Here is a 57,100-nt window from a genome sequence, read left to right on the forward strand (position 1 = left end):
AGCCGAAGGAAGAGAAGAAGGCTGCTCCGAAGAAGTCCTCTGGTGAGGGCACCAAGGTTGAGATGCCGGAGCTCGGTGAGTCTGTCACTGAGGGCACCATCACCACTTGGCTGAAGGAAGTCGGCGACGAGGTTGAGGTCGACGAGCCGCTGCTCGAGGTCTCCACCGACAAGGTCGACACTGAGATCCCGTCCCCGGTTGCTGGCACGATCATCGAGATCCTCGCTGAAGAGGACGACACCGTTGAGGTGGGCGACGTCATCGTGGTCATCGGCGACGCTGACGCCGCTGCTGCTTCCGACGACTCCGCCGACGAGGCCGAGGACGAGGTCGAAGAGGCTGAGGAAAAGGCCGAGGAGAAGGCTGAAGAGAAGAAGCCGGAGCCGAAGGAAGCACCGAAGAAGGAAGAGCCGAAGGCTGCATCCACCGACTCCAAGAACGCTTCGGCGAAGGTCAACAACGGCGACAACGTCCCGTACGTCACCCCGCTGGTGCGCAAGCTGGCTGAGAAGCACGGCGTTGATCTGAACACGGTTGAGGGCACTGGTGTTGGTGGCCGCATCCGTAAGCAGGATGTCCTGGCTGCCGCTGAGGGCGGTAAGGCTGAGGGCACCACCGCTGCGTCTTCGACGAAGGAGCAGACACAGCAGCCGAAGGGCGAGCGTGCGAACTGGTCCACCAAGTCTGTGGATCCGGCGAAGGCGGAGCTCATCGGCACCACCCAGCGTGTGAACCGCATCCGCGAGATCACCGCTGCGAAGATGGTCGAGTCGCTGCAGACCACTGCTCAGCTCACCCACGTGCAGGAAGTCGACGTCACCCGTGTGGCGGAGCTGCGCAAGAAGGTGAAGCCGGCGTTCGTCGAGAAGCATGGCGCAAACATCACGTACCTGGCCTTCTTCATCAAGGCCACGGCAGAGGCGCTTGTGTCCCACCCGAACGTGAACGCTTCCTACGACGCGGATGCGAAGGAGATCACCTACCACGAGGACGTCAACATCGGTATCGCTGTTGATACCCCGATGGGTCTGTTGCTGCCGGTGATCAAGCAGGCGCAGAAGAAGAACCTTGCGGAGATTGCGAAGGCGATCACCGACCTGGCCGAGCGCGCACGCAACAAGAAGCTGCGTCCGGACGACCTGTCTGGCGCAACCTTCACGGTGACCAACATTGGTTCCGAGGGTGCGCTGCTGGATACTCCGGTGCTGACCCCGCCGCAGGCTGGCATTCTGGGTACGGCTGCGATTGAGAAGCGCCCGGTCATCGTGACCGAGGATGGCATTGACTCCATCGCGATCCGTCAGATGTGCTACCTGCCGTTCACCTACGATCACCAGCTGATCGACGGTGCGGACGCTGGTCGTTTCGTCACGACCATCAAGGACCGCATCGAGGAGGGTGACTTCGAGGCTGACCTCGATATCTAACCTCTAGCAGGCGAAAGCCCGGCACTGATTTATGTCAGTGCCGGGCCTTCTTTTTATGTTTACACTGGCGCGCATGACAGGCACATTCAAATCTTTCCGCAACAACACTGAACATTTCATGCGCGAGGCACTCGGCGGCCTTGTGGCCGCGCATCCTTTTGCGGAGTGGCACAACGAGGGGTTCGTGGGGCTTTTGCGTGACGACGACTCCCCCGCCCGCGTCGCCGTCATCTCCGGCGGCGGGTCGGGCCACGAGCCGATGCACGCCGGGTTCGTCGGCGAGGGGATGCTGGACGCGGCTTGCCCGGGGCTGCTGTTTACGTCCCCGAACGCGGTGCAGATTGGCGCGGCAACAGAGTGGGCAGATCGTGGCCGTGGTGTTGTGCATGTGGTGAAGAACTACACGGGCGACGTCATGAACTTCACCGTGGCGGGCAACCACGCCGATGCGGAGGTGAAGCAGGTGTTGGTGGCTGACGATGTGGCCACTGAGATCGATAACGATGACTCGCCGGGGAGGCGGGGTACGGGGGCGACGGTGATCGTCGAGAAGATTGCGGGCGCTGCAGCGGCTCGTGGCGACGACCTCGACGCAGTTGCGAAGGTTGCGCAGCGGGCGGCGGATCAGTCGCGAAGCATGGCGGTGGCGCTGCAGCCTGGCCACTCCCCGACCAGCGACCGTGCAACGTTTGATCTGGAGGAGGGCCAGATTGAGGTCGGTGTTGGTATTCACGGTGAGCCGGGTGTGGAGCGTCGTGATCAGGCAGATTCGAAGCCGTCGGCGCAGGCGCTGGTTGAGGAGTTACTCGATGCGGTGCTGGCTTCGCTCAAGGACAGTGGTGTTGCGGTGGGTGATGCCATGCTCTTTGTCAACGGCCTGGGTGGCACAAGCGAGCTGGAGCTCGATCTGGTCTTCGGCGAGGCGCTCAAACAGCTGTCGGATCGTGGCGTGACGGTGCGTCGCGGAATGCGTGGCTCGCTAGTGACGTCGTTGAACATGGCTGGTATTTCGCTTACAGTCACGGCGCTTGACGACGAGCTCATCAGCCTGCTCGACGCGGAAACCCAGGCACCAGCCTGGCCTGATTTGGTCCGTGACCCGCAGTATTCCGACGCCACGATGACGGACGACGAACAGCAGCCAGACAGCGGCGAGGCAAACGTGTGGCTTTCGGCCTTTGTGGATCGCCTCGCAGCTGCCTACGACGACCTGACGGCGCTAGACCGCGAGGCCGGCGATGGCGACTTTGGCCAGAACATGGAGGCGGCCTTCGGTGATATGACTACCCCGATTCGGGGCAATGATTCCGAGGTGCTGAACTTCTTCGCCCATCGGATGTTGGTTCGCGCGGGTGGTACGTCGGGGGCGGTGCTGGGCACGTTCTTCCGCGAGATGGCTGACGTGTTTGAGCGCGCCAATGTGGATTCGCGGGAAGCGGACGGCGCTGCGTTTGGCAAGGCGCTGGCTGAGGGCCTGCAAAACGGCGTGACTGCCATTACTGAGCTCGGTGGCGCGAAGGAGGGCGACAACACACTTATCGACGCCCTCGCGCCCGCGGCAAGAGCCGCCGAAGCACTCGGCGGTGCCGCGACTGTGGACGACGTCCTGGAGCAAGTGTTCACCGCCGCAGTTGAGGGCGCAAAGTCCACCCGCGGTATGCAGGCGAAGAAGGGCCGGGCCTCCTACCTGGGAGAAAGCGCAAAGGACGTGCCGGATCCCGGCGCGATTGCGGTGACGTGGTTGTTTGGTGCAGCGGACGTGAGGGAGTTCTAAAACCCTGGTAGACCGCTTTGTCTTATTGGTGGGTGTCACGGACGTGTTTGCCCGCTATGCTTGGGCGTGCTCGTACGCCCCGAGATAAGGAGCCTTCAGTTGGATTACATTTCCCGTCATATTGGCCCAAACCAGGATGAACAGCAGCAATTGCTGGACGCGCTGGGTTACGAAAGTATCGATGCGCTGATTGCTGCAGCGGTGCCAGGCGGGATCCTGGCTGAGCAGCCGCTTGATCTGCCGGATGCGCTTACGGAGTACGAGGCTCAGGCTCGTCTGCGTGAGTTGGCTGGCAAGAACAAGGTCTTGCGCGCGTTCTATGGCCAGGGCTTTAACTCGACTCTCACGCCACCGGTGATTCGTCGTGGTGTGGTGGAGGATGCTGGCTGGTACACCGCGTATACCCCGTATCAGCCGGAGATTTCTCAGGGGCGCCTGGAGGCGCTGCTGAATTTCCAGACCATGGTGCAGGATCTGACTGGTTTGGATATTGCGAACGCTTCGCTTCTCGACGAAGCCTCAGCCGCCGCGGAAGCAGTTGGCCTGATGGCTCGTGTGGTGAAGAAGGGTCGCCGTGTGCTGTTGGATGCTCGTTTGCATCCGCAGGTGATCAACGTGGCTGCAGAGCGCGCCCGTGCGATTGATCTTGAGGTTGAGGTTGTTGACCTCACCGAGGGTGTTGTCGGCGAGGACCTGGTGGGCGCGGTGTTTGCCTACCCGGGTACCGAGGGCGACGTTGCGGATCCGCGTCCGGTGATCGAGGCGATCCACGAGCGTGGTGGCCTGGTTGCGGTTGACGCGGACATTCTTGCGCTGACGCTGTTGGAGTCCCCTGGTGAGTTCGGTGCGGATATCGCAATCGGCACCACCCAGCGCTTGGGTGTTCCACTGTTCTACGGCGGCCCGCACGCTGCCTACATGGCGGTGCGCCAGAAGCTGCAGCGTCAGATGCCGGGCCGCCTCGTTGGCGTGTCCAAGGATGCGGAGGGCTACCCCGCATACCGCCTGGCGTTGCAGACGCGTGAGCAGCACATTCGTCGTGAGCGTGCGACGTCCAACATCTGTACTGCTCAGGCACTGCTTGCGGTCACCGCGTCGATGTACGCGGTCTACCACGGTCCGGACGGGCTGACGCAGATCGCTCGCACGATTCACCAGCGCGCGACGGATTTTGCTGCCGCTCTTGAGAAGGCTGGCGTGAAGGTCAAGCATGCTGAGTTCTTCGACACTGTTGCGGTGGAGGTTGACGGGGCGCGTGGTGTCGTCGATAAGTTTGCGCAGGCGGGCTACCTCGTTCGCGCGATTGACGACAACACGGTCGGCGTGTCTTTTGGCGAGGACACCACGGATGCGGATGTTTCGGCGCTGCTGGCCGGCTTCGGCGCGGAGGCTGCGACCGGCGAGTCTCGTATCCCTGCGGCACTTGTGCGCAAGACCGAGTTCCTCACCCACGAGACGTTTAACCGCATCCACTCTGAGACCCAGATGATGCGCTACATCCGCGAACTCGGCGACAAGGACCTGGCGCTGGACCGCACGATGATCCCGCTGGGTTCCTGCACGATGAAGCTCAACCCGACCGCGGGCCTTGAGGCGATTACCTGGCCTGATTTTGCCAACGTGCACCCCTTCACCCCGGACGAGTACACCGAGGGATGGCGCGAACTTATCGACGAAATCCGCTCCTGGCTGGTCGAAATCACCGGCTACGCCGAGGTGTCCGTCCAGCCGAACTCCGGTGCGAACGGCGAGTTGGCGGGCTTGTTGGCAATCCGTCGCTACCACGTGGCCAACGGCGATACCGAGCGCAATATCTGCCTGATTCCGGCGTCGGCGCACGGTACGAACGCGGCGTCTGCGACGCTGGCGAACCTGCGGGTGGTCGTCGTCAAGACTGCTGCCGATGGCTCCATCGACATCAACGACTTGGACGAGAAGCTGGCCAAGCACGAAGGCCACGTCGCAGCCATCATGCTCACCTACCCCTCCACGCACGGCGTGTACGAGGAAGACGTGCGCGTGGTCTGTGACAAGGTGCATGCGGCTGGCGGCCAGGTCTACATCGACGGCGCGAACATGAACGCCCTGACCGGCATCGCCCGCCCGGGTGACTTCGGCGGCGACGTGTCTCACCTGAACCTGCACAAGACGTTCACCATCCCGCACGGTGGCGGTGGCCCGGGTGTTGGCCCGATCGGTGTGGCCGAGCACCTCATCCCGTTCTTGCCGTCCAACCCGAACGTGCCGCTGGAGCAGGCCGCTGCGGAGATCGACGGCTCGGCTGGCGTGCCGGTGGCCTCCACCCTGTTTGGCTCGGCTGGTGTGCTGCCGATTTCCTGGTCGTACATCGCCATGTCCGGTGCGGAAGGACTGCGCAGTGCCACGGCGCACGCGGTGCTGAACGCGAACTACATTGCGAACGAACTCAACGACTCCTTCCCGGTCCTCTACACCGGCAACAACGGGCTTGTCGGCCACGAGTGCATCCTGGATCTGCGCGAACTCACCGATCAGTCCGGTGTGACCGCCGCCGATGTGGCCAAGCGTCTGGTGGACTACGGCTTCCACGCCCCTACCCTGGCATTCCCGGTTGCGGGCACGCTCATGGTGGAGCCGACCGAGTCCGAGGACCTGGCTGAGATCGACCGCTTCATCGAGGCAATGCGCTCCATCCGTGCGGAGATCCAGGAGATCATTGACGGCAAGATTGAGTACGAAAACTCCGTGGTCCACAACGCGCCGTACACCGCGCACAGCGTGGCCCGTGACGAGTGGCCGTACGAGTTCACCCGTGAGCAGGCCGCCTACCCGGTGGATCGTCTCGTCCACCAGAAGTACTTCCCGCCAGTGCGTCGTGTTGACGAAGCATTTGGCGACCGCAACCTCCAGTGCGCATGCCCGCCGCCGGAGGCCTTCGACATCACTGACGACACTAACGGCACCGACAACTAGGAGTAAGGAGAACACCCATGCCACAGACTCCCCTGTTTGCTAAGCACGAGGCGCTCAACGCCTCCTTCACCGACTTCGGTGGCTGGACCATGCCGCTGAAGTACGCCTCCGAGTTGGAAGAGCACCGCGCGGTGCGCAACGACGTTGGCATTTTCGACCTGTCCCACATGGGCGAAATTGACGTCAAGGGCCCCGACGCTGCAGCGTTTTTGGACTACGCGTTGATCTCCAACATGTCCATCCTGAAGGTGGGCAAGGCGAAGTATTCGATGATTGTCGATGAAAACGGCGGCATCCTCGACGACTTGATCACCTACCGCTTCGACGACGACCACTTCATGGTTGTGCCCAATGCTGGCAACACCGCAGCCGTATGGGCGGCGTTCGAGGCACGCAAGGGGGACTTCGACGTCGAGCTGCGCAACGACTCCGAAGCCACCGGCCTGGTTGCCGTCCAGGGTCCGCGCTCCCTCGAGGTGCTCAACCCGCTGCTGGACGGCGATGCTGGCGCCCTTGAGTACTACTCCGGCGCTTGGTTCTCGCTTCGCTCGAACCAAGCGACAATCGACGTGTTTGTCGCTCGCACCGGTTACACCGGTGAAGACGGCTTCGAACTGTTCTGCGCGGCCGAAGACACCGTTGCCGTGTGGGACGCCGTCATCGGCTCCGGTACCCCGTGTGGTTTGGCTGCACGTGACTCGCTGCGTCTCGAGGCATCCATGCCGCTGTACGGCAACGAATTGACCACCGACATCACCCCGGTGGAGGCCGGGATGGGCCGTGCGTTTGCAAAGAAGGAGGCGGACTTCGTCGGTAAGCAGGCGCTCACCGGTCGTGAACCAAGCGTCGTTATCGCTGGTCTGACGTCTGAGCAGCGCCGTGCCGCACGTCAGGGCGCCGAGGTGTACCTGGCGGGTACTGAGGACAAGATCGGCGTGGTCACCTCTGGCCAGCCGTCGCCGACGCTGGGCTACCCGGTCGCACTCGCACATGTGGATCCGGCACACACGGAAGTGGGCACCGAAGTGGAAATTGATATCCGCGGACGCCGCTACCCGTTTACTATTGCAGCAACCCCGTTTTACACCCGAGAGGACGCATAATCATGGCTCTGAAGCAGGATTTCTACTACTCCGAGGACCACGAGTGGATCAACGCCACCCCGGACACCGCCGTTGGCCAGACCGTACGCGTGGGCATCACCCACGTCGCTGCTGACCGCCTCGGTGAGGTTGTGTTCGCGGAACTGCCGCAGGTCGGCGACACCGTCACCGCAGGCGAAACCTGCGGTGAGATCGAGTCCACCAAGTCGGTCTCTGATCTGTACTCCCCGGTCACCGGCACGGTCACCGCTGTCAACGAGGACATCGACGGCGCGTATGAGGCCATCAACAACGACCCGTACGGCGAAGGCTGGCTCTACGAGGTTGAGGTCGAAGAGGTCGGCCCGCTCATGACCGCCGACGAGTACGGCGCCGCTAACGGCGTGTAGTACACATCTCTGCCGGGGACTAGGGTTGGGCGCATGACTGCGCCACGTGACCCGTTTTTCCCCGCAGAGAAGTCCATCCGAGCCTCAGACTCGCCCATTGACGTACGCGAGCTGGGGCTCGTGGACTATCAGCAGGCCTGGGATCTTCAGGCCGAGATTGCCGCGCAGCGCGCCAAGGATGAGGTGGGCGACACCATCCTGGTGTTGGAGCACCCCTCCACATTCACTGCCGGCAAGCGCACCCAGCCGGAGGATATGCCGGATGCTTCCTACCCCGTCCCGGTTGTGACGGTGGACCGTGGCGGTCGCATCACCTGGCACGGCGAAGGCCAACTCGTGGTGTACCCGATTATTAAGTTGGCCGAGCCGGTAGACGTCGTCGATTATGTGCGCCGCCTCGAAGAAGCCCTCATTCAAACCGTGCGGGCAGCCGGGGTGACCACCGCAGGGCGTATCGACGGCCGCTCGGGCGTCTGGGTACCCGCTGAAACCAAGGCGGCCTCCCCTGAGGCCTCGACACGTGAGCGCAAGATCGCAGCACTTGGCATCCGTATCACCCGCGGGGTGACCATGCACGGGCTGAGCCTGAACTGCGACAACACCCTCGAACACTACGAACACATCGTCGCCTGCGGTATCGACGACGCCGACGTGACCACCATGTCGCTCGAACTCGGACGCGACATCACGCCTGCCGATATGGCTGGCCCTGTCGTGCACGAACTCAAGCGAGCTTTGGCTGGTGAACTGGTGGTAGCGGACCATACGTTTGCCACTCGGCCGGACCCGTCGAAGGGTTTGACAAAACATGTACGGTAGGGGGCGTGACTGTAGCACCAGAAGGACGCAAGCTGCTGCGCGTTGAGGCGCGCAACTCGCAGACACCAATTGAGAAGAAACCACGCTGGATCCGCAACTCTGTAAAGACCGGTCCCGAATACGAGGACATGAAGCAAAAGGTCAAGGGAGCGGGGCTGCACACCGTGTGCCAGGAAGCCGGCTGCCCCAATATTCACGAGTGCTGGGAATCGCGTGAGGCAACGTTCCTCATCGGCGGATCGCGTTGCTCGCGCCGTTGCGATTTCTGTGACATCGCCTCCGGCAAACCGGATCCGTTGGACCGCGACGAACCGCGTCGCGTGGCAGAAGAGGTCAAGAGCCTCAACCTGAACTACTCCACCATCACCGGTGTGACCCGCGACGACCTCGAAGACGAGGGTGCTTGGCTATACGCAGAGGTCGTCCGCAAGATCCACGAGCTCAACCCGCACACCGGCGTAGAGAACCTCACTCCGGACTTCTCCGGCAAGCCGGATCTGCTCCAGGAAGTGTTCGAAGCACGCCCTGAGGTCTTCGCCCACAACCTGGAGACTGTCCCGCGCATCTTCAAGCGCATCCGTCCGGCATTCCGTTACGAGCGATCTCTGGACGTTATCCGCCAGGCACGTGACTTCGGTTTGATCACCAAGTCCAACCTCATCCTCGGCATGGGTGAGACCCGTGAAGAGGTCCTGGAGGCACTCAACGACCTCGTTGATGCCGGCTGCGACATCATCACCATTACGCAGTACTTGCGCCCAGGCCCGACCTACCACCCGATCGACCGTTGGGTGAAGCCGGAAGAGTTCATCGAGTACCGCGACGCTGCTTACGAGATGGGCTTCGGCGCTGTCATGTCCGGCCCGCTGGTCCGCTCCTCCTACCGTGCAGGCAAGCTCTACGTGGAAGCAATGAAGCACCGTGGGCTCGAACTGCCGGAGAACCTGAAGCACCTCGCGGAAACGTCTCAGGGTGAGACCGCGCAGGAAGCCTCGTCGCTGCTGAAGAAGTACGGCGCGTCTGAGGACCACCCTGTAGAGACCCGTTAGGGGTCTTTGGCCCGCGTCTTAGCTGTGGCATACAGTATTGGCCATGGCTAAGACGCAGGACAAGGCAGCCGCAAAGGCTGCGAAACAGGAACAGCGCGCGGCGAAGCGCGCGAAGAGCAAGGCAACGCGCGGGCAAATCGTCCAGGCGTTTAATATTCAGCGTAAGCGCGACAAGGCGCTTATCCCGATCATGCTGGCCTGTGTGCTCGGCGTCGGGTTGCTATTCTTCCTCCTCGGCCTGTGGTGGGGCATGAAGTGGCTCTGGCTCGTCTTCGGCCTCGTTCTGGGTGCCGTGCTGGCAATGTTTGTCTTCTCCCGCCGCCTGGAGCGCTCCATGTACGAAGAGGTCGGCGACACCCCAGGCGCTGCCGGCTGGACGCTGGAGAACATGCGCCACACGATGGGCATCGTGTGGCTGACTAAGACCGGCGTGCAGGCGAATGCTTCCATGGACACCGTCCACCGCGTGGTGGGCAACCCGGGTGTGGTCCTGGTCGGCGAGGGTAACCCGAACCGTTTGAAGGCCCTGATGTCCAAGGAGCACAAGCGCGTCGACCGTCTGCTGGCTGGTGTACCGATCTACGAGGTGTATGTCGGTGAAGGCGAAGACCAGGTGCGCACTCGCGATCTGCAGAAGCACCTGCTGAAGCTGCCGAAGAACTACCAGAAGAACGAGGTATACAACCTCGCAGCGAAGTTGGACGCAATGGATTCACGCGCACGCAACGGCCAGATGCCGGGCCTGCCGGGTGGTCCACTGCCAAAGCAGGCACAGAACATGGCGGGTATGAACCGCAAGATGCGCCGTATGCAAGAGCGCAAGGGCGGTAAGTAACCCCCGAATCCCCCCTATGATCCGCTCGCTACCTGGAGCGGATCACTGTTGTGGTGGTGGCGCGGTCATGCATGCCGCGCCCGTCGGCGTCGACAAGCGCTGCGGGCAACACGAAGCCGGTGAGGATGGTGCGCAACGCTGCGCGCCACAGTCCCACCGGCGCTTCTTCGTCTACACGCGCCACCCCCATGCCGAGTGCAGCCATACCTGGGGTGCGGGCGAACAACCAGCCTCCCAGGATTCCCAGCACGATCCACAGCAGGTAGGTCAGCGTGTACTTGTCCCCCAACGCTGAGGTGTTCTGGGTGATCAGGGATGCGGCGATCGCGCAGATTGTCCAGTCGATGAGCACCCCGCCCATGCGTCGCGCCACCGATGCTTGCGAGCCGGCACCTTTCTCCGGCATGCCGAGGAACTCCCCCGGATAGGACGGCAGATGGTCCTCGCCGTTGAATTGATTAGGGATTTCTGGGCCGTTGCGCCAGTCAGGTCGTCGATTAGCAGCCATACTCTATGAGCCTAGCGGTGTACAGGTCTACACTTGTAACCGCTTATGACAGCCGACCGACGAGGAGTACCGCCCGTGTCCTTCGACAACATCGAAGACGTTAAAAAGTTCATTGTCGACGAGGGGGTGGAATTCGTTGACGTGCGCTTCACCGACGTGCCCGGCATCGAACACCACTTCTCCATCCCGGCCTCCATGTTCGACGAAGACGTGATGGAAGAGGGCCTCGCTTTCGACGGCTCCTCCATCCGCGGCTTCACCACGATCGAAGAGTCCGACATGACGCTCATGCCGGACCTGGCCACCGCGAAGCTCGACCAGTTCCGTGGCTCGAAGACGCTAAACGTGAAGTTTTTTGTCAACGACCCGTTCACCCACGAACCGTTCTCGCGCGACCCGCGCAACGTAGCCAAGAAGGCCGAGGAGTACCTGCGCTCCACCGGCATCGCAGACACCTGCTCGATCGGCGCCGAGGCCGAGTTCTACCTGTTTGACTCCATCCGCTACGAGGTGGACGCCCATACTGCGTTCTACGAGATCGACGCGGAAGAAGGCTGGTGGAACCGTGGTGCCGAGGCTGATGTCGATGGCGGCCCAAACCTGGGCTACAAGAACCGTGTGAAGGGTGGCTACTTCCCCGTCCCGCCGCACGACAAGACCGTCGAGGTGCGCGACGCGATGGTGCGCAACCTGGCTGAATCCGGTTTTGAGATCGAGCGTTTCCACCGCGAGGTGGGCAACGGCGGCCAGCAGGAGATCAACTACCGCTTCAACACCCTGCTGCATGCGGCGGATGATCTGCAGGACTTCAAGTACATCGTGAAGAACACTGCCACCCAGTTCGGTAAGACCGTCACGTTCATGCCGAAGCCGCTCGCTGGTGACAACGGCTCGGGCATGCACGCCCACCAGTCGCTGTGGAAGGACGGCGAGCCGCTGTTTTACGACGAGTCCGGCTACGGCGGCCTGTCCGACATCGCCCGCTGGTACATCGGCGGCCTGCTCGAGCACGCAGGTGCCGTACTCGCCTTCACCAACCCGACGCTGAACTCCTACCACCGCCTAGTGCCGGGCTTCGAGGCCCCGATCAACCTGGTGTACTCCCAGCGCAACCGTTCCGCTGCCATCCGCATCCCGATCACGGGTGCGAACCCGAAGGCGAAGCGCATCGAATTCCGCGCACCGGACCCGTCGGGCAACCCCTACCTCGGCTTCGCAGCCATGCTCATGGCAGGTATCGACGGCATCAAGAACCGCATCGAGCCGCACGCCCCGGTGGACAAGGACCTCTACGAACTGCCACCAGAAGAGGCCAAGGACATCCCGCAGGCACCGACCTCGCTTGAGGCTGCCCTGCAGGCGCTTGAGGCTGACCATGACTTCCTCACCGAGGGCGACGTGTTCACCGAAGACTTGATCGAGACCTACATCAAGCTGAAGTACGACAACGAGATCACCCCGGTGCGCCTCCGCCCAACGCCGCAGGAATTCGAGATGTACTTCGACTGCTAAATCAGAGGCAAAACAGCGGCTCGATGGTGGCTGAAATAGCCTCGTTCTCCGCTAAGCCTTAGATAACTTTGTATAGCCTGACCTGCGGAAGGTCAGGCTATACATGCTTGCGCAGGCAAAACAATGGGTTCATAGTGGGCGCTATGACTGATCTGATGGCACGCCCCAATGACTGCTCCGCCGACTGCCCGGTGGTGTACGACCTGCACCCGATGCAGCACGTTGAGCCTGGCACCAGCGAGCGGCTCAACCGCCTCCGCGCGGCCGTCCTTGGCGCGAACGACGGCATTGTCTCCACGGCGGCTGTCGTCGTGGGTGTAGCGGGCGCGACCGCGAACCAGACGACGATTGCCATGTCCGGTTTGGCCGCCGTCGTTGGTGGTGCTGTGTCGATGGCGCTTGGCGAATACGTCTCGGTGTCGTCGCAACGCGACTCGGAGCGCTCCATGGGCTTTGCGGAGCACCAGCAGGTCAATCCATGGTCAGCCGGTATCGCGTCGTTCCTGTCGTTCATCTTGGGTGCGGTGCTGCCATTTGTGACCGCGATACTGGCGCCGGAGTCCGTCCGCATTGTGTCGATCTTCGCTGTGACGCTCGTTGCGCTTGCACTCACCGGCGCACTGTCGGCAAAGCTTGGCGATTCCCCGGTGCTCCGCCCGGTTCTGCGCATCGTCGTCGGTGGAACACTCGGCCTAGCGATGACTTTTGCGGTGGGTTCGCTCTTCGGCGCCGCTGCACTTTAGTGTCCAGAGTGGCGGTAGCGATTTGGATCGTATCCGTTTGACGTGGGAAAACACCCAAACCACACAACTCCACACAAAGTACACAACTCCACACAAACCACATAACTTCACATAACATCGGTAGTGTCGCCGACATCCTGCGCGTGCCAGAGGATGAGTATCCCGAACTGCCGAATGGCCAGGTACAACAAAAGGGATTACCATACATGGGGTGATGAACAAGCTCCGCCAACTTCCTCCGGCCGGCCCCGCATGGGGCGGCAGCCTCATGGGTACGTCGATCGTGTCGCGACTGCTCGTCGAAAAGAACATGATGCTTGGCGCGAGCATCTTCGCAGCGATCGCCTCCGCAATCCTCGTTGTATTAGTGGTTGGCTTTGTCACATACCGCCAGCCGAGCTTCAAACGCACCTCAATGGCGGAATGGTCGATGTTCTTCATCGGAATCCTCGCGCTCGGCGCCGCACTGTCTGGGTTGACGGATGTGCCGGTGTACCGCCTGGTCGGCTTTTGGATCGGCGCGCCCGTCACCACCTTGACCTGGGCGATCCAACTCACGCGATTCGAAGGAAAACCACGGTTTACGTGGGGGCTGCCGCTTGTCGGCCCGATGATCTCCGCGTCTGTGGCCGGCTGGCTGGCCCGCGACTACGGGCAGATCTACCACGTCATGGGCACAGTGTTTTTCTTCATGTCGCTGCTGACCGCAGTGCCGGTGTTCATGCGCGTCTACTGGGCTGCCTGGCACGGTGAGGTTGATCTGTCGGGCCCGAACTCTGCGACCGCATGGGTGCCGCTCGGCGTGATCGGCCAATCCACTACCGCGTTACAGATCCTCTACCCCGGCTACTTCTCGGTCCACTACGGCTACGTGGCGCTTATGCTGTCCATCCCGCTGGCCATCTACGCCATGGTCACCTTCTACCCCAACGTCGCACGCTGGGCGCAGTACTCCCCCGCCTGGTGGTCGTGCACCTTCCCGCCGGGCACGGTGAGCATGGGCGGCCACCAAGTTGCCTTGGTCAACGGATCGCAGTGGCTGGACGCCGTTGCCTTGGCAATTCCGTTCCTGCTGCTCGCTCACTGGACGGTGTGCTCGAGCAGGTTTATCAGTTGGGTTATCGAAGGTCGCCGGGACAACAACTCGCAGTCGACGCAGACGCCCCAGACCTCGAAGGCTGCGCCCCAGATGGCGGCCTAGCGCGCCACGTTGAGGTCGACCTCGATCCCGTCAACGCGCCCGCGGGAGGTGAACTGCCACACCGCGGGCTCCGGGAACCCGAGCGGGCGCGGCCACTTCCCCAACTGCGCCGGGTCCGTCACGGTGTTGTCGCCCCAGTGCGCGAGCCACAGTTCCCCAAACTGTGCAGGGCTGGCCAGCCCCATGTGCCGGCGCCAGTACCAGGCGTTGGTGTAAACCCCGGCCACTTCCACGCTAGCTTGGGTGAAGCACTCTACAGCGGTGTGGACGTCGTCAAGCGTAAGCCCCGCGGGTGACTCCACGTCGAGCCACATGGGCAATTGCGTATCGACGAGCACCTCACACGCCACCTCCACCTGCTGCTGCACCGTCGTGCCCTCTGAGGGGGCGCGGAGAAAGTGGTAGGTGGAGGTGTCGCAGCCGGCGGTGGTGGCGTCGAGAAGCAATTGCTCAAAACACGGGTCGCGGTAGGTGCCGTCCGTGGTGCGGATGATGGCGAAGTCGAAGTCGGTGAAGTCGAAGCCTCGTTGGTATTCGGAGACGTCGACGCCGAATCTCACCGCTTCTTCAGCCCCATGCGCGGGGTAAAGCTGCCTGGGTGGCGGCGCTGCGCTGCGGCATCGGCGATGGTCAGGCGCCACTTCGGGTCGGTCACCGGCATGTTGGAAATCGGGAACCAGCCGACCTCGACCGACTCGTCGTCACCGACGATGGGCACGGCGGTGGGGTCTGTAGCCTCGCAACGAATCTGCACCGACATGTACGTCGCCTTATCCCCGTTGTCGTGCGTGACCGGGCCAACCACGCCAACGCCGAGGATTGCCGCCGGCTCGACTTCCACACCGGTCTCCTCGAGCACTTCGCGCACCGCGGCCATGTGAGGCTCTTCGCTCGGGTCCGCGATGCCGGTCACCGGGGTCCAGTTCCCATTGTCGGCGCGGCGCACGAGCAGCACGTCTGGCACCGCCCAGTCGGAGGTGTCGGCCGAGTCGCGCAACACCACCGCGCACACGCTTGGCACCCACATCAGGTCGGTGCCGATCTTTTTACGGGTCTCCACAATGAACTCCGGGATAGGCATGGGTGCGAGTGTACAATCCCTTCCGATATGAGCACTTCCGTGACCGAACCCGAACAGCCCACGCGCACCTTCCTGCAGCGCGTGCCCACGCCGGTGTTTGTCACGGTCTACGGCGCACTCGTCGTCGCCGCGGTGGTGGGGGCCGTGTTCGGGCTGCGATACACCGCAGACGCGGAAAGCACCGAGGCGTCCCTGCCACAACCGGTGCGCCCGTTTAACCCGGCCCCGGCCGATCCTTCCAATGTGGCGGCGAGTGTGCGCCCCCACCTGATCCAGAACCTGCAGGTAGGCAAAACCAACACTGGTGTGATGGCGCGTGGCGATCTCGCCGAGTACGTCATGAGCGATTCCACCGAGTTCGCCGGCCACGTCTCACGCCTGCTCGAGCAAAACTGCCTGGACACGCTCGAGCTGACCACCCCAGACGGCATGCGGGTGAACTTCTGGGGCTTTTGCTTTGCGACGATACCCGCTACCACCATCCAAAACACCTTCGATTTCGCGGTGGCCCAAGGCGCTGACTCCGCGTCCTTCGCCGTCTACCCCGCCCAGAACAACTTCCACGAAATCAGGTTGATCTGGACCGACGCGGAAGCAACCGGCTACGACGCGAAGCAACTCGAGCGGCAGTGGACGCAACTCAACCGCCCCGACGAGATCGACCGCATCGCGTTCTTCGGCTACTACGACGACGAGGTCATCGTGGTGGACAACGACAAGAAGGACGGCAGGTCCACCAAGACGTTCCCCGCCGGTGAGGCGTTCAACGAGAAGTGGGGCCTCGAGCGCTAACTACCAGCGCTCATTACCAGCGCTGAGGCACGAGATCCGCGTCAGGCACGACGTGGTTGATCACGGCCATCACCTGGTTGATGTTGGAGTAGCTCATCAGCAGCGGATCCTCCATGCCTTCGAAACACTCCTCCCCCGCACGGCCAGCCTCGGTGCCTGAGACCACTCCGATGACCGTGGCCCGGCCGTTGATCTCGGTGAACACCGGCCCGCCCGAGTCGCCCGAAGCGGCGCAGACGGAGGCGATGTCGCCGTGGGTTTGGGCCTCGGCGTCGTCGTCAAGGTTCACGATCTGCACACGCTGGGTCGCCTCAAACTTGCCGCAGGTATAGCCGGTGGTCGCGCCGGTTTTGCACACGCGGTCGAGATCGTGCAGGTCCTTGGCAATACCGGTTGCGATCGGAGCACCGACGACATCCATGAACCGCTCGGCATCGGTGATCTCGATGATGCCGACATCGATACCTCTCGTTTCCTCATTCGCGTCGCCGTACATGCCGGAATAGATGAACTTGCCTACCTCGTGCGCGTAGTCGAAGGCGGTCTCCGCATTCGTCGGCCACACAAGGTCACCCGCACGCCCGCAGTGGCCCGCAGTCACCGCATAGGCTCGGCCGTCAGCTCCAGTAAACGAGAACGCCGCAGTGCACGACTGCGCGGTGAAGTGCTCACCCGGCTCCGGGTAATGGTCCGTGGACTGAATGCGCGTACCCGGCGCCCACGGCGCGAACGCAGGCACGAGCACATTGCTCTCCTCCACCGGTGCAGGCGGGGCCTCATCCGGCGTTTGCACACGCTCAAGCGCGTGGCGCTCCTCCACCGTGGGAGTTGGGAATTGGCTCGTGGTCAGCCCGAGCCACACCACCATCGCAACAGCAGCAAGCGTTGCGACGATCACCGTAATCCACCCGCCGGTCCGCAAACCCGTACGCCGCTGAGTGGGCGGCGCAGACAGAGCAGGCTGCGCGGGCGTGCCGGGCACGCCGGGCATGTCCGGGAACTGCCACTGCTGGCCATCCTCCGGCTGGTAGCGCCGCGCCAGGTTGTCGCCGCCTGCCTGATGTTCAGGGAAGGTCAAGCGCGAGCCTTACTTGTCGGCGTCGGAGTTTTCGGCGTCGGTGTCGTCGTCAAGAAAAAACTTGTCACCCTTGGCGGCTTCCTCGGCCTGAATCTTGATGTCGCGCAGGAACTTCTCCGGATCGAACTCCGTGTACTGCTCAGGACCTGCGAACTGCTCTTGTGCCATCGGTGGGGATCCTTTCCTAGACGTCCGTGCGCTCGATTGCGTCGGCGATGAATGCCTTGACCTGCTCGGCGTCATTCGGCAGATCCACAACGTGGCGCTCGGCGTCCATAATCGCGGCGAAGCGCTCCGGCACCTCCGGAAGCTCGCCAATTGCCTCCACAATGGTATCCGCGAATTTCACCGGCAGCGCAGTCTCCAGCACAACAATGGGAGTTTCTACGCTGTCTGCCAGCTGCTGCGCCACGAACACGCCGTCGGCGGTGTGCGGGTCAATAACCACGCCGTACTCGTCCTTGATGCGCTTGATCGTGGCAATGCGGTCCGCATGCGTCGAGGTGCCCGAGCCGAAACCGTACTTGTCGGTGATGCGCTCAAGCGTATCGGTGTCCAGCGCGAAGCCGCCCTCTTTGACCTTGGTGCCGAAGAGCTCGCGGGTGGTGTCCGCGTCGCGGTCCAGCGCGTCGAAGATCATGCGCTCAAAGTTCGACGCCTTGGAAATATCCATCGACGGCGACGAGGTGGCGTACGTGTCGGCTGCGGAACGCGGGCGGTAATCACCGGTGGTGAAGAACTCGTGCAGGACGTTGTTCTCGTTCGTCGCCACGATCAGGCGATCAAGCGGCAGCCCCATCTGCTTGGCAATGTGGCCTGCGCACACGTTGCCAAAGTTACCGGTAGGCACGCAGATCGAAACCTGCTCCTCGTTCGTCTTCGTCGTCTTGAGGTATGTGGCGATGTAGTACACCACCTGCGCAAGCAAACGCGCGAAGTTAATGGAGTTGACCGCACCGATCGAGTACTTCGACTTAAACTCCGCGTCCGCGCTGACTTCCTTGACCACGTCCTGGCAATCATCGAAAACGCCGTCGAGCGCGATGTTGAAAATGTTCGGGTCATCCAGGCCGAACATCTGGGCCTGCTGGAACGGGGTCATACGCCCGGCCGGGGTGAGCATGAACACGCGGATGTTGTCGCGGCCACGCATGGCGTACTCGGCCGACGAGCCGGTATCGCCAGAGGTCGCGCCCAGAATATTGATCTCTTCGCCGCGGCGCCCGAGTTCGTACTCGAAGAGCTCGCCGAGCAGCTGCATCGCCATGTCCTTAAACGCAGCGGTCGGACCTTCGGAGAGGTGCGCGATGTGCAGGCCGTCGTTCAGACGCGTAACCGGCACGATCTCCTCGTCCGCGAACACCGGGGTGCGGTACGCACGCTTGGCAATCGCCTCGAGGTCCTCCGCCGGGATGTCATCGACGAACAGCTTCAACACCTCTGCGGCAAGTGCGGCGTAGCCGTCGTTGGCCAAAAGGGTGCGCCACTCGTCGAGAAGCGCCGGCGAAAGTGTCGGGTACACCGCCGGCATAAACAGCCCGCCGTCCGGGCTTAAGCCGGTGAGCAGGATGTCAGTGAAGGAACGGGCCTGGGCAGTTGCGTCGCGCGTCGAAATGAAGTCCACGCCGGGCAGTCTACGTGATCGGTGTATGCCCTTGGTCGGAATGGGCATTTACGTTCAGCGTCGGCAGGCCCGGAAAGCCGCCCTTTGGTGCGGTCGTGGGGCCTCGATTCGTTCATATGCAGGGCTCGATATGCGTAACTGCAGGTCAGCGCAAAATTGGGAAAACGGCCCGAAAGGTATCTCCAAAGCCGTGACCAGGACTTACGCATATCGAGCCCTGCATATGAACGTTGGAGGGGCGGTGGCGCGTTAGCGGTGCCGGGGCGCCGGGGGCGGTGGCGCGTGAGCGCGCACCGGCGGGGTGCTGCGGCGGTGCCGGGGTGCTAGTGGCGCGGGGGCTCCTGGCGGCCGGTGAGGATGTCCACGACGGAGCGGATTGCGGCGTCGCCAAGCGGTGCCACCGAGCGCTCCTTCGGCTGCTCCGGTGTGGATGCCCGGCGCGGGCTCGGCTCGACGGTGACGTTAAGCGTCGTGTCGTCGAGTTCGAGCTTTGCGGATGGGTCGATGCCGGCGACGCGGGCGGCGTCGACGAGTGCGACGAGGTCGGCGAAGGTTGCGTTGTCAAGGTCGATAGTCATGTTCACTGCCATGCCCACAGAGCTTATTGATTCCGCAACCGCCGCGCCTAGTCGAATTCCAAGGACTGCTTTTCGCCCCAGAACACTTCCTCAACCACGCGGTGGGCGCGCCGGGTGATGCGCAGGTAGTCCTCGAGAAACTCTTGCTGGTCGTCGGGGTCGTATCCGGCAGAGCCAGCGACCTGGGCCAGTTGCGGGCCCGGTGCGGGGAGCTGGTCCTCACGCTTGCCGGAGACGAGCACAATAGCGTTGCGGGCGCGGGTCGCGGTGAGCCACGCGGTGCGCAGGGTTCGCGCCTTGTCGGCGGAAAGCACCTCGGGGTCGTCGAGCTCCACGAGGAAGTCCAGTGCGTCAAGTGTGGACGGGGTGCGCAGTTCGTGATGACGATGCGCGTGCGCCATGGTGATCAGTTGGACGGTCCACTCCACATCGGCAAGTGCGCCGCGGCCAAGTTTGGTGTGGGTGGCCCGGTCGGCGCCACGGGGCAGGCGCTCGTTATCCACGCGGGCTTTGATGCGGCGGATCTCGCGAATATCGGCGGGCGTTGCGCCGGCCTCGGGGTAGCGGAACTCGGCGATGGCCGAAAGGAAGCGCTCCCCTACCTCGCGGTCGCCGGCGACGACGTTGGCGCGAAGGAGTGCTTGGCGCTCCCAGACTTCGCCCCACTCGCGGTAGTAACGCACGTAGGAGGCAATGGTGCGCGTCACCGGTCCGGAGCGACCCTCGGGGCGCAGACCCAGGTCCACCTCCAGCGGCGGGTCGCCGGATGGTTTGGACAGGCGGGTACGGATCTGGTCGAGCACCTTCGTGGCCCAAGCGATGGCTTCTGTTTCGTCGACGCCGTCTGCTGGTTCGGTGACCACCATGACGTCGGCGTCAGAGCCGTAGCCCAACTCGGCGCCGCCAAGCCGGCCCATCCCGATCACTGCGATTCGTGCGGGGGCCTCGTCGAGACCAGCGGCGGCAGTGGTCGAATACACCTCTGCCTGCAGCGCGGCCTCAAGGACCGCGTCCCACACATACGTCAGTTCCAGACAGACCTGGCGCACCTCCATCAGACCGAGCAGATCAGCCGCAGCGATACGGGCCAACTCGGCCCGGCGCAGGGAACGCGCCACCGACACCGCTTTCTCCGGGTCGGCTTGGTGGCGCTTCGCGGAGGCAATGATCGCCTTATGCACCTGATCGGGAGCCACCTCGAGCAGGCGCGGGCCGGCGGAGCCATCCCCGAGCAGTTTCACCACGTCAGGTGCGGAAATGATCAGGTCGGAGGTGTACGGGGAGGTGCCGAGGATGTGCATGAGGCGTTGGGAGGCCACGCCTTCGTCGCGAAGCATGCGCAAAAACCAACTGCGATCGACAGCGGCCTCGGACAGCTTGCGGTAGTTGAGTAGGCCCTGGTCGGGGTCGGCGGTATCAGCCAGCCAATGCATAAGCGATGGCAAGAGGATGGCCTGCAGTTTCGCCTTGCGGGAGGTGCCCTTGATCAGCGCGGTCAGGTGGTCAAACGCGCGCGCCGGGTGGCGGTAGCCCAGGGCTGCCAACTGGTCCTTCACACCGGCGGCGGAAAGTGTTGCTTCACCGACGGTGAGGTCCACCACGGCGTCCAGCAGCGGGCGGTAGAAGAGACGCTCGTGCAGCGTGGCCACCTCGTGGCGGATGGCCTTGAGATGCCGGTTCATCGCCTCAGGGGCGGTACCGCGTGGCCCGGCTGAGAAGCCTGCGGCGCGGGCGAGCCACCGGTTGCGCTTCTCATCATCGGCATCTGGCAGTTGGTGGGTGCGCTTGAACCGCTGCAGTTGGAGACGGTGCTCAAGCAGGCGCAAAAACTCATACGCGTCGGTGAGCACCTTCGCGTCCTCGCGGCCCACGTACCCGCCCTTGGCCAGGTCGGCGAGGGCTTCGAGGGTGTTGCGGGCGCGCAGGGTGTCGTCGATACGCCCGTGCACGAGTTGGAGCAGTTGCACGGCGAACTCGACGTCGCGAAGCCCACCGGGGCCGAGCTTGAGTTCACGGTCGCGCACGTCTGCGGGCACGTTTTCCAGCACGCGGCGGCGCATGGCTTGGACGTCTTCGACGAAGGAGTCGCGCTGGGACGCCTCCCACACCAGCGGCGACAACGCGTCCGAATACGCCTGGCCCAGATCCATCGATCCGGTCATCGGACGGGCCTTGAGCAGTGCCTGGAACTCCCAGGTCTGCGCCCACTTTTTGTAGTACGCCACGTGCGAATCAAGCGTGCGCACCAGGGCTCCGGCTGCCCCTTCGGGCCGCAGGTTCGCGTCCACTTCGAAGAAGCAGGCGGAGCCGATGCGCATCATCTCGCTGGCCACGCGCGTGATCTTGGTGGTCACAGGCTCGGCGACGAACACGACGTCCACATCCGAGATGTAGTTCAGCTCCCACGCGCCGCACTTGCCCATGGCGATCACGGCCAGGTCAGCGTCGATGTCCTCGTCGCCGTAGACTTCCCGCACCGCGACCGCAAGTGCCGCCGTGAGCGCCGCGTCCGCCAGGTCCGTCAACCGGTCGGTGGTGTAGGCGTACGTCATCGGCTCACCTTCGCCGAAGCCCTTCACCGCGGCGAAGGTGCCGGCCAGGTCTGCGGCTGCAACGCGCATCACAAGGTTGCGATGAGCTGTGCGAAGCTTTTGCTTTGCGACGCCAACCTCACCCACCTCAGCCCGATACAGACCCGGCCCGTCCGCATCCACGCCAACCGCGCCGAGCATGGTGCGGAACATGTCGGGGCGGGACGGGAGGTCGTCGCAAAGCAATCGCCACTGCTCAGGGTTGGCAATGAGGTGATCTGACAGCGCGGTCGAGCCGCCGAGCAGGGCGAAGAAGCGCGTGCGGAAAATCGAGTTCGCGCGCAGTTCGGCAAGCAGCTCGTCCCACGAATCCAGTGCCTCGTGCAGGCGGTAAGCGTTGTTGAGCGCCAGATCCGGATCCGCGGAACCCGCCAACGTGTAGCCAAGCTCCTCGGCATCAAAACCGAGCTCGGCTAAGTCCTCGGCGGCGCGCGGTCTGGTCAGGCCAAGTTTCGCGGGCTTCACTACAAATCAATCCCGGTTTCGATCTCCCACGGGGTGATCTTCGAGGTGTACTCGTGCCACTCCTGCCATTTTGCACGCAGGAAGAATTCGAAGACCTGCTCGCCAAGCACTTCCGCCATGAACTCGGAGCGCTCCAGGTGGCGCAACGCCTGATCGAGCGAGGTCGGCAGGTCCCGGTAGCCCATCGCGCGGCGCTCCCGGCGGGTCAGGGCGAACACGTCGTCGCGTGCTGGCTCGTCGAGCTCGTAGCCCTCCTCGATCCCCTTCAGGCCAGCGGCGAGGATGGCCGCGTATGCCAGGTATGGGTTGCAGGCCGAATCCAGCGAGCGCACCTCCGCCCGGCGCGACTCCGCCTTGTGCAGGCGGTAGGTGGGCACGCGCACCATCGCGGAACGGTTCGAAATGCCCCAGGTCGCCGCGGTCGGCGCTTCGGAGCCGAACTGGAGGCGCTTGTACGAATTCACCCACTGGTTGGTCACCGCGGAGATTTCGCTGGCGTGCTCGATGATGCCGGCGATGAACTGGCGGCCGGTGGCAGACAGGCTGATTTCGTCATCAGGATCGTGGAACGCGTTAGTGTCGCCTTCGAACAGGGAGAAGTGCGTGTGCATCGCCGAGCCTTCAAGGTCCGCGAACGGCTTGGGCATGAACGTGGCATGCACCCCGTTAATCTCCGCGACGGTCTTGACCAGGTAGCGGAAGGTCAGGATGTTGTCCGCCATGGTCAGCGCGTCGGTGTGGCGCAGGTCGATCTCCTGCTGGCCTGGGGATCCCTCGTGGTGGGAGAACTCGGTGACAATGCCCATGTACTCCAGCGCGGATACCGCCATGCGTCGCAGGCGCGGGGCCTCGTTGCGTTTGGCTTGGTCGAAGTAGCCGCCCTTGTCCGCAGGGGTTGGTGGCTGGTCGCCCTCGCCGGGTTTGACCACGTAGAACTCAATCTCGGGGCTGGCCAAAAACTCGAATCCCATGTCGCGGGCGTTATTCATCTGGCGGCGTAGTACCTGGCGCGGATCCGCGAACAGCGGGCCGCCGTCGGGCATGGTGATGTCGCAAAACATGCGCGCGGTCTGCAGACCAGAGTCCTCATCGAACGGCAACGGCTGGTACGTCGACGGGTCCGGGCGCAGCAGTGTGTCCGATTCGGAAACGCGGGAGAAGCCCTCGATGGAGGACCCGTCAAACCCCACGCCCTCCTCGAATGCGCTCTCGAGTTCCGCAGGCGACATCATCACCGTTTTCAGCGAGCCGAAAATGTCGGTGAACCACAGGCGGATAAAAGCGATGTCTTGCTGCTCGACGAGTCGCAGCACATTGTCGGTTTGGGCGCTCATGGCACATAACTGTAGCGGGCGCCGCGATTCGAAAACGGGCCAAGCGCAAATCGGCGTGCGCGCTAGACTCGGAGGCATTACATGCGCTGAAACTGCGTCGATCACATGTCGAACCCGCGTCGGTGAGGAGAACACACGCACCATGTCCGAACAGGCTGAACAGACACCCCAAAACTTCCTCGAGGTGGAGATCAAGTTGGCGGTGGATGAGGACACCGGCATTCCTGATCTCATTCAACTGCCGGGGGTGACGTCGATTGAGTCCACGCAGGAGCACAACCTGTCTGCGGTCTACTACGACACGGCCGATCTGCGCCTGACGCGTTCCAAGATCACGCTGCGTCGTCGCACCGGCGGTTCGGATGATGGCTGGCACATCAAGTTGCCGCAGGAAGATGGCCGCAAGGAGGTGCGCATGCCTCTCGACGACCCCACGACCGTGCCCGACGCCCTCCTGTCCCAGGTTCGCGCCATTGTGCGCACGGAAGCGCTCGAGCCGATCGCACAGGTGGATAACCGCCGCGTGGAGATCACGCTTGCAGGCCAAGATGGCCCGGTTGCGGAGTTTTGCGACGACCACGTCACCGCCTGGTCCCTTCTTCCCGGTGGTGAGCGCACCACCTGGCGCGAATGGGAGCTCGAGCTCGCCGACGCCCTTGCGGGCACCGAGGCGGGCGATGACCTGATTACCCAGGCAGGTTCCTTCCTGATCTCCGCGGGTGCACGGAAGTCCTCCTCGCCGTCGAAGTTGGCCACGGCGCTTGGGGATTCGATCAAGTCCGCTCCCCTGCCCCCACACGTCCAAGGCGAAGTTGAGGAGGGGACGCCGGCGGCGGCGGTGGTGTCGTCGCTACGCAAACAGCGCGATGCGATCGTGGGTTGGGAACCGCGCGTGCGCGACGACGAGTTTGATTCCGTCCACCAGCTGCGCGTGGCCACCCGTGAGATGCGCTCCCTGCTGGAAACGTTCGAGGGCATCCTCGAAGGCGAAGCGCTTGCGACGCTGGAGGACGAACTGAAGTATTCCGCCGGCGTGCTCGGTGTCGCGCGCGATGCGGAGGTTGTGGAGGAGCGTTTCCTCGCGCTGCTGGATTCGGACGAGTCTGGTCTTATCGACGACACCGCGCGCACCCACATCGAACACGACATGCGCCGCGACTACGAGGCCGCCCACGCCGACATTGTGGAGATGCTGGACTCCGAGCGGTTCATGTCGTTGCTGGATGCCGTTGACGCCCTGCTCGCGGAGCCGCCCGTGGCGGTTGCTGACGGCGCTGGGGATGCTGACAGCGAGGACGGCGCCAAGACGGAGAAGAAACAATCCAAGGAGGTCCTCTACGACCACCTCAAGCGCGGCTACAAGAAGTTGAAGAAGCGCCACAAGAAGGTCGCCGAATACTACGACGACACCACCCTGCCGCTGCACGAGCGCGAGGACTACGTCCACGACGTGCGCAAGGCTGCCAAGAAGTTGCGCTACTCCGCTGTCGCAGCCCAGGAAGCAGGCCTGAAGGCAGGGCGTTTGGCTAAGGCATGCAAGGCGCTGCAAAGCCAGTTGGGTGACTTCCAGGACGCGGTGACCTCACGCGAGCGCATCGAGCGGCTCGCTAACGAGGCCCGCGAGCGCGGCGAGGACACCTTCTCCTACGGCATGCTCTACCAGCGCGAACTCGACCGCGGCGACGAGTCGCTTCGCGATTACGACGACACCGTGCGCGAAGTGCGCAAGGCGTTTAAGAAGATCAAGCCGTAAGACACGGCCCGGCGGGGCTTACTTCTCCCAAGAAGGGGTCTCGCCCCAGTCATCGTCGGCTTCGTCGGCGGCATCCGCTGCCTTGTTGCGCTGCGCCGCGATCGCCAGCGCGTTCTCGGCCTCCTCGCGCGAGGCGTACGGGCCCATGCGGTTATCCCAGGATGCTTCCTTGCCCTGGGTGACCTCGCCGGTGGACGGGTTGTAGTAGTACTGCTCGTCGGCCATGATCTGCTCCTTTATGTTCGTTGCTTTTACCGCCCCTACCCTACCGAGACGGTTGGTAGTGTGGTGGCCGTTAAGGAGCGTGTAATGGCAGCATTTCAAACCCCCAAAACTTCCCCCGCCCAGCGCGTCCGCGCAGCTCACTCTGGCGACGGACATGTGGCGTCCGCACCGGCGACGTGGGTGCTCATCGGCGAGAACGTTGACCACTTTGGTGGTGTGACGTTGGCTGGGACGTCGTCGCTACGTGCAGCTGCTGCGGCGAGCCCGCGTGACGACGACACCATCGCCCTGACCGCCCACGGCCCCTTCGGCGAGTTCACCGCCGAGACAACCCTGGCCGCGCTGCACGACGACAAGATTCAGGACCCGCTCGCGCGCCGCTGGACCGGGCTGGTGCAGTCGCTGATCCAGCGCCAGGTGCTTTCCCGCGACACTGCAGGCCTGGACATCACCGTCGAGTCCGACGTGCCGCTCGGTGCCGGTCTTGGCTCGCTGTACGCCGCCGATGCCGCGATCGCGCTGGCGTTGGCGGGCGGTCACGGCGACATCGATACCGCACCCTTCCGCACCCGGCTCGCGGAGATCTGCTCGCACGCCGTAGCCACCTACTCATCGCTGGCGGTGCTGCGCGCTCGCCACTCCGTGGCCCTGCGTGGCGGTGGCACAGGCGTAAGTGTTCTCGACTACGCCGACGGGTCACTGACCGAAGCGCCTCACCCCGCCCGCCACGGCGTGCGCGTGTTCTCCCTGGCCAAGGAATTGGGCAAGCCGTACGACGTGCAGACTAAGGCGATTGCGAACCGCCGCGAGTTTATCGACGCCGCCTGCTCCAACTTCGGCGTCGAATCCCTTCGCCAACTGCCCGACGCCACCAACCGCGTCGTCCAGTGGGTCGAGGCACGCCGCTCCGTTGGCGACGAGACCGCACCCGATCCCGACGTCGCCCGCCAGTGGGTGCAGTTCTGCGAAACCGAAACGCTTCGCTCCCTCGCCGCCGCCAAGGCGCTGCGCTCCCGGCGCGCCAACGAGCTGTTCACGCTGCTGAACTCCCCGTCCGAGGCCCACGACCTGACCACCCCGGATGCGCTGGTCGCCCTGGCGCGCGAGCGCGGTGCCATCGCCGCCCGCCCAGCCGCCACGGGCACCTCCGACGCGGTGATCGCGTTCGTGCCGGTGCAAGACGCCGACACGTTCGCCGCCACCATGGCGAAGGACCTTGAGGTCGTGGAGATCACCCCGGGTGAGGTCGCCCGCCTCGAGGACTAAGCACTCGCCTGGACCGCAGCGCTAGTCCGCGGGCCAGGCGAAGCCGACCTCGCGGGCGTCGATGTCGGCGTGCACGAGTGAAAACTTCGTGGATACGCCTTCCTCAGGCGCGCCGGCAGAGGGTGCGAGCACCGGCGGGTCGACGATGAACACGCGGGACTGTTCCTCGCCGGATTTCAGCGTGACGCCGTCGAAGTTGTGGCCCACCCACGGCTCGAGCACCGTCGCCTCCGTGAGGTGCAGGCAGGCCTTTTCCACGGTGTTGGCCAACTGGGAGGAGCGGCCCATGGTCTTCAGCATGCGTGCGGCGTCGCGCGTGACCCACTCCGGCACAGGTGTCCCGGCGCAGATGGCAAGGCAGACTTCGGTGGCGAAGCGGTCGATAAGCCTGCGCAGCGGTGCGGTGACGTGGGCGTAGTAGCCGCCGATACCGGCGTGGACCTCGGGAGCGTCCTCGGACAGGTCGACGTAGCCGGAGCCGCGCAGGAGTTTCTGGGCTTCGCGCATGACGGCCATGCCGTGCGGGGTGTCCGCGTCCACGCCGGCCAAGAACTCGCCAATGTCGCCGGTGACGTCGAAGCCCAGGTTGCGGGCCTCGCGGCGGAACTCGGCCTCGCTTTCCGCTGACGCCGGCTGGAGGGTACGCAGGAACCCCACGCCGGCGTCCACCATCATCTGGCCTGCAACCATGCCGGTGAGCAGGGAGATCTCCGAGTTGTAGTCCATGATCGGGTGGCGCGGCTCAATGGCGAGTTCGTAGGCGTCTCCGTCGCGGGCCACGCGCACGGACGGCACACGCAGGTTGATCGCGTGCCTGCGTAGCGACGACTGCTGACGCAACCGGCCAACCTCCGGCAACAGCGCAATCGAGGGGTGTATTGAGCCATCCTCCAGGGAGGCGTGCACGCCCTCGTAGTCCAAACGCGCCACCGAGTGGACGAGTGCGCGCTCGACGTGGGCCGAGTCGACCTCCCCTTCCCCGTCCAGGTCGAAGGTCCACAGCACGGCGGGCCTATCCGCGTCCGGCAGCAGCGACGCCGACCCTTCGGAGACTTCCTCCGGGTGCAGGCGTGCCGGCTCGTCGGGCAGGTAGATCGTCTGGCCGCGCTGCAGCGACTCCTCGTGCACAGCGGAGTCACTGTCCACGAACGCCGCCACGTCCGCAATCGCATACCGCACCCGGTACCCGCCACCGGCACGCTGCTCCACGAACACGGCCTGGTCCAAATCTTTAGAGCCGGCCGGGTCGATGGTGACAACGGGGATGTCGCGGGCGTCGATACGCACATCTGCGAAACGGTCCACCAACTCCGAGGCCTCTGCGTGCAACGATGGCGCAAAGTCGGTGGGCACGTCGAATTCGCGCGCAATGGCGCGGAAGTTCAGGGGTGCGGCGTAGAGCTTCATAAAACGCCATCGTGCCACGAAGTGGGCGAATGAGTCGGCCTATGAGCCGGATTCTGTCCCCCGCAAGCGGAGTGGCGACCATCCATCTGGGTCACCCATCGCTGGGCGCCTCAAGCAGCTACCTTCGGACTGGGCGGGCAGCCTCATCACATCCGACGACCTCTGCGCACGCGCAGGGGTTCTTGCCTTGCTCCCGGTGGGGTTTACCTGGCCACACGTGTTGCCACGCATGCCGGTGCGCTCTTACCGCACCCTTTCACCCTTACCCCGCACAAGGCGGGGCGGTTTACTCTCTGTTGCACTTTCCCGCGGATCACTCCGGGTTGCTGTTAGCAACCACCGTGCCCTGTGGAGTCCGGACTTTCCTCGACGTGCGCCTGCCCCAATGCTGAGGTGGTTCGCGCCGCCGCGGCCGCCCGGCCGACTCATTCGCGGTCTAAAGCATACGCCTTGAGGGCGTGAGAGCGGAACCGCCACAAACACGCCGGGTTAGAACGGGACCCCGCTGCGGAAGATGATGTTGGCGTACGGGGTTGTCTCACCCGTGCGGACCACGAACTTGCAGTCCGCAAGGGCCTGTTTGAGGTGTTCGTGGTCGACGCGGGTGGGGTCGTCGCAAAGTAATGCGACCTCATCGGGCGCTTGCGTAGCGACGACCGCACCTTCCACCACAACCTCATCCAGAATCGCTTCGACGACATCGGCAAAGCGGGGCACGCCGAAGACCAGCGCGAGGTCCACGACCTCTACCCCGGCGGGGATGGGCAGGCCGCAGTCCGCTACAGCGAAGGTGTCGGTGTGGCCGAGGCCGTTGATCGCGCGGGCCAGTTGGGCGTTGAGAATGCCTGTCTTGCGCATTACTCGAAGTCGCCTACGTTTTCCTTGGTCACGGTGACAACGTCGACCGGGACGATGGCGGTGGCGTCTTCGTCGCGAAGCAGCTTCGCTGCCTCCTCAACCGCCCGGGCGCCGAGCTCACCCGGCTGCTGAGCGATGGTGGCGTGCATGCGGCCGTCGGTGACCGCCTTGAGCCCGTCGATGGTGCCGTCGAAACCAATGACCTTCACATCTTTACCGGCACGATCACCAAGCGCCTCGATAGCGCCGAGAGCCATCTCGTCGTTCTCCGCGAAGATGGCCTTCACGTTCGGGTACGCCTGCAGCAGGTTGGTGGCCACGTTCAGGCCTTCGGTGCGGTCGAAGTTGGCGGTCTGCTCGCCGACAACCTTGATGTTCGGGTAGTTAGCAATGCCCTCCTTGAAGCCCTTGCCACGATCGCGGGAGGCAGAGGAACCGGCGATGCCCTGCAGGATCAGGATCTCGCCTTCTTCGCCGATGGCCTTGGCCAGCTCGTCGGCTGCCTGCTTGCCGCCAGCGACGTTGTCCGAGGAGATGAAGGAGGCGACGTCGCCACCGTTGGAGGAGCGGTCCACGGCGACGACCGGGATGCTGGCGTTGTTCAGGGCCTCGACGGCCGGGACGACGGCGTCGGAGTCGGTGGGGTTGACGATCACGGCGTCGGTGCCGGAGGTGATCGCATTGTTGAGCTGGTCGATCTGGGTCGCAGCGTCATCGGAAGCATCCTGGACGTTCAGGGCGATGCCGAGCTCGTCGGCTTTCTCCTGGGCGCCGTCGCGAAGCTGGACGAAGAACGGGTTGGTCTGGGTGGACAGCGCCAGAGTGACCGCGCCCTCGTCGGCGGAGTCACGGTTGCAGGCGGAAAGCGACAGGGTCATGGCCGCAGCAGCAACGATGGCGGTGGCCTTACGAGCGAAAGACATTTCGGGGTCTCCTTGAAGTTGTGAAAAGGGGGTCTTGTTCAGGGGTTAAACGGTGGTCTTTTTGCGCAGCACGTCGAAGCCGACGGCTGCTGCGATGACCACGCCGATGACAATCTGCTGCCAGAACGAGCTGACATTGAGCAGGTTCAGGCCGTTGCGGATCACGGCGAGCAGGATCGCGCCGACGAGCGTGCCGGTGGCCTTGCCGGTGCCGCCGGCCAGCGACGCGCCACCGATGACCACGGCGGCAATCGCGTCGAGTTCGTAGCCCACACCGGCCTGCGGCTGCGCGGACGACAGGCGGCCCGCCATGACCAAACCGGCAAGCGCGGCGAACAGGCCGCTGAGTGCGTACACGGCGACGAGCACACGCTTGACCGGGATACCGGACAGGCGCGCGGCCTCCTCGTTGCCGCCGATGGCGTACATGGAACGACCCAGCACGGTGCGCGAGAGGATGAACCAGCACAGCACGCCGGCCAGCAGCATCATCAGAATCGGGATAGGGAACTTGCCGGCGTTGGAGCCGAGCCAGTTCACCTCGTCGGCGGTGGCCATCGGCGAGCCCTGGGAGATCACCAAGGTGGCGCCGCGGGCAATGGACATCATGGCCAGGGTGGAAATGAACGCCGGGAGTTTGCCGTAGGCGGTGGCGATACCGCTGACCGCGCCGGCAGCAAAGCCGGTGAGCAGGCCCGCGATCAGCGTGATCCAACCGGGCAGGCCTGCCTCGACGAAGAAGTGCGCCGAGACCATGGCACTGAGCGCCGCTACCGCGCCGACCGACAGGTCAATGCCAGAGGTGACGATGACGAACGTCATGCCGAACGCCAAAATCGCCACGGTGGCGGCCTGCACGCCCACGTTGATCAGGTTGTTGACCGTCAAAAAGTGCGGGGTGGCGATGAACAGCGCGATGCACAGCACGATCAGGCCGACGAGCGCGCCGTTGTTCATGATCCAGTTGATGACGCGCTGGCGAGTACTCAAGCGCTCATCCGTAGTCGTTCCCGTCATGCGCGGGCCTCCGTTTCTGTAAGTGGCGTTTCTGTAAGTGGTTCGACGTGGTCTTCGACGTTGGACACCGCCAGCGCCATAATCTCGTCCTGGGTGGCACCCGCGGGCAGTTCGCCCGCGATGCGGCCGCCGGACATCACCAGGATGCGATCCGACATGCCAATAACCTCAGGCAGTTCCGAGGACACCATGAGCACCGCGCCGCCGGCCTGGGTGATGTCGTTGATGATGCTGTAGATCTCCACTTTGGCGCCGACGTCGACACCGCGCGTGGGTTCGTCGAGAAGCAAAATGTTCGAGCCTGCCAGCACCCAACGACCAAACACGGCCTTTTGCTGGTTGCCGCCGGACAGGTTGCGGATCTCCTGGTCAATGCCAGCCATGCGCACGCGCAATTGCTTTGCGACGTCATCCGCACGTTTGCGCTGACCACGCACATCCGCAATCCCCGCGCGTGACGACGACCGCAACGTGGCCAGGCCAATATTCTCCCCCACCGTGGCACCAAGCACGAGGCCTTGCGCCTTGCGGTCCTCGGGCACGTGGCCGATGCCGCGCTTGATCGCCTGAGCGACGGAGCCGGACGGGAGCGGCTCGCCGTTGATGGCAACGGTGCCGGAATCGACGTGGTCGGCACCCGCGATCGCGCGTACGACCTCAGTGCGGCCCGCGCCGACAAGACCCGCCAGGCCGACGACCTCGCCGGCGCGGATCTCGAAGGAGACGTCCTTGAACTTGCCCTCCGAGGTGAGGTTTTCCACGGTGAGCAGCGGCTCGCCGATGGTTTTGTCCACCTTCGGGTACTGGTCCTCGATGTCGCGGCCGACCATGTAGCGCACGAGTTCCGCCTCTGGAGTGGTGGCGGGGACTTCGGCGACGAAGTTGCCGTCGCGAAGCACCGCCACACTGTCGGCGATGCGTGCGATCTCGTCTAAGTGGTGCGAGATGAACACCATGCCCACCCCGTTGGCCTTCAAGTCGTCGACCACCATGAACAACTGGTCAACCTCGTGGCCGGTAAGCGCGGCGGTGGGCTCGTCGAGAATCAGCACACGCGCATCCATGGACAGTGCCTTCGCGATCTCAACCAACTGCTGGCGCGCAATACCGAGCTCGCCGACCGGCGTGTCCAGGTCCACCTTCAGGCCGATGCGGTCGATGGCTTCAGCGGCGATGCGGCGCATCTCCTTGAAGTTCACCAACCCCATCCGGCGCGGCGTGCGCCCGAGCGTGATGTTTTCTGCCACCGACAGCGTCGGCACCAGGTTTAACTCCTGGTGGATCGTGGCAATACCGTGCGCTTCTGCGGCCTTGGTGTCGGGCAGGGTGACCGGTTTATCGTCGATAAGAATGCGCCCCGAGGTGGGCTGATACACGCCCGACATCATCTTGATCAGCGTCGATTTACCCGCGCCGTTCTCGCCGAGCAGCGCAAGCACGCGACCCGGCTCGACGGCGAGCGAAACGTTATCAATCACGTTGATCGGCCCGAATGACTTCGAAATGCCGTCCAACCTGATCAGGGGTTTTACCGCTGTGGTCATCTGCTGCACCTCCTTGGAGTGAAGTTGAAATTGCTGGATTCTCGGATAGTCAATGTGGTGGGTAACACCTCGTGCTGCGAGGTCGGCTCCCCGCGGATCAGCGCGGCGATCTTCTCCCACGCACGTCTGCCGACGTCCTCCACATGCTGCTCAATCACCGTCAACGGAACGGGCTGCATCTGAAACGCCGGCTGGTCATCAAACCCAACCAGCGCGAGGTCCTCGCCCAGACCGATCTTGTGGTCCAGCACGTACTGCAGCGCCCCGACCGTCATCATGGAATCCCCCGCGATAATCGCCGACGCGCCACGCTTGAGCAGGTCCGCGGCACCCGCGAAGCCCTCCGCGCTGCTGTAGCCGCCGCGGAAGATCAGACCGTTCGTCTCTGGGGTGTCGCGGATGGCGTCGTGGAAGCCTTCCAGGCGCTGCAGCCCCGTCGACGTACTCGACGGGCCCGCGATATAGCCGATCTGCGTATGCCCGTTGTCCTTGAGGTGCTGGACGGCCTTGCGGATGGAGGCCCGCGCGTCCGTAATCACCGACGGCACCTCCAGCCCCGGCAGCACCCGATCCACCTGCACAATCTTCTGGCCCCGATCCAGCAGCGACTGCACCATCGGCGCGCTGTGCATCGACGGCACGATGATCGCCCCGGCCAGCTGCTGGCCGCTAAAGGTCTGCAACGCGGCGTCGAGTTGGCCGGCGTCCTCGTTGGTGGTGGCGATCATCACCGAAAACCCATCGGTGTCCGCTGCCTGCTGAATCGACGCCGCCATCTGCGCGAAGAACGGATTGACCAGGCTCGGGATGGTTAGCCCCACCGCGGTCGACGCTGCCGAGCGCAACCCCCTCGCCTGCAAATTCGGCACGTAATTCAACTTCGCCGCCGAATGAAACACCCGGTCCCGCGTTTGTTTCGAGATCGCCGGGTTTCCCGCCAGCGCCCGCGACACCGTGGACGGCGAGACGCCCGCGTCGAGCGCAACCTCGCGCAACGTGGCCCGTGCTGCCATGGGTCCCTCCGTGTGTGTCCGGATCGTGTTGGGTGCTAGTGATGTGTGCAAACGTTTGCACCATGTGCAGAACAACCTAAACTGCAGCTGAGTGTCAGGTCAATAGCGCCACACCCCCACACACCCCCGAACGTTGGACTGCCGGCGCCATTTCGTGTGGTTTTGCGGCGGCGTTGGTGGCCGCCGCGGTCGCCCCCCAGTCCGTAGCCCGAGTCCCCTCTACCCGCGGTGGTGGGCGACGTCGTTGACGCAGCGGACCACACCGAATTCACCGAAGTAGTCCACGACAGAGATGCTGGCAAGATCCAAAAACAGGTGCTTGAACAGTTCGGCGTTCGCGCCGAGAGCCTGGCGGACCATGGATTTGATCGGGGTCATGTGGGTCACCACCAGCACGTTCTGGCCCTCGTAGCGCTCCTGAATTTTCAGTCGGGCGCGGGTGACGCGGCGGTGGAAGGCTGTCAGCGACTCACCGGCAGGGGGCGCGTTGTTTGGCGATTCCTGCCACGTCGCATACGTCTCCTCCCCCTTCGCAATCGCCTCTTCGCGGGTCAGGCCCTCGTAGTCGCCGAAGTCGAGCTCGCGGAAGCCCTCGTCAGTACGAACTTCAAGGCCAAGCACCTCGGCGGCGAACTGCGCGGTTTGCTGAGCGCGCGCTTGCGGGGAGGCAACGATGGCGTCGATGCGCCCGAACGTGCGCAGCGCCTCGGCGGCACGCTTCGCCTGGTCACGGCCGATATCGGTGAGGTCCGGGTTAGAAACGCCGGAAAAACGCATCTCGGCCGAGTGTTGCGTCTGCCCGTGCCGCAGCAGAATGAACCGCGTTCGCGGTTCGGAGTTTCCAGCCCAGTGGCCAGCGGCATCGCGCTTTTTCTTTTCGACGACCGGCCCCTCCGCCGGCTTCTCCTCTTGGGCCGAAGCCTTGCCACCGCCGCCCCACACGCCGGTGCCCTTCACAATCCCCGGCTTGTCGCCACGCGCGGCCGCGTCCATGGCCACGTTGGACAACTCGTCGGCCTTCTTGTTCTTGGCGCGCGGAACCCAGGTGTAGGTGACCTTCTCAAAGGAGGAGGCGAGGTCGCGGGCTTCCCGGGCGAGTTGTTGCATGTCCGGGTGTTTGATTTTCCACCGGCCGGTCATTTGCTCGACAACGAGCTTGGAGTCCATGAATACATCCACCCGCGTGGCGCCGACCTCGCGGCACGCCTCCAGCCCGCGGATCAGTCCGTAGTATTCGGCGACGTTGTTGGTGGACTTTTTGCCCACCACATACGCGATCTCACCGAGGGTTTCGCCGTCGGCGTCGTAGACCACGGAGCCGGATCCGGCGACCCCCGGGTTTCCGCGGGAGCCGCCGTCGCAGTACATCTTGACCTGCATTTACACCTCGTCGGTGGCCGGGTTCACGCGCACCAGCAGGGTGCCGCAGTTCGGACAGGCCGGCAGGGTGTCCTCCGGCTCGGCGAGTACTTCGGCGCGCTCGGACGGCGGGAGTTGGATGAAGCAGCCGCCGCAGGCGCGGCCGTTGAACTTGGCGGCGCCGATGTCGTCGTACGCCTTCAGCACGTCCTCCGGCAGGCGGGAACGCAGCGCGTCGGTGTCCACCGCTTCTTCTTCCGGCAACGCATCGACGGCGCGCTGGGCGGCCTCGACCTTGCGGTTGAGTTCATCGACGCGGGCGGCGTGAATGTCGCGGTTGTTGCGCAGCGCAGCGATCTCGTTGTGGGCTTCCTTGAGTTCGTAGAGCAGGTCCGCGATGCGCGACTTCGCTGCGTAGCGGTCGTGCTCCAGGTCCTTGCGACGCTCCGGGTCGGTCTCTGCACTGAGCTGGCGCTTGTCGTCGAGTTCGCGCTTCTTCAGTTTCCGCTCGTCTTCCTGGATGCGCAGGATTTCCAGTTCCATGTCATCCACGGCCAGTTGGGCGGAGGCGGAAGCCTCGGTCATGCGCGTGCGTTCGTCGAGAAGCTTCTGTAGCTCTTGGACTTCGGGACGAACGCGCGTCTGGCCCTTGGCGGCGTCGGCGAGCGCGAGCTCCAGGAGGACGGGTTGCAGGTCTTGGGATAGGTGCATCGGTACTCCTTTAGTTCGCGGGGTGCGCGGACACGGTCCAGGGATCCGTGCGGATGTGCAGGATCTCGGTGTCCACGCCTAGAGGGGCCACGATACTCTCTGCCTGCTCGGTCCAGGGAAACTCGCTGGCCCAGTGGGCGGTATCGATCACGGCAGGCCCACCGGCGCGCAGGTGCTCGTCGACCGGGTGGTGGCGCAGATCGGAGGTGACATACACGTCCACACCGAGTTTGGACACATCCGAAAGGAACGAGTCGCCGGAGCCAGACGACACCGCGACCTTGCGCACTATCTGGTCCGGATCGCCGGCGGCACGCACGCCCCAGGCGGTCTCCGGCAGGGCGTTGGCCACCTGTTGGGTGAACTCGCGCAGCGTCATCGGCTCGGGCAACTCGCCGACGCGCCCCAGCCCGGTGGCGGTGGACAAGTCTCCTGTGTGTTCAATCTGGACGATGTCGAACGCCGGCTCCTCGTACGGATGGTGCGCGCGCAGCGTATCGACGAGACCACGCCGCAACCTCGCCGGCGCCACAAACTCCACCCGCAACTCCTGTGCGGTGTAGTGCTCGCCGACCGTGCCGTCGGTGGGGTCAGCGCCCTCGACCGGGGTGAACTCGCCGGTGCCCTCGGTGGTGAAGGCGCACTCGCGGTAGTTTCCAATCTCGCCTGCGCCGGCCTCGAACAGGGCGCGCTTCAGGGCGTCGACATCCGCGGGTGGGACGTGGACGCCCCAGCGGTCGGTGGCGTCGAGAAGCACCGGCTTGATCGGACGCCCTGGGGTGATGCCGACGAGTTCGGCGAGTTTGTCCGACACACCCGGGCGCGCCGAATCAGCGTTCGTGTGCGCGGCGAACAGCGCGCATCCGCCAGCCAGCAACGTGTGGATAACCTTGCCTTTCGGGGTGTTCGCCGCCACTGAATGCACACCACGCAGCAGCAACGGGTGGTGCACAACCAACAGTTGCGCACCCTGTGCCACGGCCCGCTCAGCCACCTCCAGCGTGCAATCCAACGCGAACGCAACCTTGGTCACCTCAGCGTCAGGGTCGCCGCAGACCAGCCCAACCTGGTCCCAACTTTCCGCCAGCGCCGGCGGGTAGGCAGCCTCGAGGGCATCAACAACGTTTTGCACAGTCACAGCAGTCATGGCAGCAAGCCTACAAATTTGGAACAGTGGTGAGGTGTGAACACCACATTGCTTTTCGATGTCGACGGCACCCTCATCGACTCCTTCCCCGGCATCCGCCACGGATTCCTCCTCGGATTAGAGGCCGTGGGCTGGGACAAACCCGACGAGGAGTTCATCAAACGCATCCCCGGCCCACCGATGCCGGAATCGATGCGCGCGCTCGGCATGTCACCTGACCAGGTCGAACAGGCCATGCAGGCCTACTCCGCCTACATGTCTACCGAAGGCTGGCAACGCTTCGAGGTCTTCGACGGCATGGCCGGCCTGTTGGCCAAGTTGAAGGGGGAAGGTTTTGGGGTGTGCACGGCGACGTCGAAAAGCGAACGCTTCGCGCGAGCCGCACTCGAGCGCGCAGGGATGCTCGAGCACATCGACTTTTTGGGCGCTGCATCTAACGACGGCGTACGCGCCAAGAAGGCCGACGTGATCCGGTACGTGCTGGACAACGTCGCGCCAAAACGTCCCCTGATGATTGGGGATCGCACCCACGACTTCACCGGCGCCACCACCTTCGACATCCCGAGTGTTGCCGTGACCTGGGGTTACGGTGCCACACCCGAATGGGACGAGGCGACCTACGTAGCATCGGACGCGACCGAGTTGGAAAGGATCATCCGTGCTGCATATTGATTTCGTCTGCACTGGCAACATCTGCCGCTCCCCGATGGCGGAGGTCATCGTGCGCTCCAAATTGGAGGACGCGGGACTGGGCGATGCGGTGCGCGTGTCGTCGTCAGGCATCGGCGACTGGCACGTCGGCCACAAAGCCGACGAACGCGCCCGGCGCGAACTGGCCAACCACGGCTACGACGGCGAAGCCCACCGCGCCCAACAGTTTGGCTACGAGCAGGAGCAAGCCGACCTGATCGTCGCGCTGGACACCAACCACGTGTCGGAGTTGGTCGTGCGCGGCGTGCCCGAAGACAAGGTCCGTCTGCTGCGCTCCTTCGACCCCGCCGCACCTGAGGGCGCTGGCGTTGCCGACCCGTACTACGGCGGGCCCGAGGGCTTCACCGTGGTGCGCGAGCAGATCGAAGCCGCCGCCGACGGCATTATCCGCTGGGTGCGCGATCAGCTAGGCTAAGTGGGCGTGAATGCCAACAAGTCCTCCCAAAAGCCGTGGTGGCGCCAACTGCTCAACCCCGGCTGGATCATCGCGGCGATCGTCGTCGGCATTTTCTCCTACTTTGCCTTCACGTTCCTCGCGCCCTGGCAACTCGGCAAGAACGAACAGTTAGTCGAGCGCAACGAACACATCTCCGCGGCGTTCGACCACGATCCCGAACCGCTGGTGGACCGCCTGCCCGGCACCACGCTCGCACCCGCCGACGAATGGTCACGTGTGGTCGCCACCGGCCACTACACGGGCAACGACGTGTTGCTTCGCCTGCGTTCCGTCGACCGCACCCCTGCGTTCCAGGTGCTCACGCCGTTCACGCTTGACGACGGCCGCACCATCCTTGTCAACCGCGGCTGGGTCCCCGCCGAAGGCTCCACCGGTGTGCCGGACATCGACGCAGCACCTACCGGCGACGTCACCATCACTGGCATGCTGCGCGCCGCCGAAGCGACCCACCCGACCGCGCCCATCCACGACCAGGGCTTCGACATGGTCCACTCCATCAACCCCACCCAGGTTGGGGAGCTGACCGGAGTCGACGCGGGGGCGGTCATGGTCGAGCCGTACCTCCAACTACTCTCAGACCAACCCGGCACCCTCACCGCCATCCCCCTGCCCCAACTCGAAACCGGCAACCACCTTTCCTACGGCCTCCAGTGGATCCTGTTCGGCGTCGCCGCCCCCGGCGCCCTGCTCTACTTCCTGTTCTCCGAAAGCCGCGAACGCCGCCGCTACGTCGAGGAGCAGAAGCAACTGCTTAACGACGACACCGTGGCCGGCAGCGGCCCCGAGCCTTCCCCTGTCCCCGGCGAAGAAACCGCCCCGGCGCCGTCCGCTCAGACCCCGACTGCGGCTCCTACGCGTTCCCGCCAGCGCTACGGTTCTTCCCGCACCAACCCGTGGGCCAAGGCTTACGATAAGGAACAAGAACGCTAACTCTGTCCCATGGTCTCTGAAGGGGTTTTGATGTCGCTCGATTCCGTCCTCCGCACCCTCGCCGACGCCTTCGTCGTCCCCGCCTCGGGCGTCGAACCTGCCGATATTGAAGACGCCGCCTTCGACCACGCCGTCGCCTTCGCCAACCGCCCCTTCGCAACCTTGTCGCTTCTCACCGACCCCGAAGGCCAGCCCCTTTTCGCCCTGTCCGACGGCGGTACTTTGCCAGCCCGCGCCGGCTTAGCCTGCGCCGCGCTTGGCCACTCTCTCCACGACATCTCCATCGTCCCCGACTCCCCCACCGCCACCACCGGCTCCGCTCGGGTGCAGTTCTCCGAATGGGACGTCGCAGACGTGGAGTTCGACGGCAACACCCCGGCGTTCGAACTGGGCATCCTCGCCGCCATCGAGAACCGATCGCTCTAGGTACCGGTTCGGGTTAAGCGACAAAATGTGTGTCTGGATTCGTCGATTTGTTTGAGATGATCGGGGGTTTTCCTGAAAGTATATGCTCCTGGGGCTTATATCCGCGCCATGGTGACGAAAAACCGGGGGGTGACAGCAGTGTGTGGTAGGGGCTGGTGTTGGCTTGATCAATGCCGAAGAACAGACCACGCTGCCAATGCGGTGGGGAAATGAAACGCAACGGTAAGACCTCCGCCAACCGCAGCCGGTGACGGTGCAAAATGTGCGGCGCTTCCACCACCAAGCAGCTCCCCGATATCACCAACTCCGCTGCCTTCGCAGCATTTATCACCCACCTCACAACCGGTGCGAGCTTGGAAACCGCTGCCGCCGGAGCAGGATGTCATCCGCGTACGCTGCAACACCGGTTTGAACACTTCTGGCTAGTTGATGTCCCCGATCCCACGATCGGGCACGAAGGCTGGGTCTACGACCAGGTCTTTCTTGACGGCACCTACACCGCCGGCGGATGCTTGATTGTTGCTGCCACCTTGGATCACGTCATCGCTTGGCACTGGTGCACACGTGAAACCACCCGCGACTACCAACGACTGCTCGAACGTATCCCCGCGCCCCTGATCCCTGTCATTGACGGCGGCCAAGGCGCTGCCAGCGCAATCAAGGCATGCTGGCCCACAACGAAAGTGCAGCGCTGCCTCGTCCACGCCCAACGCGTGGTGCGCCGGCACACCACCGCACGTCCCCGCACCGATGCAGGACGAGCGATTTACCAGATCGCGCTCAACCTCACGAAGATCACCGATCTTGACGAGGCGGCCGCGTGGGGTGCGCAACTGCACGAATACGGCACTATCTACCGTGACTGGATGAACCAGAAAACGTTCACAACCGACCCGGCGACACGGCAACGCGCCTGGTCATGGACTCATGAACGCACTCGCAAGGCCTACAACAGCCTCAACCACCTATGGCGGGGCAACTTACTGTTGGTCTACCTCGCCCCACCCGACGGTGTGCTCGACGCCAGCCGGATCAAAGCCACCAAACAGCCGGAAGGCGGAATCAACGCCCAGTTGAAACTGCTGGCCCGCACCCACCGGGGAAGATCCGGGAACATCAACGCCGCATGTTGGATTGGTGGCTCTACCTAAAAACGGAACTGCCTGACGACCCCGTTGAGATCGCCGGGCAGCCCAACTGGGGTCAGGACTAACTGGCCAAAGTATCCCCCCTGACCCGAAACGAGAACCAAGCCGACCACGAAACTTCGACGACCAGCCTTCTACGAGGGCGCTATCGACACCAACTACACCCACTCAATCGGCATCCAAAAAGGCCACATCTAACCCTCGCGACACGCCGAGCTAGACACCCTTTTTGACCCTTAACGCTCAAATAGTAGTTATAGAGTAGCGGCTCACGCAGGAAGCAAGAATTTGAATATACTAGCCTCTGTCTCGTTTACGGTATCTCACCAAGACTACGTACAAAATGCCCGCTAGAGCACCTGTAATCGATAAAATGGGACCTACGGACAAAATCGGATTAGACCACGCAGAAAGTGCTACCTGAATAATACTCAGGATAACACCTATAGCGATAATGATACCGATGACAACACGTAGCAAGCGCATTTATACCTACTGTGACCAACAAATTCCACCAGGGAAAAGTCTAATTCCTCGATTCCACGAACCGCAGATGCCTAAAATGCCAGATTCCGCCGCTAAGACTCCAGCAATAGCGCCAGCAAGAAACCCGCCTACACCTGTTTCTGCAGTAATTAACGCAGCTAACGCGGCAACACCAGCGCCAGCGGCGTACGCATTCTGGAGTGCAGATGCCGCGCAGCTATTTAGCAAGACACCGGGTGGTAGCTTTTGGAACCCATTCCGTCCTTGACATGCATCGTAAAACTGAATAGCCGGTTCGATAGCATCCGCTTCGCGTTCAAGAATCGCTAGGTCTGATTCGTCCGCGTCAACATTCCAGCCTTGCGCAAGAAGAGTTCCTGAGAACTCATTCAGTACACCAGAATCCACGTCTGGATCCGACTGAGCTGCTCGATAATCAAACCGTGCATGTTCAAAATCAACATACCTGTCCATCGCCCTAAAAGATGCCTCTTCAGCCACGGTGAGGTTCGAATCCTCGGCAAATAACATCTGCGCCTCAGCGACGTCAATTGGCTTTGCCGTTACCGTCGTAGGGGAGGAGATTCCTAGCGCCGATACCGAAAGTGCAACTGCCAATGCCCTTCTAAAGAGTAGGCGCATTCCTAACCTCTTTCTAAGAATATTCTGCGAGAGCTTGCTCTGTCAAGATGTCCTGTGAGCTCTTGCTCACTTAAGACGCCTTGTGAGATGACGGTAACATATTCTTTCGCCCAATGAACGGCGGAGCATTAATGAGAATGTCACGCCGATAGCAGACACACTTTTTGAGCCTTAACCCGCCTTAACCCCAGCCTGCGGACTCACACCAAGCTACGAAAAGGCCCCTCCGAAGAGGGGCCTTGACCTGGTGCGCCATGACGGGCTCGAACCGCCGACCTACTGGGTGTAAACCAGTTGCTCTTCCAGCTGAGCTAACGGCGCGCTGCCCGGTAACACTACCAAAGCACGACCGGAAAAGGAAAACCTGCAGGCTAAGCGCCAAAAACTACCGTTTCGAGGCGGCGAGGCAAGAGCCCTGCCAGTCGCCGAAACGGTCCGCCTTGGTTTGCAGCAAACCAGCCAACTGGGCAGACTCGGCGATCAAGCCCGGGGCGACAACGCCTGGGAAGCCGGCACCAGGAGTCATCAGCCAGATACGGCCGCCGGAACCGAGGTTGCGGGTGGCGTCGACGAGTTCATCGACAAGGTCACCGTCGCCTTCACGGAACCAAAGGAGGACGAGGTCGCAGGGCTCGAGGGTGTCGTCGTCAAGAAGCATTGCTCCGATGGCATCCTCGATGGCTTCCGAGATGGACGAATCCGCATCCTCACCCCAGCCGATCTCCTGAACGACAAGGTCGGGGCCAACCCCAAAACGGTCGGCGTAGGTGTCCACTCCTGTGGCACTCAAGTGTCTAAATCCTCCAGTTGTAGTTGTACGAATGCACGTCAGCATACCGCCCCACCGTGCTCAATGGCGACAAACCAACAATTAGTCTCACCAAAAGCCATCCGATGTAAGAACTAGCGAGCAAAAGAACGTATCCTTGTCGGTGTATTGCCCCGATGAACCCAGGAGGTTGAAGTGGCCGAAAAGGACACTGACATGATCGATGCCCGCGTGAAGAACGCAAACGACGTCGACACGAATATCCTGTCGCTGCGCGAAGGCGTAGCTTCCTACCTGCATGACGCGGACCCGGAGGAAACCCAAGAGTGGATGGACTCCCTCGACGGCCTGCTCGAGGAGTCCGACCCGGAGCGCGCCCGCTACCTCATGCTTCGCCTCATTGAGCGCGCCAACGCCAAGCGAGTACCACTGCCGGCGCTGTCCTCCACGGACCTGGTGAACACCATCCCAACCAAACTCGAGCCGGAATTCCCTGGCGACGAGAAGATTGAGAAGCGTTACCGCCGCTGGATGCGCTGGAACGCCGCCATCATGGTGCACCGCGCACAGCGCCCCGGCATCGGCGTCGGCGGCCACATCTCCACCTACGCCTCCGCAGCAGCTCTCTACGAAGTTGGCTTCAACCACTTCTTCAAGGGCAAGGACGCACCGCAGGGCGGCGACCAGATCTTCTTCCAGGGCCACGCATCCCCAGGCATGTACGCCCGCGCCTTCCTCGAAGGCCGCCTTTCCGAAGACGACTTGGACGGCTTCCGCCAGGAGCATTCCCGCGAGCAGGGCGGCCTGCCGTCCTACCCGCACCCGCACGGCATGCCGAAATTCTGGGAGTTCCCGACCGTGTCCATGGGCCTTGGCCCAATGAACGCCATCTACCAGGCACGTTTTAACAAGTACCTGCAGGACCGCGGCATCAAGGACACCGACCAGCAGCACGTCTGGGCATTCCTTGGCGACGGCGAAATGGACGAGCCCGAATCCCGCGGCCTCATCCAGATGGCCTCCCTCTACGGCCTGGACAACCTCACCTTCGTCATCAACTGCAACCTGCAGCGTCTCGACGGCCCAGTGCGCGGCAACGGCCAAATCATCCAAGAACTGGAGAGCTTCTTCGTCGGCGCCGGCTGGAACGTGATCAAGGTCGTGTGGGGCCGCGAGTGGGACGAGTTGCTTGAGAAGGACGAGGACGGCGCACTCGTCCACATCATGAACACCACCAAGGACGGCGACTACCAGACCTTCAAGGCCAACGACGGCGCCTACGTCCGCGAACACTTCTTCGGCCGCGACGAGCGCACCAAGAAGCTCGTCGAAGACATGACCGACGAAGAGATCTGGAACCTGCGCCGCGGCGGCCACGACTACCGCAAGGTCTACGCCGCCTACAAGCGCGCCTTGGAGACCAAGGGCAAGCCGACCGTCATCCTCGCCCACACCGTCAAGGGCTACGGCCTCGGCCACAACTTCGAGGGCCGCAACGCAACCCACCAGATGAAGAAGCTGGCCCTGGAAGACCTGAAGCTCTTCCGCGACAAGCAGCAGATCCCGATTTCCGACGAAGAACTGGAAAAGGATCCGTACCTGCCGCCGTACTACCACCCGGGCGAGGACGCCGAGGAGATCAAGTACCTCAAGGCACGCCGCGAGGAACTCGGCGGCTACCTGCCGGAGCGTCGGGAGCAGTACACCCCACTCGAGCAGCCTGACTTTGAAAAGACCTTCAAGGCCCTGTTCAAGGACTCCGGCAAGCAGGAAGTCGCCTCCACCATGGCGCTCGTGCGCACGTTCAAGGCGCTCATGCGCGACAAGGAGATCAGCAAGCGCATCGTCCCGATCATCCCGGACGAAGCCCGCACCTTCGGCCTCGACTCCTGGTTCCCGACCCAGAAGATCTACAACCCGCACGGCCAGAACTACGTGCCGGTCGACCACGACCTGCAGCTGTCCTACCGCGAGTCCACCGATGGCCAGATCCTGCACGAAGGCATCAACGAGGACGGCTCCTCCGCATCCTTCATCGCAGCAGCAACGTCGTACGCCACCCACGGCGAGCCGATGATCCCGATGTACATCTTCTACTCGATGTTCGGCTTCCAGCGCACCGGCGACAACTTCTGGGCCGCCGGCGACCAGATGGGCCGCGGCTTCATCGTCGGCGCAACCGCCGGCCGCACCACCCTCTTCGGCGAAGGCCTGCAGCACATGGACGGCCACTCCCCGATCCTGGCCTCCACCAACCCTGCCGTCATCCCGTACGACCCGGCGTTCGCCTACGAGATGCCATACATCATCTCCAAGGGCATCGAGCGCATGTACGGCCAGGGCGCGGACAAGGACGAAGACGTGATGTACTACATCACCGTCTACAACCAGCCGCACCACCAGCCGGCACGCCCCGACAACCTCGACGTTGAGGGCCTGCACAAGGGCATCTACCTTTACGACGAAGGCAAGGACCTCGACCACAAGGTCTCCCTCCTCGCCTCCGGCGTGGGTATGCAGCAGGCACTGCGCGCCCAGGAGATCCTGCAGGAGAAGTACAACGTCGGCGCCGCGATCTACTCCGTCACCTCCTGGACCGAACTCGCCCGTGAGGGTCAGCGCAAGGCTGCCGAGCAGCTCCGCAACCCGGGCGAAGAGGTTGAAGAGGCATTTGCGACCAAGCAGCTCAAGCAGACCGAAGGTCCGTACATCGCGACCTCCGATTTCGCTTCCGACCTGCAGGAGCAGATTCGCGCCTACGTCCCGGGCCAGTACATCGTGCTTGGTGCCGACGGCTTCGGTTTCGCCGACACCCGCGAAGCCGCCCGCCGCTTCTTCAACATCGACGCCGAGTCCATGGCCGTCGCCGCCCTGATGGGCCTGGCCAACGAAGGCAAGATCGACCGCGATGTTGTAGCTAAGGCTGCAAAGGATCTGAAGATCGACGATCCGACCGCCGCGAAGCCGACCCTCGACTCCGACGACGAGGGCCCGGAGAACGCCGCAGAGTAGTTCTGTGGCCCCACCGCCCCGGCCTGTTTTCATTGGCTGGGGCGGTTTTCGTTGTGTGAGGTGGCTCGTCTTTCCGCCTGCCACCCTTTCCGAAAATAGTTCCCCGGCCGGGAACTTTCTTCGGTTTTGGAACTTTCCGCGGCTGCGTTTCCCCAGGTCGCCGATTTTGCGAGCCGCGCGGAGCCAAAATAGTTCCACAAATCGGCGCGGACCCGGGAATTATTTTGGCCAGGAGCAGATGCTCCTGACAGACTTCACATCGGCGCCCACCTCAAAACCCGCTGACCTGCGACGATTCCCGGCGCTGACAGATTCTGCCGGAATGTGTCAGAAACCTCGGCGGCTGGTGGCTGTCGCAGGCGCGGTCGCGCCGGCCCTACCCTCGCGCCAGGGCGATGACGCGCTCGATGGCGGCGGTGACGGCGTCGGGGTCGTCGAGAGGCGGCATGTGCCCTGACTCGGGCAAGATTTGGAAGTAGGCGCCCGGCCAGATCGCGGCGAGTTCGGCGGATTGGCTGACGGGGGCGACGTTGTCGCGGTCGCCGACGAGGATGTAGCCGGGGATGGTGGCCAGGACGGCGGTGGCGCCGCGTTCGGAGTGGGTTTGGAGGTCGTCGAAGAAGCCTCGATAGGTGGCGAGCGGCGTGGCTTTGATCATGCGGGCGTGGAATTTGATCAGGGACCACGGCACGGGCCGGAAGTAGAACCAGCGTGCGAGGATCGGGGCGATCATGTCGGTGACCAGGCGCCGGATGCCCTCGGCGGCGTGTGGCAGCCTATCCACAAACCACCCGAGCGACCGGCCGAATCCCCCACCGAGGAGGCGTGGTAAGCCGCGGGCGGTGAAGGGGTCGACGGTGCTGGAGATTTGCACGGATCCGACCCAGTTGAACTGGTGGCGGCGCATCAGCGACAGGGAGATCGGACCGCCGAGGGAGTGTCCGACGGTGATGAGGGGGTCGTCGATACCGAGGTGGCGTAGGACGGCGGCGATGTCGTCGGCGGCGGCGTCGATGGTGAGCAGGCTGGGGTCGGCGTAGCCGGTTTTGCCGTGGCCGCGGACGTCGACAAGGATTTGGCGCACGCCGGAAATGGCTTCGACCTGCAGTTTGTATTCGGCGGCGGCGATGTTGAAGCCGTGTGCGTAGACGACGGTCAGGCCGGCGTCGCGGGGGCCGACGTCGTAGTAGTGGATGGTGATGCCGTCGCGGTCAAGGGTGCCGGTGCGCATCATAATCCGAGTTGTCCCAGGTAGGGCATGGCGGCGAAGCCGATGCCGACGATGACGGCGAGGATGCCGAAGACCAGCGCGACTTTTTGCAGCGGTGTCGATCCCGCAGGCGCAGGCGCGGGCGTTTGCTTCTCGACGACCCCACGTCCCGTATTCGTCACCCTCGCCGTCGTCGAACGCTTCGAGCCGTCGGCGAACGTGGCGGTCACGTCAAGGTTCGCGCTGTCGTAGGAGTCCTTGGGCAGGGTCACGGTAATCGCCCCGGTCTTCTGGTCAACCGAGTCGTAGGTGCCCTTGACCTCCCACGTCGCGTCGTTAGGAAGGTCCAGGTGGCGGACGTTGGTCGGGGTGAGCGTTACGGTTTGGCCGGGGTCGGCCTCGGCGGAGTCGTATTCCGGATCGTACAGAAACGCGTGGTCCGGGATTAAGGTGACCTCGGGGAAATAGAGGTCCGTCGAGTTGTCCGGAAAGTGCACCCGCACCGGAATCTGCTGCGTGTTCTCGCCGCGCTGCACCGGCGTATCGCCATTCAGGTTGAGGTTGACCCGGAGTTTGTCGTCCACCTTGTCCACCTGAAAGCGGTGGCGGATCGTGTTCTCCCCGGTCAGGCTCCACCGCGCCCCCTCCGGCACGTCCTTCAACTCCAGGTAAACGGGGTTGGTGTAGTAGTCGCCCGGCGGGCCGTACACGTGCGATGTCTCCGGCGCGAAGTACGGCTTGTACGTTTCCGCCATCGTTGCGGCGCCGGCGACGGGGGCGACGAGGCTGGTGATCACAACGGCTGCTGCCGGAACTGCGAGGCGGTGCATGGGCCTATCATAACGGCATGGAACTTTCGCAGCGCTTGGATCTCGGCGGCCTCCAACTCGAGGAGGAAACCCCGGCGGACACGTTCGCTCGTCTCGCGGGATTGGTTGAGGAGGTGACGGGTGTCGTCGTCAAGCAAAGCTCGCGTTTCGACGACACCGCAATCGCCTCCCTCGACCGCATCGAACTCGCCGTGCGGATCGAGGAGACTTTCGGCGTGCGTATCGACGACACCGTGCTCACCGACCACCCCACCGCCGGCGAACTCGCCGACTACCTGGAGGAACACGAATGATTTCATACCTGACCGACATGGACGGCGTCCTCCACAAAGAGGGCTCGGTCATTCCCGGCGCGAAGGAGTTCATCTCCACCCTGCGCGATGAGGAAATCGAGTTCATGGTGCTGACCAACAACTCGATGCAAACCCCACGCGACCTCTCCGCGAAACTGCAGCGCATGGGCCTGGACATCGAACCGGAACGGATCTGGACCTCGGCGACGGCGACCGCGAAGTTTCTCTCGCAGCAAGCCGGCGAGGCCTCCGCGTACGTCATCGGCGAGGCCGGCCTGACCACGGCCCTGCACGAAATCGGCTGGATTCTTACCGACGCCGACCCCGACTTCGTCGTACTCGGCGAAACCCGCACCTACTCCTTCGAAGCGCTCACCACCGCCTCGAACCTGATCCGGCGCGGCTCGCGCTTCATTGCAACGAACCCCGACCTGACTGGGCCTGGCCCGCGCGGCGTCGTTCCAGCAACCGGTTCCGTCGCCGCCATGATCACCGCCGTGACCGGCATGGAGCCCTACTACGTGGGCAAACCTAACCCCGTCATGATGCGCTCCGCACTGAACAACATCGGCGCCCACTCTGACAACACCGTCATGATCGGCGACCGCATGGACACCGACGTGAAATCCGGCCTCGAAGCCGGCATGCGCACCGTACTTGTGCGCTCCGGCATTAGCGACGACGCCGAGATCGCCCGCTACCCCTACCGCCCCACCGCCGTGTTCGACTCGGTGGCGGACCTGGTGGATCGCATCCACGACCCCTTCGGCGACGGGAAGTACGCCGACGCCGACTAGGGCGGCGCGGGTGGCGCGTGGGCGGCGCGGCCCCGAACGCCCTCGCGCCTGCGTCCTCCTACACTGCCGAGTCGGAGCCGGCGATGTAGAAGCGCTGCTTGTTCACAAACTCGTCCATACCCAGCGGTCCCAGTTCGCGGCCCAGGCCGGAGGCCTTCACACCACCGAACGGCAGCTCGGCGCCGCGGGCCTGTGGGATGTTGACGTGGATCATGCCGGTGTCCACCTTGTCCGCAACACGCTTGGCACGCTCGACGTCCTCGGACATCACGGCACCGCCAAGGCCGTAGCGGGAGTTGTTGGCCACCTCGATGGCCTCTTCCTCGGAGGAGACCTTGTACACCTCGGCGACGGGGCCGAAGAACTCCTCGTAGTAGGAGTCGGAGCCGACCGGGATGTCGGTGATCACGGCCGGGGTGAAGTAGGCGCCCTTGCCGGTGACTTCGCCGCCAACGTGGATCTTCGCGCCTTCCTCGACGGCGATCTTCAGCTGCTGGGCGAGGTTTTCGGCGGCGTCGCGCGAGGACAGCGGGTAGTAACGGCCCTTCTCCGGGTTGAGCGGATCGCCCGCTTCGCACTTGGAGGCAAGGGATACCAGTTCGTCGACGAATTCGTCGTAAATGTCCTCCATCACGATCATGCGCTTGTTGGAGGTGCAGGCCTGGCCGGTGTTGCCGATGCGCTTGTTCCACGCGGTCTTCGCCGCGGCGGGGATGTCGGTGGAGTCGAGCACGATGTAGGCGTCGGTGCCGCCCAACTCGAGCACGCACTTCTTCAGTGCCTGACCGGCCTGGGAGGCGATGGCACGCCCGGCGCGCTCGGAGCCGGTGAGGGAAACGCCCTGGACGCGGTCGTCGTTAATAATGCGCGAAATTTGCGAGTGCTTCGCGTACAGATTCGTGTACAACCCCTCCGGCGCACCGGCCTCCTCGAAAATCTTCTGGATCGCCTCCGCCGAACGCGGGCAGATCTCCGCGTGCTTGACCAGCACGACGTTGCCGGCCATCAGCGCGGGCGCGGCGAAGCGCGCGACCTGGTAGTACGGGTAGTTCCACGGCATGATGCCCAGGATCACGCCGAACGGAACCTTGCGCATAATGGACGTGCCGCCGCGCTTGTTCGGGATCTCCTCGTCAGCCCCGAACTCGGCGCCGTTGTCGGCGTAGTAGTTGAAAATCTCGACTACGTCGTCGATTTCGCCGTCGCCCTGATCGACCGGCTTGCCCATCTCTTCGGCGATGATGCGGGTGAGTTCGTCGCGTTTGTCGTCGAAAAGCTTCGCGACCTTCCGCAGCACCTCCGCACGCTCCTCAAACGACTTCTCGCGCCACTGCTTAAACGTGTCGTTTGCGGTGGTCAGGGCGGTGTCGAGGGCGTCGTCGCTAATGAAATCGTACGTTGCGACAATCTCGTTGTTCTTCGGATTTTGTACTCGATATTTAGTAGACATGCGCCCCATGGTACGAGCGCTGCGTCAGCCTCGCCACGAAGTTCTCCTCCGCCGCCAACCGCTCAATCGCGCGCCGAAACGGCTCAATCTCCGCCTCCGTGGCGCGGATCGTTTCGCTGCACGAGTACGTGCGATCCGGCCGCCGCTGCCAGCGCGTGAACCAGACCTCGCCCGGCTCACCCTCGGGCAATAAGAGCATTTGCTTCTCGACGACCCCACGCACCCTGCCCAACATCCCCTCAATGTGGAGCGTCCACGTGAGTCGATTGCGTGTCGGACGGCACGCGCGGGGCGCAGCCAGTGTTGTCGTCATTGGTGGGGACCCTTCTGTGCTTTCAGCATCGGTGCTGTGCCGCTGTTTTGCGTGCAGCACTCGATGTCTTGCTTGGCGCACTCCTGCCCCGGTGACTAAGCGGGACGCCGCGACGGACGGTTCACCGCACCCAGGCTGCGCGCCTGGTTCGGCTGACGTGTCCGTATCCGGGTGACTAGCCCGGGCGGCGGAGTGCGAGACGAGAGGTTCGTCTTCCCCAACGGCCTCTGGTTACTCTTTGAGCCCTTTCGGCTCGCGACCGATCTTGCGTCACACGAGCCCCGCGAGCAACCCTCAACTGCTGCTTGATCCCCCTATTTACTCGACCTCTGGTTGAGGTTGAGTGGCGTGGTTTTCAGCGCCGAGTGTGGGGTTGTATATGTCGCAAAATGAGCTTAGGGGCAAACCCGAACTCAGATCCACGAGTTCGGGTTTGCCCCTAAGCTGCGTTTTCGCGCTACTCCCCCCCTCGAGCGCAATCCGTCCGCGCGCCACGGCGCCGATTGCCTACAGCAACCGCACGGCGAGGACGCCAAGGAAGATCACGACCAGCCCGACGAGACGCGTGGCGGTGAGCGGGTTCTTGCGGGCACCGAAGGCGCCGCGGGCCTCGAGGACCTGACCGGCGGCGATGGTGCCAGCGTTGAAGGCGATCACGGTCGTGCCGGTGCCGAGGATCGGTGAGAGGGTCGCGCCGGAGATCACGAAGATCGCGCCGACGAGGCCGCCGAGCCACATCCAGGCCGGGCCCGGCGTCGGCTTGCGGGTGAACTGCTTCGGTGAGGTGACAAACGCGGCGATCAGCAACAGCACCACGCCGACGGAGAGATTGATTTCGCCGGCGTGGAGGGAGGAGCCGGCGATCGTTCCTAGGTATCCGTTCACTGCGGTCTGCACCGCGGAGCCGACGCCGACTAAGACGCCCAAGAGGCGGAAGAGCCAGAGTTCGAGGCCGGTGGCGTCGCCAGATGCAGCGGCAGCAGCCGCGCCCTTCCCTGACTTGCCTGCGCGCAGCACCACAACGATGCCGACGAACACGACGATGGCGCCGGCGATGCGGGGCGGGGTGACGTCGATACGCGGTGCTCCGAACAACCCAAACCAGTCGATGATCAGGCCCATCACCACCTGCCCAAGGATCGGCAACACCACCGTCTGCACCGCGCCAAGGCGTGGAAACAGCAGAATGTTGCCCAGCACGAAGCACACGCCCATCACACCGCCGAGCCACGTCCACCACGGCGCGGACGTACCCGGCGCGAACTGTGGTAGCGGGTTGCCCTGCAGAATGGTGGTCGCCACGATAGCCACAAGCAACGCCACCGAAAACGAAATCAGCGCCGACACAACCGGATAGTTGCCCACGCTGAGACGCAGTCGCGAGTTGGCCGCGGTTTGGATCGGGATCAGCCCGCCGACGGCGAGCGCAACAAGGAGAAGCACCCGCCTATGGTTTCATACGGGTGGTTACTTCTTCCGGTCGCCCGCGCCGCCCACACCAGAGCCCGAGCCTCCCGCACCGCCCGGGCCGGTCGGGTCGATGTAGGCGCGGTAGAGGGCGTCGAGGAATTCTTCGTGGGTGACGTTGCGGCGGTCGTCGATACGATTACCCAGAATGTCGTGAATATCCTTGCGCGTCGGCGCGTGTACGAGCATGCCGGGGCGTTGCGCGCGCTCGGCACGTTGGCGCAGGGCGCTGGGGGTGCGTGGGAGGCGGTCGCCGACGCGGTGTTTGATGCGGGTGAAGAAATCGTCGACATTCGCCAGCGCCTCGATGCCCGGCACGTGCCAGCCGAACCAGTACGCCGCCACGCCGAGGCCGAAACCAATCAGAGCGGACACCGCGAGGCCCACGGACTCCAACCCGAGGTCGTAAAACAGTTGCACGCTAATCGACGCCACAATCGCCGGCACGACGTACCACTGGCGGTCGATAAGTATGGACGGGATCTGGCCGATCATCATCTCGCGAATCACCATGCCGCCCGTCGCCGTGAGCACACCCATGAGGATGCAGCCGAACCACGTGATGTCGGCACGCATCGCCGTCACCGTGCCCGTCACCGCCCACACGCCAACGATGATCATGTCGCCGTGGAAACGGAACAACTCCCACGTCAGCCCCGACAGCGGGATCAGAAACGCAAACAGCGACCCCACCAACGCCGTGCCGATGTACCAGGGGTTTTGCAACGCCGACGCGGGCGTGGCACCGATCAGGGCGTCGCGGATCATGCCGCCCGCCATGCCCGAAATGATGGAAATCAGCATGAAACCGACGGCGTCAAAGCGCAATCGCCTAGCGACGAGCCCACCCATCAGCGCATTCAAAAACACCCCAATAAGGTCCATCAGGGCAAACGAGAACCCCACGGCGGTGAACACGTTGTCGAAGTACATGCGCGTCATCGTAGTGGTTTACTCCTGTAATTCCCGGCGTTCGGTCCCGGGCGCCGGTGATGACGGTGTGGGACGTGTGCGTAGGTGTCGCCGGTTTGGCGTGGTTGCCGGTACCGCCAGACACGCTCGGACACACACATGGTGAGAATACAACGGTGAAGATGCCGATATTTTGCCGTCCTCACCGTTACGTTCTCACCATGTGTTGGGTGGGGTCGGGAAGGTGGCGTCGCAAAGCTAAACGGCACATCCAACACCGCGCATCTCGCCCAAAATCAGCGAAATGTGCCGTTTGGCCGAGAAGACGGGGCAGGTCTGCGCCTGAAGCGCCTGCCCCTACCCCAGGCGCTGGACTGCGTCGATGACGAGGTCCCAGAAGCGCTCCACGTCCAGGCGCGTGGCCACGGACGTGTTGCAGTCGGACGGGTCGAGCACCCGGAAATCCGCGATCGTCCGCCCGCGGGTCAGCGCACCCGACAGCTCCACGGACAGGGGCACGGCCACGGTTTCGACGACGGAGGGGTCGATGACGTAGGCGACGGCGCAGGGGTCGTGAACTGGTGGGTTGTCGAAGCCTTGGGCGTCTTTGTAGTTGCGGCGGAAGGCGTCGATGAGTCCGACGCAGAAGTCGCCGGCGGAGGTGCCAAGCGCAGCGAAGCGCGACTCCACCTCCGGGGTGGCAAGTGCCTGGTGGGTAAGGTCCAGGCCAACCATGACCACCGGCCAGTCCTCGCCGAACACGATCGCGGCGGCCTCCGGGTCCACCCACGTGTTGAACTCCGCGGACGCGGTCCAGTTACCGGTGCCGTACGCCCCGCCCATGAGCACGACTTCGCGCACGCGCGAGACGATCCGCGGCTCCATGCGCACAGCCAGCGCGATGTTGGTCAGCGGTCCGGTCGGAACCAACGTCACGGTGCCGGGTTCTTCGCGCATCAGCGTATCGACGATCCACCGCACCGCATGCTCATCTTCCACCCCAACCTCTGGTTCGGGCAGGTCGTAGCCGTGGATTTCCATGCCGGTGTCGCCGTGGATGTCCTCGGCGGTGACCACCTCGTTGATGAGCGGTCGCGTCGCACCCCGGTAGACCGGCACGTTGGTGGCCCCGGCGATGGTCAGCACCTGAAGCGCGTTGTGGGTGACTTTATCGATGGTGTGGTTGCCGCCGATCGTCGTTAAGCCAAGGAGCTCAATGTCTGGATTGCCAAGGGCGAGCAGGATGGCGACGGCATCGTCGTGACCGGGGTCGCAGTCGATGATGATCTTACGCACGGGCGGCCACGTCCTCTGCTGCGAGCGTGTCCGGGATGGTTTCCGGCTTCGGGATGAGGAACGACGCGGCGAACGCGCAGCCGAGCAGGATTGCGCCGGCGATCATGCCTGCGCGGTAGCTACCGTTGGTGGCAGTGAACACGGCGAAAATGATCGTGAACGACAGGCCCGCACCCAAGTTGAACGCGCCGCCGTTGAGCCCCGGCAGGTAGCCCTGGTTGTGCTTCGGCGCGAGCACGACGCCAAGCGAGCCGAGCATGATGTTGCCCATGCCCGCGTAGGTGATGCCGGCGAGAATCGACATGGCCAGCAGCAGCGCGGGCGTCGCATTGCCGACGACCACCACACCGAACAACACCGACAACGCCGCACCCGCGATACCGATCTGCAAGATGATCTTGTAGCCCACACGGCCGGCAAGCCAGCCGGCAATGGGGCCCATGACGAGGCCGGCGAGCGCGTACGGGGTGAGCGTCCACCAGGACACGACACCGGCGGACATACCCGGGCCGGCCTCAGCGTCCTGCGCGAGGTTGGGCACCAGGCCGTTCATGACGGCGAACACACCGGTCATGGTGAGGGTGGTGGTGAGCAGCAGCGCCCAGGTGCGACGCTGGGTGAGCAGTTCAGTGGACATCAGCGGGTGCGGGGTGGACTTCTCGGTGCGCCAGAACCACACCAGCGACGCCGCGCCGATGGCCAGCAGGATGATGACCATGACCCAGTTGGCGGCGGCGAGCTCACCGGCCATGTTCAGCGCGGTCAGGATCGCGGCGGCACCGATAACCAGGCCGACGACGCCCTTCCAGTCCATCGGCTGCAGCTGGTCGGACTTGGTTTCCGGCACGCCGAACTGCACGGCGAACACGGCCACAAGTGCGGAGGCGCCGATGACCCAGAAGAGGGAGCGGAAGCCGAAGGCGTCGGTAAGCCAGCCGCCCAGCAGCGCATCCACACCCGCGATGCCGCCGTTGACCGAGGTCAGAATGCCCACCAGGAACGCAAACTGCTTCTCCTCACGCACGGCCTGACGCAGCATGACGGAGGTCAGCGCGACCGTCGGGCCGGACACGCCCTGGATCACACGGCCGATGAACAGCATGGTCACGTTCGTCGCCAGCGCCGCAACGACCGAGCCGATCACGGTGACGACCATCATGGTCACCAACACCTTGCGACGCCCAATCAAGTCACCCCAACGCGGCATAAACAGCGCAAACACAGCTGCGGCGGTGAAGAACGCCGTCTGCGTCATGCCGATCTGCGCGGTGGTCGCGTCAAGTTCGACCTCCATGGTCGCCAGCGCCGGCGACAACATGGACGCGTTGAGTTGGAATGCGAAGACAGCCACCAGCAGCGCTGTCATCAGGGGCACGACCTGGTTGGTCGGTAGTTTCTGCCCCGCTGCTGGTAGCGAGGTGTTCGTCATAGTCATGCGTGCAGTGTAAAACAGCCCTCCGCGCACCGCCCGCCTCGGTTCCGGTGCGTCGCCGAGCACTGCAAGCGACCCGCGAGCAGCACCTTACCGTTCATATGCAGGGCTCGATATGCGTAATCCCTGGTCACAGCGTTTCGGCTCAAATCGCTCGATTTTTCCGAAAACGCCCTCACCTGCAGTTACGCATATCGAGCCCTGCATATGAACAAATCCGCCGCGCCGCACCCGCGCCGCACGCGCGCAGGCGCCCTAGGACAGCGCGCCCCAGAGCGCCGTGTTGGTTTCCTGCCAGAGGGGTTTGGCCCAGTCGCCGAAGTCGCGGTCCGTGAGCACCACGCAGGCCTGGTCGCCGGCGACCCACAGGTAGGTGCCGGCCATGCCGAAGTGGCCGACGGTGTCGGCGGGCATGCCGTCGCCGGTCCAGTGCGGGGACTTCTCCCCCTTGATCTCAAAGCCGAGGCCCCACGGGCAGGGCTTTTGCATGCCGTAGCCGGGGACGACGCCGCGCAGGTCGCCGAACTGATTCGTAAACGCCTCGCGCACCGTCGAGGGGTCAAGCAACCGGGGCTCGAGTAGTTCGGCGGCGAAGCGCGACAGGTCCGCGACGGTGGAGCGCCCGCCGTGGCCCGCCGAGCCGTAGATCTCGGTCGAGTCCATCCCGAGGGGTTCGAAAATGCCTTCGCGGGCGTAGTCGGCAAACGTGATGCCGGTGGTTTCCTCGACGATGTCGGCGAGGATTTCGTACCCCGCCGACGAGTAGATGCGACGCTCCCCCGGCGCCTTTTGCGGTTCGCGGGAGTCGAAACCGACGCCAGCGGCATGCGAGAGGAGGTGGCGGATGGTGGCGTTTTCGGGGCGGGCGTCGTCGTCAAGCGAAAATGCCCCTTCTTCAACCGCGAGGAGCACAGCGTACGCGGAGAGGAGTTTGGTCACGCTGGCCAGTTCGAAGACGCGCGCGGTGTCGCCGAACGACGCCTCTTGCCTACCGACGAGCGCGCCCGCCACATTGTCAACCGGCCAATCCTGGAAAAACTTCTCGAGCTGCATGGCCCCACCCTACGTGGCGAGTCATCGATACGGCCGGACATCCAGACTCGCGGTGTGGTCGACTTCTCCCATCCGCGTGTTCCACACATGCCGACGTTTCTTCTGCGCATCCAAGCCCGGTTGGATCTTCGACTGAAAGCCAGGATCAAAGTCGTTGCGGGGGACGAACCAACTGGCTGTTTCAATCCGCGCGACTGCCACTGGGTCCGCCACATGTAAATCGTGCACGGTATCTACGACCGGACCCATGTCACTATCGTGCGACGCCAAAATTACTAGATCAATATCTGGACGCTGAGCAGCTAGCAATGTAGCGAGTCCCACCGTCAGATCGACACCTTTCTCTTCAGGTGGTCCCGCCAACGTCTTCTTTCCATTGACATCCATG

The 57,100-nt window shown here is 63.6% G+C and carries 53 protein-coding genes, 1 tRNA gene and 1 other RNA gene (1 of these 55 only partly in view); 22 read left to right on the plus strand and 33 right to left on the minus strand.

Going from position 1 to position 57,100, the window contains the following annotated elements:
* The 8 genes from sucB to HMPREF2785_RS07015 form a co-directional block, all read left to right on the plus strand.
* The coding region (gene sucB / locus HMPREF2785_RS06980; RefSeq protein ID WP_070614600.1) for a 2-oxoglutarate dehydrogenase, E2 component, dihydrolipoamide succinyltransferase at positions 1–1,427 on the plus strand (1,427 nt) is incomplete at its 5' end.
* 73 nt (positions 1,428–1,500) lie between these two features.
* On the plus strand, positions 1,501–3,201 hold the full coding sequence (locus HMPREF2785_RS06985; RefSeq protein ID WP_246821181.1) for a dihydroxyacetone kinase family protein: 1,701 nt from the start codon (positions 1,501–1,503) through the stop codon (positions 3,199–3,201).
* A gap of 99 nt (positions 3,202–3,300) precedes the next feature.
* Positions 3,301–6,153 (plus strand): aminomethyl-transferring glycine dehydrogenase, encoded by a 2,853-nt coding sequence (gene gcvP, locus HMPREF2785_RS06990; protein WP_070614602.1) that lies wholly within the window; start codon positions 3,301–3,303, stop codon positions 6,151–6,153.
* 17 nt (positions 6,154–6,170) lie between these two features.
* Complete coding sequence (gene gcvT / locus HMPREF2785_RS06995) at positions 6,171–7,256, plus strand: glycine cleavage system aminomethyltransferase GcvT (protein WP_070614603.1); 1,086 nt, start codon at positions 6,171–6,173, stop codon at positions 7,254–7,256.
* A gap of 2 nt (positions 7,257–7,258) precedes the next feature.
* Positions 7,259–7,645, plus strand: coding sequence for a glycine cleavage system protein GcvH (gcvH, locus tag HMPREF2785_RS07000; protein ID WP_070422154.1), 387 nt, complete (start codon positions 7,259–7,261; stop codon positions 7,643–7,645).
* 33 nt (positions 7,646–7,678) lie between these two features.
* Positions 7,679–8,464: a lipoyl(octanoyl) transferase LipB gene (gene lipB / locus HMPREF2785_RS07005; RefSeq protein WP_070614604.1), complete on the plus strand. Its 786-nt coding sequence runs from the start codon at positions 7,679–7,681 to the stop codon at positions 8,462–8,464.
* A 5-nt stretch (positions 8,465–8,469) separates the two neighbouring features.
* Positions 8,470–9,513, plus strand: coding sequence for a lipoyl synthase (lipA, locus tag HMPREF2785_RS07010; protein ID WP_070570133.1), 1,044 nt, complete (start codon positions 8,470–8,472; stop codon positions 9,511–9,513).
* Positions 9,514–9,556: 43 nt separating this feature from the next.
* Positions 9,557–10,348, plus strand: a complete 792-nt coding sequence (locus HMPREF2785_RS07015) for a DUF4191 domain-containing protein (RefSeq protein ID WP_070614605.1) — start codon at positions 9,557–9,559, stop codon at positions 10,346–10,348.
* A gap of 28 nt (positions 10,349–10,376) precedes the next feature.
* On the opposite strand, the gene HMPREF2785_RS07020 is transcribed toward HMPREF2785_RS07015, so the two are convergent.
* Positions 10,377–10,856, minus strand: coding sequence for an RDD family protein (locus HMPREF2785_RS07020; RefSeq protein WP_070614606.1), 480 nt, complete (start codon positions 10,854–10,856; stop codon positions 10,377–10,379).
* A gap of 45 nt (positions 10,857–10,901) precedes the next feature.
* On the opposite strand from HMPREF2785_RS07020, the gene glnA reads away from it, so the two are divergent.
* The 3 genes from glnA to HMPREF2785_RS07035 all read left to right on the plus strand — a co-directional run bounded on the left by glnA (position 10,902) and on the right by HMPREF2785_RS07035 (position 14,312).
* Positions 10,902–12,368, plus strand: coding sequence for a type I glutamate--ammonia ligase (gene glnA, locus HMPREF2785_RS07025; protein ID WP_371326013.1), 1,467 nt, complete (start codon positions 10,902–10,904; stop codon positions 12,366–12,368).
* A 212-nt stretch (positions 12,369–12,580) separates the two neighbouring features.
* Positions 12,581–13,111 carry a VIT1/CCC1 transporter family protein gene (locus HMPREF2785_RS07030; RefSeq protein WP_208856598.1) on the plus strand — a complete coding sequence of 177 codons (531 nt, stop codon included), beginning with the start codon at positions 12,581–12,583 and terminating at the stop codon, positions 13,109–13,111.
* Positions 13,112–13,325: 214 nt separating this feature from the next.
* Complete coding sequence (locus HMPREF2785_RS07035) at positions 13,326–14,312, plus strand: TDT family transporter (RefSeq protein WP_083308912.1); 987 nt, start codon at positions 13,326–13,328, stop codon at positions 14,310–14,312.
* Here HMPREF2785_RS07035 and HMPREF2785_RS07040 read toward each other — a convergent pair.
* Both HMPREF2785_RS07040 and HMPREF2785_RS07045 read right to left on the minus strand, forming a co-directional pair.
* Complete coding sequence (locus tag HMPREF2785_RS07040) at positions 14,309–14,872, minus strand: glycoside hydrolase family 25 protein (protein ID WP_070614608.1); 564 nt, start codon at positions 14,870–14,872, stop codon at positions 14,309–14,311. The two genes, HMPREF2785_RS07035 and HMPREF2785_RS07040, sit on opposite strands and share 4 nt — an antisense overlap.
* Complete coding sequence (locus tag HMPREF2785_RS07045; RefSeq protein WP_070614609.1) at positions 14,869–15,393, minus strand: NUDIX hydrolase; 525 nt, start codon at positions 15,391–15,393, stop codon at positions 14,869–14,871. Before HMPREF2785_RS07045 ends, HMPREF2785_RS07040 begins: the two co-directional genes overlap by 4 nt.
* A 27-nt stretch (positions 15,394–15,420) precedes the next feature.
* On the opposite strand from HMPREF2785_RS07045, the gene HMPREF2785_RS07050 reads away from it, so the two are divergent.
* On the plus strand, positions 15,421–16,185 hold the full coding sequence (locus tag HMPREF2785_RS07050) for a hypothetical protein (RefSeq protein ID WP_070614610.1): 765 nt from the start codon (positions 15,421–15,423) through the stop codon (positions 16,183–16,185).
* Between the two features lie 13 nt (positions 16,186–16,198).
* Here HMPREF2785_RS07050 and HMPREF2785_RS07055 read toward each other — a convergent pair whose 3' ends face one another.
* From HMPREF2785_RS07055 to HMPREF2785_RS07075, 6 genes are all read right to left on the minus strand, one after another.
* Positions 16,199–17,263 carry a S1 family peptidase gene (locus tag HMPREF2785_RS07055; RefSeq protein WP_246821183.1) on the minus strand — a complete coding sequence of 355 codons (1,065 nt, stop codon included), beginning with the start codon at positions 17,261–17,263 and terminating at the stop codon, positions 16,199–16,201.
* A gap of 9 nt (positions 17,264–17,272) precedes the next feature.
* On the minus strand, positions 17,273–17,431 hold the full coding sequence (locus HMPREF2785_RS11980) for a hypothetical protein (RefSeq protein ID WP_168161888.1): 159 nt from the start codon (positions 17,429–17,431) through the stop codon (positions 17,273–17,275).
* A 16-nt stretch (positions 17,432–17,447) separates the two neighbouring features.
* Positions 17,448–18,887, minus strand: a complete 1,440-nt coding sequence (gene thrC / locus HMPREF2785_RS07060) for a threonine synthase (protein WP_070614611.1) — start codon at positions 18,885–18,887, stop codon at positions 17,448–17,450.
* A gap of 323 nt (positions 18,888–19,210) precedes the next feature.
* Complete coding sequence (locus HMPREF2785_RS07065) at positions 19,211–19,477, minus strand: hypothetical protein (protein WP_070422144.1); 267 nt, start codon at positions 19,475–19,477, stop codon at positions 19,211–19,213.
* 35 nt (positions 19,478–19,512) lie between these two features.
* The gene (locus tag HMPREF2785_RS07070; RefSeq protein WP_070614612.1) at positions 19,513–22,521 is read right to left on the minus strand and encodes a bifunctional [glutamine synthetase] adenylyltransferase/[glutamine synthetase]-adenylyl-L-tyrosine phosphorylase; all 3,009 of its coding nucleotides are present in this window, start codon (positions 22,519–22,521) and stop codon (positions 19,513–19,515) included.
* Positions 22,521–23,855 carry a glutamine synthetase family protein gene (locus HMPREF2785_RS07075; protein ID WP_070614613.1) on the minus strand — a complete coding sequence of 445 codons (1,335 nt, stop codon included), beginning with the start codon at positions 23,853–23,855 and terminating at the stop codon, positions 22,521–22,523. The genes HMPREF2785_RS07070 and HMPREF2785_RS07075 overlap by 1 nt, the downstream gene beginning before the upstream one ends.
* 142 nt (positions 23,856–23,997) lie before the next feature.
* On the opposite strand from HMPREF2785_RS07075, the gene HMPREF2785_RS07080 reads away from it, so the two are divergent.
* Positions 23,998–25,608 (plus strand): CYTH and CHAD domain-containing protein, encoded by a 1,611-nt coding sequence (locus HMPREF2785_RS07080; RefSeq protein ID WP_070614614.1) that lies wholly within the window; start codon positions 23,998–24,000, stop codon positions 25,606–25,608.
* Positions 25,609–25,626: 18 nt separating this feature from the next.
* Here HMPREF2785_RS07080 and HMPREF2785_RS07085 read toward each other — a convergent pair whose 3' ends face one another.
* Positions 25,627–25,833, minus strand: coding sequence for a hypothetical protein (locus HMPREF2785_RS07085; RefSeq protein WP_070614615.1), 207 nt, complete (start codon positions 25,831–25,833; stop codon positions 25,627–25,629).
* Positions 25,834–25,917: 84 nt separating this feature from the next.
* Here HMPREF2785_RS07085 and HMPREF2785_RS07090 point away from each other — a divergent pair, with 84 nt between their 5' ends.
* The gene (locus tag HMPREF2785_RS07090) at positions 25,918–27,099 is read left to right on the plus strand and encodes a galactokinase family protein (RefSeq protein ID WP_070614616.1); all 1,182 of its coding nucleotides are present in this window, start codon (positions 25,918–25,920) and stop codon (positions 27,097–27,099) included.
* Between the two features lie 21 nt (positions 27,100–27,120).
* Here the strand turns inward: HMPREF2785_RS07090 and HMPREF2785_RS07095 are convergent, their stop codons facing one another.
* The 10 genes from HMPREF2785_RS07095 to HMPREF2785_RS07140 all read right to left on the minus strand — a co-directional run bounded on the left by HMPREF2785_RS07095 (position 27,121) and on the right by HMPREF2785_RS07140 (position 37,078).
* A complete protein-coding gene (locus HMPREF2785_RS07095; RefSeq protein ID WP_070614692.1) occupies positions 27,121–28,506 on the minus strand; it encodes an RNB domain-containing ribonuclease in 1,386 nt (461 codons plus the stop codon).
* Between the two features lie 26 nt (positions 28,507–28,532).
* An RNA gene (gene rnpB / locus HMPREF2785_RS07100) (RNase P RNA component class A) lies at positions 28,533–28,934 on the minus strand.
* Positions 28,935–28,995: 61 nt separating this feature from the next.
* A complete protein-coding gene (locus HMPREF2785_RS07105) occupies positions 28,996–29,364 on the minus strand; it encodes an RbsD/FucU domain-containing protein (protein WP_070422137.1) in 369 nt (122 codons plus the stop codon).
* Positions 29,364–30,287, minus strand: a complete 924-nt coding sequence (locus HMPREF2785_RS07110; protein WP_070614617.1) for a D-ribose ABC transporter substrate-binding protein — start codon at positions 30,285–30,287, stop codon at positions 29,364–29,366. The genes HMPREF2785_RS07105 and HMPREF2785_RS07110 overlap by 1 nt, the downstream gene beginning before the upstream one ends.
* 45 nt (positions 30,288–30,332) lie before the next feature.
* Complete coding sequence (locus HMPREF2785_RS07115) at positions 30,333–31,304, minus strand: ABC transporter permease (RefSeq protein WP_070570152.1); 972 nt, start codon at positions 31,302–31,304, stop codon at positions 30,333–30,335.
* Positions 31,301–32,848: a sugar ABC transporter ATP-binding protein gene (locus tag HMPREF2785_RS07120; RefSeq protein ID WP_070614618.1), complete on the minus strand. Its 1,548-nt coding sequence runs from the start codon at positions 32,846–32,848 to the stop codon at positions 31,301–31,303. The genes HMPREF2785_RS07115 and HMPREF2785_RS07120 overlap by 4 nt, the downstream gene beginning before the upstream one ends.
* Positions 32,845–33,861, minus strand: a complete 1,017-nt coding sequence (locus HMPREF2785_RS07125) for a LacI family DNA-binding transcriptional regulator (RefSeq protein ID WP_070614619.1) — start codon at positions 33,859–33,861, stop codon at positions 32,845–32,847. The genes HMPREF2785_RS07120 and HMPREF2785_RS07125 overlap by 4 nt, the downstream gene beginning before the upstream one ends.
* Before the next feature lie 219 nt (positions 33,862–34,080).
* A complete protein-coding gene (locus tag HMPREF2785_RS07130; protein WP_070614620.1) occupies positions 34,081–35,241 on the minus strand; it encodes a bifunctional RNase H/acid phosphatase in 1,161 nt (386 codons plus the stop codon).
* A complete protein-coding gene (locus tag HMPREF2785_RS07135; protein ID WP_070422131.1) occupies positions 35,242–35,931 on the minus strand; it encodes a zinc ribbon domain-containing protein in 690 nt (229 codons plus the stop codon).
* 10 nt (positions 35,932–35,941) lie between these two features.
* Positions 35,942–37,078: a Nif3-like dinuclear metal center hexameric protein gene (locus tag HMPREF2785_RS07140; protein ID WP_070614621.1), complete on the minus strand. Its 1,137-nt coding sequence runs from the start codon at positions 37,076–37,078 to the stop codon at positions 35,942–35,944.
* A gap of 36 nt (positions 37,079–37,114) precedes the next feature.
* Here HMPREF2785_RS07140 and HMPREF2785_RS07145 point away from each other — a divergent pair, with 36 nt between their 5' ends.
* The 5 genes from HMPREF2785_RS07145 (at position 37,115) to HMPREF2785_RS07165 (ending at position 40,753) form a co-directional block, all read left to right on the plus strand.
* Complete coding sequence (locus HMPREF2785_RS07145) at positions 37,115–37,750, plus strand: HAD hydrolase-like protein (protein WP_070614622.1); 636 nt, start codon at positions 37,115–37,117, stop codon at positions 37,748–37,750.
* Positions 37,737–38,204: a low molecular weight protein-tyrosine-phosphatase gene (locus tag HMPREF2785_RS07150; RefSeq protein WP_070450800.1), complete on the plus strand. Its 468-nt coding sequence runs from the start codon at positions 37,737–37,739 to the stop codon at positions 38,202–38,204. Before HMPREF2785_RS07145 ends, HMPREF2785_RS07150 begins: the two co-directional genes overlap by 14 nt.
* 6 nt (positions 38,205–38,210) lie before the next feature.
* Positions 38,211–39,176 (plus strand): SURF1 family cytochrome oxidase biogenesis protein, encoded by a 966-nt coding sequence (locus HMPREF2785_RS07155; protein WP_246821185.1) that lies wholly within the window; start codon positions 38,211–38,213, stop codon positions 39,174–39,176.
* 30 nt (positions 39,177–39,206) lie between these two features.
* Positions 39,207–39,602, plus strand: coding sequence for a hypothetical protein (locus HMPREF2785_RS07160; protein ID WP_070570161.1), 396 nt, complete (start codon positions 39,207–39,209; stop codon positions 39,600–39,602).
* 260 nt (positions 39,603–39,862) lie between these two features.
* Positions 39,863–40,753, plus strand: coding sequence for an IS1249 family transposase (locus tag HMPREF2785_RS07165; RefSeq protein WP_256374916.1), 891 nt, complete (start codon positions 39,863–39,865; stop codon positions 40,751–40,753).
* Positions 40,754–41,242: 489 nt separating this feature from the next.
* Here the strand turns inward: HMPREF2785_RS07165 and HMPREF2785_RS11820 are convergent, their stop codons facing one another.
* The 3 genes from HMPREF2785_RS11820 to HMPREF2785_RS07175 all read right to left on the minus strand — a co-directional run bounded on the left by HMPREF2785_RS11820 (position 41,243) and on the right by HMPREF2785_RS07175 (position 42,668).
* The gene (locus HMPREF2785_RS11820) at positions 41,243–41,737 is read right to left on the minus strand and encodes a hypothetical protein (protein WP_141750656.1); all 495 of its coding nucleotides are present in this window, start codon (positions 41,735–41,737) and stop codon (positions 41,243–41,245) included.
* 386 nt (positions 41,738–42,123) lie between these two features.
* Positions 42,124–42,199 (minus strand) — tRNA-Val (locus tag HMPREF2785_RS07170).
* A gap of 64 nt (positions 42,200–42,263) precedes the next feature.
* The gene (locus HMPREF2785_RS07175) at positions 42,264–42,668 is read right to left on the minus strand and encodes a DUF3052 domain-containing protein (protein ID WP_244268623.1); all 405 of its coding nucleotides are present in this window, start codon (positions 42,666–42,668) and stop codon (positions 42,264–42,266) included.
* Positions 42,669–42,863: 195 nt separating this feature from the next.
* Here HMPREF2785_RS07175 and aceE point away from each other — a divergent pair, with 195 nt between their 5' ends.
* Positions 42,864–45,659 carry a pyruvate dehydrogenase (acetyl-transferring), homodimeric type gene (aceE, locus tag HMPREF2785_RS07180; protein WP_070614624.1) on the plus strand — a complete coding sequence of 932 codons (2,796 nt, stop codon included), beginning with the start codon at positions 42,864–42,866 and terminating at the stop codon, positions 45,657–45,659.
* Between the two features lie 376 nt (positions 45,660–46,035).
* Here aceE and HMPREF2785_RS07185 read toward each other — a convergent pair whose 3' ends face one another.
* Positions 46,036–46,893, minus strand: coding sequence for an alpha/beta fold hydrolase (locus HMPREF2785_RS07185; RefSeq protein WP_083308914.1), 858 nt, complete (start codon positions 46,891–46,893; stop codon positions 46,036–46,038).
* Positions 46,890–47,699 carry a YPDG domain-containing protein gene (locus HMPREF2785_RS07190; protein ID WP_070422124.1) on the minus strand — a complete coding sequence of 270 codons (810 nt, stop codon included), beginning with the start codon at positions 47,697–47,699 and terminating at the stop codon, positions 46,890–46,892. The genes HMPREF2785_RS07185 and HMPREF2785_RS07190 overlap by 4 nt, the downstream gene beginning before the upstream one ends.
* A 17-nt stretch (positions 47,700–47,716) precedes the next feature.
* Between HMPREF2785_RS07190 and HMPREF2785_RS07195 the strand changes: the two genes are divergently transcribed.
* Positions 47,717–47,992: an acyl carrier protein gene (locus tag HMPREF2785_RS07195; RefSeq protein ID WP_070614626.1), complete on the plus strand. Its 276-nt coding sequence runs from the start codon at positions 47,717–47,719 to the stop codon at positions 47,990–47,992.
* A complete protein-coding gene (locus HMPREF2785_RS07200) occupies positions 47,989–48,789 on the plus strand; it encodes an HAD-IIA family hydrolase (RefSeq protein WP_070614627.1) in 801 nt (266 codons plus the stop codon). Before HMPREF2785_RS07195 ends, HMPREF2785_RS07200 begins: the two co-directional genes overlap by 4 nt.
* A gap of 58 nt (positions 48,790–48,847) precedes the next feature.
* Here the strand turns inward: HMPREF2785_RS07200 and HMPREF2785_RS07205 are convergent, their stop codons facing one another.
* The 8 genes from HMPREF2785_RS07205 to HMPREF2785_RS07240 form a co-directional block, all read right to left on the minus strand.
* Positions 48,848–50,239 (minus strand): NAD-dependent succinate-semialdehyde dehydrogenase, encoded by a 1,392-nt coding sequence (locus HMPREF2785_RS07205; RefSeq protein ID WP_070614701.1) that lies wholly within the window; start codon positions 50,237–50,239, stop codon positions 48,848–48,850.
* The gene (locus HMPREF2785_RS11825; protein WP_141739398.1) at positions 50,229–50,438 is read right to left on the minus strand and encodes a hypothetical protein; all 210 of its coding nucleotides are present in this window, start codon (positions 50,436–50,438) and stop codon (positions 50,229–50,231) included. The genes HMPREF2785_RS07205 and HMPREF2785_RS11825 overlap by 11 nt, the downstream gene beginning before the upstream one ends.
* 621 nt (positions 50,439–51,059) lie before the next feature.
* On the minus strand, positions 51,060–51,995 hold the full coding sequence (locus HMPREF2785_RS07215; RefSeq protein WP_070614628.1) for a DMT family transporter: 936 nt from the start codon (positions 51,993–51,995) through the stop codon (positions 51,060–51,062).
* Positions 51,996–52,019: 24 nt separating this feature from the next.
* Positions 52,020–52,961: a trimeric intracellular cation channel family protein gene (locus HMPREF2785_RS07220; protein ID WP_070614629.1), complete on the minus strand. Its 942-nt coding sequence runs from the start codon at positions 52,959–52,961 to the stop codon at positions 52,020–52,022.
* 327 nt (positions 52,962–53,288) lie between these two features.
* Positions 53,289–54,227 (minus strand): uridine-preferring nucleoside hydrolase UriH, encoded by a 939-nt coding sequence (locus HMPREF2785_RS07225; protein ID WP_070614631.1) that lies wholly within the window; start codon positions 54,225–54,227, stop codon positions 53,289–53,291.
* Entirely contained in the window at positions 54,220–55,662 is a 1,443-nt protein-coding gene (locus tag HMPREF2785_RS07230; protein WP_371440488.1) for a uridine transporter UriT, read from the minus strand. Before HMPREF2785_RS07230 ends, HMPREF2785_RS07225 begins: the two co-directional genes overlap by 8 nt.
* Before the next feature lie 252 nt (positions 55,663–55,914).
* Complete coding sequence (locus tag HMPREF2785_RS07235; protein WP_070614632.1) at positions 55,915–56,712, minus strand: serine hydrolase domain-containing protein; 798 nt, start codon at positions 56,710–56,712, stop codon at positions 55,915–55,917.
* A gap of 21 nt (positions 56,713–56,733) precedes the next feature.
* Positions 56,734–57,100, minus strand: partial view of an NYN domain-containing protein gene (locus HMPREF2785_RS07240; RefSeq protein WP_141750657.1) — the end only. The gene runs 386 nt beyond the window's last position; the window shows 367 of its 753 coding nt (coding positions 387–753); its start codon lies beyond the right edge, outside the window; its stop codon occupies positions 56,734–56,736.

This window comes from Corynebacterium sp. HMSC067D03 (genome assembly GCF_001811185.1).
GTDB classification, from domain to species: Bacteria; Actinomycetota; Actinomycetes; order Mycobacteriales; family Mycobacteriaceae; genus Corynebacterium; species Corynebacterium coyleae.

Excerpts from the sequence above, each read along its gene's own strand:
- HMPREF2785_RS06985 (WP_246821181.1), top strand. The coding sequence starts at position 1,501 with ATGACAGGCACATTCAAATCTTTCCGCAACAACACTGAACATTTCATG.
- gcvT (WP_070614603.1), top strand. The coding sequence starts at position 6,171 with ATGCCACAGACTCCCCTGTTTGCTAAGCACGAGGCGCTCAACGCCTCC.
- gcvH (WP_070422154.1), top strand. The coding sequence starts at position 7,259 with ATGGCTCTGAAGCAGGATTTCTACTACTCCGAGGACCACGAGTGGATC.
- lipB (WP_070614604.1), top strand. The coding sequence starts at position 7,679 with ATGACTGCGCCACGTGACCCGTTTTTCCCCGCAGAGAAGTCCATCCGA.
- HMPREF2785_RS07015 (WP_070614605.1), top strand. The coding sequence starts at position 9,557 with ATGGCTAAGACGCAGGACAAGGCAGCCGCAAAGGCTGCGAAACAGGAA.
- HMPREF2785_RS07020 (WP_070614606.1), bottom strand. The coding sequence starts at position 10,856 with ATGGCTGCTAATCGACGACCTGACTGGCGCAACGGCCCAGAAATCCCT.
- glnA (WP_371326013.1), top strand. The coding sequence starts at position 10,902 with ATGACAGCCGACCGACGAGGAGTACCGCCCGTGTCCTTCGACAACATC.
- HMPREF2785_RS07030 (WP_208856598.1), top strand. The coding sequence starts at position 12,581 with ATGCAGCACGTTGAGCCTGGCACCAGCGAGCGGCTCAACCGCCTCCGC.
- HMPREF2785_RS07035 (WP_083308912.1), top strand. The coding sequence starts at position 13,326 with ATGAACAAGCTCCGCCAACTTCCTCCGGCCGGCCCCGCATGGGGCGGC.
- HMPREF2785_RS07045 (WP_070614609.1), bottom strand. The coding sequence starts at position 15,393 with ATGCCTATCCCGGAGTTCATTGTGGAGACCCGTAAAAAGATCGGCACC.
- HMPREF2785_RS07050 (WP_070614610.1), top strand. The coding sequence starts at position 15,421 with ATGAGCACTTCCGTGACCGAACCCGAACAGCCCACGCGCACCTTCCTG.
- HMPREF2785_RS11980 (WP_168161888.1), bottom strand. The coding sequence starts at position 17,431 with ATGGCACAAGAGCAGTTCGCAGGTCCTGAGCAGTACACGGAGTTCGAT.
- HMPREF2785_RS07065 (WP_070422144.1), bottom strand. The coding sequence starts at position 19,477 with ATGGCAGTGAACATGACTATCGACCTTGACAACGCAACCTTCGCCGAC.
- HMPREF2785_RS07075 (WP_070614613.1), bottom strand. The coding sequence starts at position 23,855 with ATGAGCGCCCAAACCGACAATGTGCTGCGACTCGTCGAGCAGCAAGAC.
- HMPREF2785_RS07080 (WP_070614614.1), top strand. The coding sequence starts at position 23,998 with ATGTCCGAACAGGCTGAACAGACACCCCAAAACTTCCTCGAGGTGGAG.
- HMPREF2785_RS07085 (WP_070614615.1), bottom strand. The coding sequence starts at position 25,833 with ATGGCCGACGAGCAGTACTACTACAACCCGTCCACCGGCGAGGTCACC.
- HMPREF2785_RS07090 (WP_070614616.1), top strand. The coding sequence starts at position 25,918 with ATGGCAGCATTTCAAACCCCCAAAACTTCCCCCGCCCAGCGCGTCCGC.
- HMPREF2785_RS07095 (WP_070614692.1), bottom strand. The coding sequence starts at position 28,506 with ATGAAGCTCTACGCCGCACCCCTGAACTTCCGCGCCATTGCGCGCGAA.
- HMPREF2785_RS07105 (WP_070422137.1), bottom strand. The coding sequence starts at position 29,364 with ATGCGCAAGACAGGCATTCTCAACGCCCAACTGGCCCGCGCGATCAAC.
- HMPREF2785_RS07110 (WP_070614617.1), bottom strand. The coding sequence starts at position 30,287 with ATGTCTTTCGCTCGTAAGGCCACCGCCATCGTTGCTGCTGCGGCCATG.
- HMPREF2785_RS07115 (WP_070570152.1), bottom strand. The coding sequence starts at position 31,304 with ATGACGGGAACGACTACGGATGAGCGCTTGAGTACTCGCCAGCGCGTC.
- HMPREF2785_RS07120 (WP_070614618.1), bottom strand. The coding sequence starts at position 32,848 with ATGACCACAGCGGTAAAACCCCTGATCAGGTTGGACGGCATTTCGAAG.
- HMPREF2785_RS07125 (WP_070614619.1), bottom strand. The coding sequence starts at position 33,861 with ATGGCAGCACGGGCCACGTTGCGCGAGGTTGCGCTCGACGCGGGCGTC.
- HMPREF2785_RS07130 (WP_070614620.1), bottom strand. The coding sequence starts at position 35,241 with ATGCAGGTCAAGATGTACTGCGACGGCGGCTCCCGCGGAAACCCGGGG.
- HMPREF2785_RS07135 (WP_070422131.1), bottom strand. The coding sequence starts at position 35,931 with ATGCACCTATCCCAAGACCTGCAACCCGTCCTCCTGGAGCTCGCGCTC.
- HMPREF2785_RS07140 (WP_070614621.1), bottom strand. The coding sequence starts at position 37,078 with ATGACTGCTGTGACTGTGCAAAACGTTGTTGATGCCCTCGAGGCTGCC.
- HMPREF2785_RS07160 (WP_070570161.1), top strand. The coding sequence starts at position 39,207 with ATGTCGCTCGATTCCGTCCTCCGCACCCTCGCCGACGCCTTCGTCGTC.
- HMPREF2785_RS07165 (WP_256374916.1), top strand. The coding sequence starts at position 39,863 with ATGTGCGGCGCTTCCACCACCAAGCAGCTCCCCGATATCACCAACTCC.
- aceE (WP_070614624.1), top strand. The coding sequence starts at position 42,864 with ATGATCGATGCCCGCGTGAAGAACGCAAACGACGTCGACACGAATATC.
- HMPREF2785_RS07185 (WP_083308914.1), bottom strand. The coding sequence starts at position 46,893 with ATGATGCGCACCGGCACCCTTGACCGCGACGGCATCACCATCCACTAC.
- HMPREF2785_RS07190 (WP_070422124.1), bottom strand. The coding sequence starts at position 47,699 with ATGCACCGCCTCGCAGTTCCGGCAGCAGCCGTTGTGATCACCAGCCTC.
- HMPREF2785_RS07195 (WP_070614626.1), top strand. The coding sequence starts at position 47,717 with ATGGAACTTTCGCAGCGCTTGGATCTCGGCGGCCTCCAACTCGAGGAG.
- HMPREF2785_RS07200 (WP_070614627.1), top strand. The coding sequence starts at position 47,989 with ATGATTTCATACCTGACCGACATGGACGGCGTCCTCCACAAAGAGGGC.
- HMPREF2785_RS07205 (WP_070614701.1), bottom strand. The coding sequence starts at position 50,239 with ATGTCTACTAAATATCGAGTACAAAATCCGAAGAACAACGAGATTGTC.
- HMPREF2785_RS11825 (WP_141739398.1), bottom strand. The coding sequence starts at position 50,438 with ATGCTCTTATTGCCCGAGGGTGAGCCGGGCGAGGTCTGGTTCACGCGC.
- HMPREF2785_RS07220 (WP_070614629.1), bottom strand. The coding sequence starts at position 52,961 with ATGACGCGCATGTACTTCGACAACGTGTTCACCGCCGTGGGGTTCTCG.
- HMPREF2785_RS07230 (WP_371440488.1), bottom strand. The coding sequence starts at position 55,662 with ATGACTATGACGAACACCTCGCTACCAGCAGCGGGGCAGAAACTACCG.
- HMPREF2785_RS07235 (WP_070614632.1), bottom strand. The coding sequence starts at position 56,712 with ATGCAGCTCGAGAAGTTTTTCCAGGATTGGCCGGTTGACAATGTGGCG.